At 36.7% G+C, this 57671-nt stretch carries 44 protein-coding genes (1 of these 44 running past the window's edge); 25 read left to right on the forward strand and 19 right to left on the reverse strand.

All coding sequences use genetic code 11. The features are described from left to right. On the reverse strand, positions 1 to 209 hold a 209-nt coding region (locus CRT24_RS14395), incomplete at its 3' end, for a DUF4372 domain-containing protein (protein WP_218962599.1). A 268-nt stretch (positions 210 to 477) separates the two neighbouring features. Here CRT24_RS14395 and CRT24_RS14400 point away from each other — a divergent pair. Genes CRT24_RS14400 through CRT24_RS14410 form a run of 3 tightly spaced genes read left to right on the forward strand, consistent with a single transcriptional unit; the run spans position 478 to position 6825 of the window. After that, positions 478 to 3759, forward strand: a complete 3282-nt coding sequence (locus CRT24_RS14400; RefSeq protein ID WP_099371917.1) for a TonB-dependent receptor — start codon at positions 478 to 480, stop codon at positions 3757 to 3759. 4 nt (positions 3760 to 3763) lie between these two features. Then, a complete protein-coding gene (locus CRT24_RS14405; protein WP_099371918.1) occupies positions 3764 to 5560 on the forward strand; it encodes a RagB/SusD family nutrient uptake outer membrane protein in 1797 nt (598 codons plus the stop codon). Between the two features lie 17 nt (positions 5561 to 5577). Next, a complete protein-coding gene (locus CRT24_RS14410; protein ID WP_099371919.1) occupies positions 5578 to 6825 on the forward strand; it encodes an alkaline phosphatase family protein in 1248 nt (415 codons plus the stop codon). Between the two features lie 178 nt (positions 6826 to 7003). Here CRT24_RS14410 and CRT24_RS14420 read toward each other — a convergent pair whose 3' ends face one another. After that, positions 7004 to 9475 carry an OstA-like protein gene (locus CRT24_RS14420; RefSeq protein ID WP_257214055.1) on the reverse strand — a complete coding sequence of 824 codons (2472 nt, stop codon included), beginning with the start codon at positions 9473 to 9475 and terminating at the stop codon, positions 7004 to 7006. Positions 9476 to 9571: 96 nt separating this feature from the next. Here CRT24_RS14420 and tilS point away from each other — a divergent pair, with 96 nt between their 5' ends. From tilS to CRT24_RS14460, 8 genes are all read left to right on the forward strand, one after another. Continuing rightward, complete coding sequence (tilS, locus tag CRT24_RS14425) at positions 9572 to 10897, forward strand: tRNA lysidine(34) synthetase TilS (RefSeq protein ID WP_099371920.1); 1326 nt, start codon at positions 9572 to 9574, stop codon at positions 10895 to 10897. 5 nt (positions 10898 to 10902) lie between these two features. Continuing rightward, positions 10903 to 11388 (forward strand): hypothetical protein, encoded by a 486-nt coding sequence (locus tag CRT24_RS14430; RefSeq protein ID WP_180269146.1) that lies wholly within the window; start codon positions 10903 to 10905, stop codon positions 11386 to 11388. Between the two features lie 82 nt (positions 11389 to 11470). Then, a complete protein-coding gene (locus CRT24_RS14435; protein WP_099371922.1) occupies positions 11471 to 11776 on the forward strand; it encodes a DUF4834 family protein in 306 nt (101 codons plus the stop codon). Between the two features lie 37 nt (positions 11777 to 11813). After that, positions 11814 to 12923 (forward strand): DNA replication/repair protein RecF, encoded by a 1110-nt coding sequence (locus CRT24_RS14440; RefSeq protein ID WP_099371923.1) that lies wholly within the window; start codon positions 11814 to 11816, stop codon positions 12921 to 12923. Further along, complete coding sequence (locus CRT24_RS14445; protein ID WP_099371924.1) at positions 12910 to 13224, forward strand: DUF721 domain-containing protein; 315 nt, start codon at positions 12910 to 12912, stop codon at positions 13222 to 13224. The genes CRT24_RS14440 and CRT24_RS14445 overlap by 14 nt, the downstream gene beginning before the upstream one ends. A gap of 21 nt (positions 13225 to 13245) precedes the next feature. Beyond that, complete coding sequence (locus tag CRT24_RS14450) at positions 13246 to 14157, forward strand: EamA family transporter (protein WP_099371925.1); 912 nt, start codon at positions 13246 to 13248, stop codon at positions 14155 to 14157. Beyond that, positions 14147 to 14713, forward strand: a complete 567-nt coding sequence (locus CRT24_RS14455) for a Crp/Fnr family transcriptional regulator (protein WP_099372125.1) — start codon at positions 14147 to 14149, stop codon at positions 14711 to 14713. The genes CRT24_RS14450 and CRT24_RS14455 overlap by 11 nt, the downstream gene beginning before the upstream one ends. A 44-nt stretch (positions 14714 to 14757) precedes the next feature. Next, positions 14758 to 15198: an SRPBCC domain-containing protein gene (locus tag CRT24_RS14460; RefSeq protein WP_099371926.1), complete on the forward strand. Its 441-nt coding sequence runs from the start codon at positions 14758 to 14760 to the stop codon at positions 15196 to 15198. On the opposite strand, the gene CRT24_RS14465 is transcribed toward CRT24_RS14460, so the two are convergent. The 5 genes from CRT24_RS14465 to hemA all read right to left on the reverse strand — a co-directional run bounded on the left by CRT24_RS14465 (position 15193) and on the right by hemA (position 21384). Then, entirely contained in the window at positions 15193 to 15813 is a 621-nt protein-coding gene (locus CRT24_RS14465) for an L-threonylcarbamoyladenylate synthase (RefSeq protein WP_099371927.1), read from the reverse strand. The two genes, CRT24_RS14460 and CRT24_RS14465, sit on opposite strands and share 6 nt — an antisense overlap. Positions 15814 to 15903: 90 nt before the next feature. Beyond that, on the reverse strand, positions 15904 to 17349 hold the full coding sequence (asnS, locus tag CRT24_RS14470) for an asparagine--tRNA ligase (protein WP_099371928.1): 1446 nt from the start codon (positions 17347 to 17349) through the stop codon (positions 15904 to 15906). A 69-nt stretch (positions 17350 to 17418) separates the two neighbouring features. Beyond that, positions 17419 to 18390, reverse strand: a complete 972-nt coding sequence (gene hemB / locus CRT24_RS14475; protein WP_099371929.1) for a porphobilinogen synthase — start codon at positions 18388 to 18390, stop codon at positions 17419 to 17421. A 60-nt stretch (positions 18391 to 18450) separates the two neighbouring features. Next, positions 18451 to 20037, reverse strand: a complete 1587-nt coding sequence (hemC, locus tag CRT24_RS14480; protein WP_099371930.1) for a hydroxymethylbilane synthase — start codon at positions 20035 to 20037, stop codon at positions 18451 to 18453. Between the two features lie 105 nt (positions 20038 to 20142). Then, positions 20143 to 21384, reverse strand: coding sequence for a glutamyl-tRNA reductase (gene hemA, locus CRT24_RS14485; protein ID WP_099372126.1), 1242 nt, complete (start codon positions 21382 to 21384; stop codon positions 20143 to 20145). A 334-nt stretch (positions 21385 to 21718) separates the two neighbouring features. Here hemA and CRT24_RS14490 point away from each other — a divergent pair, with 334 nt between their 5' ends. Beyond that, entirely contained in the window at positions 21719 to 22120 is a 402-nt protein-coding gene (locus CRT24_RS14490) for a hypothetical protein (protein WP_099371931.1), read from the forward strand. A gap of 61 nt (positions 22121 to 22181) precedes the next feature. Here the strand turns inward: CRT24_RS14490 and CRT24_RS14495 are convergent, their stop codons facing one another. The 4 genes from CRT24_RS14495 to rbfA are packed head-to-tail and all read right to left on the reverse strand — an operon-like array spanning position 22182 to position 24925. Continuing rightward, positions 22182 to 22820, reverse strand: a complete 639-nt coding sequence (locus CRT24_RS14495) for a hypothetical protein (protein WP_099371932.1) — start codon at positions 22818 to 22820, stop codon at positions 22182 to 22184. Next, positions 22817 to 23896, reverse strand: a complete 1080-nt coding sequence (locus tag CRT24_RS14500; RefSeq protein ID WP_099371933.1) for an aminotransferase class V-fold PLP-dependent enzyme — start codon at positions 23894 to 23896, stop codon at positions 22817 to 22819. Before CRT24_RS14500 ends, CRT24_RS14495 begins: the two co-directional genes overlap by 4 nt. Continuing rightward, complete coding sequence (gene aat / locus CRT24_RS14505; protein WP_099371934.1) at positions 23874 to 24542, reverse strand: leucyl/phenylalanyl-tRNA--protein transferase; 669 nt, start codon at positions 24540 to 24542, stop codon at positions 23874 to 23876. The genes CRT24_RS14500 and aat overlap by 23 nt, the downstream gene beginning before the upstream one ends. 11 nt (positions 24543 to 24553) lie before the next feature. After that, on the reverse strand, positions 24554 to 24925 hold the full coding sequence (rbfA, locus tag CRT24_RS14510; RefSeq protein ID WP_099371935.1) for a 30S ribosome-binding factor RbfA: 372 nt from the start codon (positions 24923 to 24925) through the stop codon (positions 24554 to 24556). Between the two features lie 749 nt (positions 24926 to 25674). Here rbfA and argH point away from each other — a divergent pair. The 4 genes from argH (at position 25675) to CRT24_RS14530 (ending at position 33345) form a co-directional block, all read left to right on the forward strand. Continuing rightward, positions 25675 to 27006, forward strand: a complete 1332-nt coding sequence (argH, locus tag CRT24_RS14515; protein ID WP_099371936.1) for an argininosuccinate lyase — start codon at positions 25675 to 25677, stop codon at positions 27004 to 27006. A gap of 298 nt (positions 27007 to 27304) precedes the next feature. Then, positions 27305 to 30556, forward strand: coding sequence for a TonB-dependent receptor (locus CRT24_RS14520; RefSeq protein WP_099371937.1), 3252 nt, complete (start codon positions 27305 to 27307; stop codon positions 30554 to 30556). Between the two features lie 11 nt (positions 30557 to 30567). After that, entirely contained in the window at positions 30568 to 32088 is a 1521-nt protein-coding gene (locus tag CRT24_RS14525) for a RagB/SusD family nutrient uptake outer membrane protein (protein WP_099371938.1), read from the forward strand. A 12-nt stretch (positions 32089 to 32100) separates the two neighbouring features. Then, positions 32101 to 33345, forward strand: a complete 1245-nt coding sequence (locus CRT24_RS14530; RefSeq protein WP_099371939.1) for a YdcF family protein — start codon at positions 32101 to 32103, stop codon at positions 33343 to 33345. 380 nt (positions 33346 to 33725) lie between these two features. Here the strand turns inward: CRT24_RS14530 and CRT24_RS14535 are convergent, their stop codons facing one another. Next, positions 33726 to 34784, reverse strand: coding sequence for an aldose epimerase family protein (locus tag CRT24_RS14535; protein ID WP_099371940.1), 1059 nt, complete (start codon positions 34782 to 34784; stop codon positions 33726 to 33728). Positions 34785 to 34891: 107 nt separating this feature from the next. On the opposite strand from CRT24_RS14535, the gene CRT24_RS14540 reads away from it, so the two are divergent. The 3 genes from CRT24_RS14540 (at position 34892) to CRT24_RS14550 (ending at position 38937) form a co-directional block, all read left to right on the forward strand. Continuing rightward, positions 34892 to 35362, forward strand: coding sequence for a hypothetical protein (locus CRT24_RS14540; protein WP_099371941.1), 471 nt, complete (start codon positions 34892 to 34894; stop codon positions 35360 to 35362). A 49-nt stretch (positions 35363 to 35411) separates the two neighbouring features. Next, on the forward strand, positions 35412 to 36758 hold the full coding sequence (locus CRT24_RS14545; RefSeq protein ID WP_099371942.1) for a deoxyguanosinetriphosphate triphosphohydrolase: 1347 nt from the start codon (positions 35412 to 35414) through the stop codon (positions 36756 to 36758). Positions 36759 to 36825: 67 nt separating this feature from the next. Next, complete coding sequence (locus CRT24_RS14550) at positions 36826 to 38937, forward strand: type IA DNA topoisomerase (protein WP_099371943.1); 2112 nt, start codon at positions 36826 to 36828, stop codon at positions 38935 to 38937. 116 nt (positions 38938 to 39053) lie between these two features. Here the strand turns inward: CRT24_RS14550 and CRT24_RS14555 are convergent, their stop codons facing one another. The 3 genes from CRT24_RS14555 to CRT24_RS14565 are packed head-to-tail and all read right to left on the reverse strand — an operon-like array spanning position 39054 to position 45747. Then, the gene (locus CRT24_RS14555; protein WP_099371944.1) at positions 39054 to 40304 is read right to left on the reverse strand and encodes a glycoside hydrolase family 99-like domain-containing protein; all 1251 of its coding nucleotides are present in this window, start codon (positions 40302 to 40304) and stop codon (positions 39054 to 39056) included. Between the two features lie 31 nt (positions 40305 to 40335). Next, complete coding sequence (locus CRT24_RS14560) at positions 40336 to 42396, reverse strand: SusD/RagB family nutrient-binding outer membrane lipoprotein (RefSeq protein WP_099371945.1); 2061 nt, start codon at positions 42394 to 42396, stop codon at positions 40336 to 40338. 12 nt (positions 42397 to 42408) lie between these two features. After that, a complete protein-coding gene (locus CRT24_RS14565) occupies positions 42409 to 45747 on the reverse strand; it encodes a SusC/RagA family TonB-linked outer membrane protein (RefSeq protein WP_099371946.1) in 3339 nt (1112 codons plus the stop codon). A gap of 305 nt (positions 45748 to 46052) precedes the next feature. Between CRT24_RS14565 and CRT24_RS14570 the strand changes: the two genes are divergently transcribed. From CRT24_RS14570 to CRT24_RS14585, 4 genes are all read left to right on the forward strand, one after another. Further along, a complete protein-coding gene (locus CRT24_RS14570; RefSeq protein ID WP_099371947.1) occupies positions 46053 to 46703 on the forward strand; it encodes an alpha/beta fold hydrolase in 651 nt (216 codons plus the stop codon). An 85-nt stretch (positions 46704 to 46788) separates the two neighbouring features. Next, on the forward strand, positions 46789 to 47769 hold the full coding sequence (locus tag CRT24_RS14575; protein WP_099371948.1) for a hypothetical protein: 981 nt from the start codon (positions 46789 to 46791) through the stop codon (positions 47767 to 47769). Between the two features lie 53 nt (positions 47770 to 47822). Then, complete coding sequence (locus tag CRT24_RS14580) at positions 47823 to 48251, forward strand: energy transducer TonB (RefSeq protein WP_099371949.1); 429 nt, start codon at positions 47823 to 47825, stop codon at positions 48249 to 48251. Between the two features lie 198 nt (positions 48252 to 48449). Continuing rightward, complete coding sequence (locus CRT24_RS14585; protein WP_099371950.1) at positions 48450 to 50876, forward strand: S9 family peptidase; 2427 nt, start codon at positions 48450 to 48452, stop codon at positions 50874 to 50876. A 31-nt stretch (positions 50877 to 50907) separates the two neighbouring features. On the opposite strand, the gene uvrA is transcribed toward CRT24_RS14585, so the two are convergent. Continuing rightward, complete coding sequence (gene uvrA, locus CRT24_RS14590; protein WP_099371951.1) at positions 50908 to 53757, reverse strand: excinuclease ABC subunit UvrA; 2850 nt, start codon at positions 53755 to 53757, stop codon at positions 50908 to 50910. 129 nt (positions 53758 to 53886) lie between these two features. Between uvrA and CRT24_RS14595 the strand changes: the two genes are divergently transcribed. Then, positions 53887 to 54924: a DUF2157 domain-containing protein gene (locus CRT24_RS14595; protein ID WP_099371952.1), complete on the forward strand. Its 1038-nt coding sequence runs from the start codon at positions 53887 to 53889 to the stop codon at positions 54922 to 54924. Between the two features lie 7 nt (positions 54925 to 54931). Here the strand turns inward: CRT24_RS14595 and CRT24_RS14600 are convergent, their stop codons facing one another. Beyond that, positions 54932 to 55426, reverse strand: a complete 495-nt coding sequence (locus CRT24_RS14600; RefSeq protein WP_099371953.1) for a YdcF family protein — start codon at positions 55424 to 55426, stop codon at positions 54932 to 54934. Positions 55427 to 55606: 180 nt separating this feature from the next. Next, positions 55607 to 56995: a dihydrolipoyl dehydrogenase gene (lpdA, locus tag CRT24_RS14605; RefSeq protein WP_099371954.1), complete on the reverse strand. Its 1389-nt coding sequence runs from the start codon at positions 56993 to 56995 to the stop codon at positions 55607 to 55609. Positions 56996 to 57187: 192 nt separating this feature from the next. Here lpdA and CRT24_RS14610 point away from each other — a divergent pair, with 192 nt between their 5' ends. Continuing rightward, on the forward strand, positions 57188 to 57484 hold the full coding sequence (locus tag CRT24_RS14610) for a DUF3817 domain-containing protein (protein ID WP_099371955.1): 297 nt from the start codon (positions 57188 to 57190) through the stop codon (positions 57482 to 57484). Here CRT24_RS14610 and CRT24_RS14615 read toward each other — a convergent pair. Then, positions 57481 to 57671, reverse strand: partial view of an acyl-CoA thioesterase gene (locus CRT24_RS14615; RefSeq protein ID WP_099371956.1) — the 3' portion only. Its footprint extends 217 nt past the window's final position; 191 of the gene's 408 nt are visible here — the last part of the coding sequence; its start codon lies beyond the right edge, outside the window; its stop codon occupies positions 57481 to 57483. The two genes, CRT24_RS14610 and CRT24_RS14615, sit on opposite strands and share 4 nt — an antisense overlap.

Genomic DNA, 57671 nt, shown 5'->3' on the forward strand with positions numbered 1-57671 from the left:
TTCATGTTGCCAGTAGTGCTGCGGAGTCCATTAGAAATGTCACGAACCGAATCTGCCGAAGAGAGATGGCAGAATAGCATGCTCACAAAATGCGTCCAACTGTTGATGCCCTTGTGATGTTTGTCAGATTGATGTTCGTGAACCAATTTTTTGAAAATGTTCCGATCTACGAGTCCCAAAATCTGAGAGAATACGTTTATATTTACCATGGCGATGGATCAATTTTGGCGAAATAAATATAGCATTCCCTGCTATATAAATCCACCGCCATTTTTTCCCTCGTTTAGGACGCTACTGATAAATAACCAAAAAATACCTTTTTTTGCGTGCTTTTATTGCCTTAAAGTTTATTTTGTATTTATAATGTCTCATTGGTTAATAATTAGGTAAACATTCAGTTACCAAAAGTTATTGGGTTCTTAATAATTTCTTAAATCTGTGAAGGTAGCTTTGCCGCTAGTATTAACCCACGATTCAATGAAATTATTTAACAAAACTAAACTGTTCCTATCAGTTTTTTTACTTGCCGGGTTTTCAATGTCCAATACTCATTCTTATGCCAAGGATATGTTCTATATCCAAAACTTACAAGAGATTAGGGGCTTGGTTACTGACGAATTATCCAATCCTATCCGGGGGGCAAGTGTAAAGAATTTAACAACCGGAATATCCACTCAAACAGATGAAAATGGTTTCTTTTCCTTAACCATGCAAATGGGCGAATCTATTCAAATCAGTTCCATGGGATTTGATTCTCAAATTTTTATTTACGATCAACAAGAGAAATTTGTCCTTTCATCCAATTCTTCAAATCTCGACGAAATAATTGTTGTTGGATATGGTACACAGAAGAAGGTAAATCTTTCTGGTGCTGTAGATTATATTAGCGGCAAACAGTTAGAAAGTCGACCAATAAATAATGTTGGCCAAGGTCTTCAAGGTATGGTTCCGAACTTGAATGTTCAGTTCAATTCAGGCGCTCCAGGGGAAGCTGCCAAAATCAACATTCGCGGTATTACCTCTATTAATGGTGGTGATCCTTTGATTTTAGTCGATAACGTTCCGATTACATCTGAACAGTTAAATCGTATTGCTCCCCAGGATATCGAGTCCTTTTCTGTAATAAAAGATGCTTCAGCAGCAGCTATTTATGGGGCAAGGGCTTCTTTTGGTGTAATATTGATTACAACAAAATCAGGTAAAGGTGATTTAAAGATCAATTATAGCAACAACTTTACTTTTAATACCCCAACTGTAATTCCAGATAAAATTACTGATCCCTATATTTTTTCAAGGTTGTTGGAAACCTCTACCGATAATACTCCATGGGATAATGTGAACTTCTCTGAGCAATATTATCAATATGCTAAAGAAAGGTCTGACAATCCTAATTTACCAGATGTTAGGGTTGACCCTAGTAATCCAAAGCAATGGGAATATATGGGAAATAGAGATTGGACACGCTATTTTATGTCAGATTGGAACAACTCAAGCAATCATGATATTTCCATTTCTGGATCCAGTGATAAAGTGAGTTATTACCTAAGTTCAGGCTACAATAGACAAAACTCTCCAATAAAAATTGCTGACGATTATTTCGACCGTTATAATGTGCGTTCTAAGGTGAATTACAGAATCAATGATTATATTTCTGTTGGCAACAATACTATCTTGGGGCTGAATGAACGAGTGACACCGTCTCAAGTTGAAATGTCGGAGATATTCCATGTGTTTCCTACTAGTGTGCTGAAAAACCCGGATGGATCTTGGGCGTATTCTGATGTCCAAAGAAATGTTGGAGCAGGAAGAATTGCTGCAAAAATGGTTGATGGTGGTCAAAGTAGAACGAAATTTCAAGACCTTCAATCAACATTTAATGCTGAATTGAGATTGTTTGACAATAAATTCAGAATTAATGCAGATTATACCTTCCAAAGAAATTCTATTAATTACAATTGGTATACTACAAAATATAAGATTGGTTATGGACCTGATGATATTAGGGAAGAAGGAGAATCAAATGCATATAGGCAAGCTGGATTTTCTTATTATAACATTTACAATATCTTCGGTACATATAATCAAACTTTTGATAAGCATCAAGTAACAGCTGTTTTAGGTTTCAACCAAGAAGACTTCCGAGAAGAGAAATATCATGCTGAGAAAAAAGGTTTGATTTCCGATCTTTTCCCAACCATTGCCTTGGCTACAGGTGCTTCAGATGTTGGTGAAAGAATTGATAAATATGCATTAAGAGGTGCATTCTACCGCTTAAACTATATTTACGATGATAAGTATATCGTTGAATTCAATGGTCGTTATGATGGCTCTTCTAGGTTCCCTAAAGATAGCCGATTCGGATTTTTCCCTTCTGGATCAGTGGCTTGGTTATTAAACAAAGAAAATTTCCTTTCAGAAGTTAATTGGTTAAGTCAGTTTAAGATTAGAGCCTCATATGGTGACCTCGGCAACCAATCTGTTACAAACTTTGGTTATTTCCCAACAATGCAACCTTATATTTCTGGTTACTTGATTGATGGAAAATTAACTCCTTCCATCAAATCCCCTGGGTTGGTTTCCAATAATTATACATGGGAAAAAGTAAGGACCTATAACTTAGGTTTTGATTTTGGTATTCTTCAAAATAAACTGAGCGGTTCATTTGATATTTATCGTAGGAATACATTGGGCATGTTGACTTATGGCCGAGAATTACCTAAGATTTTAGGTGTTCAGGAGCCAAATGAAAATGCTGCCGACTTGGCAACCAATGGTTGGGAATTAAGTTTGAGCTATAATGACTCAAAAGAAATTTCAGGCTCTATGTTGAACTTTGGAGCGCGATTTATGTTGTTTGACTCTTATTCAAAAATCACCAAATTTGACAACCCAAACAAAAGAATAACCCAATTCTATGAAGGAATGAGAATGGGTGAAATATGGGGGCTTGAAAGTGATGGGTTGTTCAAGGATGCCGAAGAAATCAGTAAACTGGATCAAACGTCAATAATTCCTTGGGGCGCATTGTCTATAGTTCCGGGTTGGCCAAAATTTGTTGACCAAGATAAAAATGGCAAGATTGAAAAAGGTTATGAACTCGGAAATACCAAAGACCTTAAAGTGATTGGAAATTCAACTCCACGATTTAATTTCGGGTTGGATATGAATGCTAGTTGGAAAGGATTTGATATCAGAGCATTCTTCCAAGGAATAGGTAAAAGGGATTACTATCCTTTAGATTACCTTTATTGGGGTGTTTACCAACAACCATATGGAAATATCTACACGCACTTATTGGATTTCTATCGACCTACAAGTGATTCTGAAGCTGATAGGGCAAAACATTCAGCTTCATACTTGGCACTTGGCTTGGCAGATCAAAACCTTGACGCTAAATATCCTATTTTACAATCTTGGCTTGCAGATTTGAACTTAGGAACTAGAGTGGATCAATCTCAAGGGGCTGCAATTCCGCAGACAAGGTATCTTTTGAATGCAGCATACTTACGATTCAAAAACTTGACCATCGGTTATACCCTTCCAAATTCCTGGGTTGAAAAAGCGAAAGTGAAAAACTTCAGAATTTATGTAAGTGCAGAAAACTTGATGGAATGGTCTGCCGTGAAACGTTATTTCGATCCTGAGGTGTTAAACATTAATACCTATACCGATCCTAACAAAACAAGAAGACGTGAGGGTAATGGAGTGATGTATCCATTTCAACGAAGTTTTTCAGCAGGTCTACAGTTAAATTTTTAAAACAATGAAACAGTATATAAAACTTGGAATATTATCAATCTCCTTATTTTCACTGGGAGCTTGTAATGATGATTATTTGGACAGAATGCCTGAAACAACTGTTCAAAAAGAAAATTTCTTCAAAAGTGAATCCGACTTAGAAATGTATGTCCTAAATCTATATAGATTTCAAGACAATGGTTTTTATGAATCTGATGCAACTACTGACAATGCAAGTACAACAGGCAATAAAGAAATCAAGAATATCATGTTGGGAAATGTCAGTGCGGCTACAGTGAATGGCGGTTGGACTTGGGGAGACTTAAGAGATATTAATTTCATGTTGGCGAATATGTCCAATGCAAAAATTTCTGAACAGAAACTGAAACATTACGAAGGTTTAGCAAGATATTTCCGTGCTAAATTCTATGTAGACAAGGTTCAGCGCTTTTCAGATGTGCCTTGGGTTGATAAAGTAGTAGATGTATCGGATGAAGCAACCCTCATGGGCAAACGTGATCCAAGAACTACAGTTGTCGATAAGATCATGGAGGACTTTAAATTCGCTGTTGAGAATGTTGAAGAGGTAAAGGTGCCTGGAAAGGTAAATAAGTGGGTAATTGCTCAAGATTATAGTCGATTTGCGTTATATGAAGGTACTTATAGGAAATATCACTCTTACCTGAATTTGCAGAACACCGCGAATACATTTTTGGAAGTAGCTTATAAACAAGCAGAAGACATTATGAATAAAGGTGGTTATTCCATTCATAACACAGGAAATGTGGAGTCTGATTATGCATCTTTGTACAATAGCGAAACCTTGGAGACTAATAAGGAGGTGATTCTTGGACGGTTCTACGCAAATAACATTATCAATAGATCAGATTGGCCAGGAATGTTCGGGAATTATGAATACTACCCATTAAGGGATCTAGTTCAGAGCTATTTAATGAAGGATGGTACTCCATTTACCAATAATTCAGCATATGAAAAACTTTCCTTTGTGGATGAATTTAAAAATAGAGATCCGCGTTTAGCACAAACTTATGCTGCCCCTGGATGGGAATTAGTATATGTAAGTACTTATTCACAAGGCCCTGGAGTATACGTCCAACAATTGAGCAAGAATTTTTCAGGATATCATCAAATCAAGGGATTCTTGAATACCATGGTTCAGGAGAAGAGGTTCAATACTGATATTCCGCTTTATAGATATGCAGAAGTTTTATTGAATTTTGCTGAAGCTAAGGCAGAATTAGGTATCTTGAATAATCAAACAGACTTGGACAAATCTATTAACCTTCTAAGAAAAAGAGCGGGAATGCCTGATATGACGTTGAATCCACCATTAGATTCTAAGCTTGCTAAAGACTTTCAAGTTTCGGGTGCAAACCAAAGCTTGATATTAGAGATAAGAAGAGAACGCCGTGTTGAATTAGCATTTGAAGGTTTTCGCTTCAATGATTTAATGAGATGGAAAGCTGGAAAGTTATTAGAGAAAAAACCGCAAGGTATCTATTTTAGTGGCCTGGGAAATCATGATGTAACTGGAGATGGGATAGCTGATATTAAGTTAATTGCACACGATCAATCTATTCCGGAAGTTAGAGAAAAAAATAGTTTAGGAGTTACCCTCCGATATTATAAAGTGGGGGTATTTGGTCAGGATGTGTCAGTATTCTTAAGTGAAGGAAATAAAGGATTTGTAGATGTTGTAGATAAGGTAGGACAATTTGAAGAGCCTAAATACTATTATCGTCCTATTCCACAGAATGACGTTAACCTAAATAATTCTTTAAAACAAATTTTTGACTGGTAAACAACTAAACCTCATATATGAAAAATCTATGTTTATTAATTGTCTTCTCAGTTTTATGTAGCAATTTATTTGCGCAAACCAATCCAGTAAAAAAAGCAATTGTAATTATTGTTGATGGGATTCCTGCAGATATGATTGAAAGGGTGAATACACCAAATATTGATGCTGTAAGCAAAGTGGGAGGGTATACTAGAGCTACAATGGGAGGAGAGAAGGGCGGATATTCTCAGACACCTACGATTTCTGCGGTCTGTTATACAAGTATGATTACTGGAACTTGGGGAAATAAACACAATGTGTGGAACAATGACCTGGAAGATCCAAATTATAACTATTGGACTATGTTCAGGTTTCTAAAGAACCATCAGCCAGATAAAAAGATTGGGATATATTCTACTTGGTTGGATAATAGAACCAAATTGGTAGGAGAAGGTTTGCCCCAAACCAATAATCTTAAGTTTGATGTTCATTTTGATGGTTATGAAATCGATACTGTTCGTTTTCCGCATGATAAAATGACAACCTATATCAGTAAGATTGATGAAGAGGTTGTCAAGGAAGCAACTGGAAATCTTAGGGAATTTGCACCTGACTTTAGCTGGGTTTATCTTCAATATACAGATAATACAGGGCATATATATGGTGACGGTGAAGGGATGATAGATGCTATTGAAAAAGCTGATAGGCAAGTTGGAGAATTATTCTCAGCCATTAAATTCAGAGAACAATATTTCAATGAGGATTGGATGTTTGTTGTAATTACTGATCATGGCCGCGATGTGGCTACTGGAAAAAATCACGGTGGCCAAACAGATCGTGAAAGAACGATTTGGATTTCTACCAATAAGAAGGATTTGAATCAGCAGTTTTATGCACATACTCCAGAAATCGTTGATATCTTGCCCTCTATTGCTAGACATTTAGATGTAAAGATTGAAAAAGAACAATTATATGAACTTGACGGAGTGCCTTTTGTAGGTGAAGTATCTATTGCCCATCCAAAAGCCAAAATTGAAGAAGATAAACTTCAAGTATCTTGGACAAGTTTTGCCAACGATGGAAAGGTAAAAATTTCTGTCTCTCCTACAAATCACTTTAATAAAAGTGGTGTAGAGAAAAAAGATGAATATGTGTATCTAACTGAGTTCAATCAAGCTGACGGGAAAGGTGAGATTACGCTTCCAAAAGAATTAAAGAATAGTAAGTTCTTAAAAGTTATATTGGAAGGTCAACACAATGTCCTAAACCGTTGGATAATCAGATAAGAAAAAAAAAGTATATAAAAAATAAGATGAAAGTGCCTCAAGAAATTGAGGCATTTTTTATTTTTTCTACTCCAATCAATTACACCATTCGAACCTTCAATAAATCCATCCAAAGAAATCGCTAAATCTAAAATTACCTTTCGCGTAGTTTATAGTCATTTTAGAAACAAAAAAGGATTTAATTGACCCTCTTTCTTACACTGTCTGGATTTACCTTTATCGTACTGTCCGCTTTAATCTGATAGGTATTATCTGGTTTTGTCTTAATTGTACTATCCGGTTTGCTCTTAATAGTATTATTTGGATTAGCAACTTTGGAACTATCTGTTTTTACATTTGTTTTTGGAACCGTATTAGTCCCCTTGTTAGTTTCTGAGGTTGATTCTGTCGTTTCTTGGAAATCCTCATCATCAGTAATTTGGGTGCTGCTTCCATTTTCAGGATTTTTCTGGTCTGGAACTGTCGTTCCTTTCGTTCTCTTCCGATTAAGCATATCTTCTACAGATTTCGGTCGGTCCTCAGGTTTCCACAGAAAACCAGGCAATACCTCTATTTCTTGCGTTACTAATCTGAAAGGATAAACTTTCTGGTCTACCTTGCGAATAGAAACATAATCGTTTATTTTTTTACCATCCATCCTTATCTTGATCCGGCTTGCCCGATCATGGAACATCTCGGTGATTTTATTCGTCTTTTCATTGGTGCTAAATACTAAATTCTCAGCATTGCCGTCCACATAGAGTCTATCAATGTTATTATTAGCAAAAAACGCCGTAATTTTTCGGCCTTTTAACTGATTGAATTTGACCGTATCCAAAACTGCATTGACCATAAATGCATTGTTCTTTAACAAGGCGTTATCCATCTTGTTATTCTTGATTTGCATAAAAATGGTATCTGCATTTATTTGTGAACCATCCGACCATATCATAGGTGATCCCATAAATCTGAACATCGAATCCACCATGCCATAATACACTGAGTCAGCAACTGCCTGTAGATCAGATTTGAAAACCCTAACATTATAATATGCTTTTACGATTCTTGTTCTGGCAGTATCAGCGTAGATTTCTGTAGAATCCTTCAATAAGGTGTCTGTTGATTGTGCAACTTTCAGGGCATTGCTGATCAAACTGTCCTGTTCTCTTCCTGTAGGCATTACCGCATTTTTCCTTAACACGCTGTCAGCCTTTGTGGTTTCCTGAATAGAGGCTGTCTCAACAGCTTTTGGCTTAATAGGAGCTGATGCTTTCTTTTTGGCAGGGGTTTTAGGAGCTGTTTTTATAACAGGGGATTCCTTCGACGCAGATTCCAATTTCTTCAATGGGCTCGCAGTAGAATCTGCCACTGCTGTTGAATCATCTGTGCCAAATAACTCTACTTCTTCAGTATCACCATAATCGACCTCAGTTGTGTCCTCTAGCTGGCCACCGTCGCGATCTAGTTTAAGGTCTAAGGGCCTGTAGTCTCGTACAAATATCACTTTTGAATATAACGTATCGGCAGTCATGTATGCCGTATCAACTTTCGTTGTTTTCTGTATAGGTGGAGGAGCGACTAAACTATCAGCATCTGCTGGTTTAATTCCTGCAAGCTGTTGTTCCTTAAGCTTTTCTTTTTCTATTTTTTCAGCTTCCTTCCGTTCCTTTTCTTCAGCCTTTTCAATTCTTCGCAATTCGCGCCTACTGAGTTGTTCTCTATTCACAGTGTCTACTTGTACACTGTCTTGGCTATTATCGGTGGAATCTGTCTGAACAACATATTTGATTAAGGGTTTCTCAGTCATTAGAATAGACTGATCTGCTTCCAAATATTTTCCATATTCTCCACTGGCATAGAATTTATCCAATGTGTCCACGAAAATTACATTTCTAAAAGCCTCACCAATTCCTTTATTTCGATCATAAAATAAACTGTCACCTTTTAAGAATCGGCTTCCTTCTGTATATAAGTTGTTTTTGTTGAATTTCGCAACCCCAAATTCCGTATTATAAGTTCCCTTTTCAGTATAAAGCTTTTCACCTCCACGACCATTTATTGTGGTTGGTCCAAAAAAGAATGCATCTCTATACATGGTATTATACTGCATTGTATCCGTATAGATAATCGTATTGACATTCCTGACGACTACTTTATTGTTAAAATAGGCATCTTTGGTAGTCTCGAAATAATAAGCTTTTTGCGAAGTAATGGTGTCGCCTTGTCCAATAATTCTCCCGCCCCCAGTATAAGTACCCTGTTGGCTCCGCAAGTTATAGGTAAGGTAGTTCGTAGTGAGCGTACTTTGGTTATCCACCATTTTGACGTTCTTTGTTAAAATAGCATGTTGTGTAGATGCATTGTAGTGTAGGTGTGTGCCTTGGATTACAGTACCTGATGGTTGTGTGATAACAATGTGACCATGAGCTTCAAAGAACTCATTTCCAGCTTCATCTTTATACAAATCACCACTATCTGCGGCCAAGGTAGAGCCTTTGTGCTCATACACTGCATTATAACTTCTTAAAATCTTTTGATCGATAAATCTACTGCTAGATGAAGATACCAAACGCATAGGGGCATTATCCGCTGATTCAACGGGAGTAAACTCATCTTGTCCATAGGTAGACAAGCATATCATGCTTATTAATAATAACAATAAGTATCTCACAAGCGCAAAAATATAGAATTAATTAGCAAAAATTTGTTAAACAATAAATTTTAATGCCTCTGACTTAAGATTATTTATAATCTGTAATTTTGGACTATGTCAATTCAGGAAAGATTAAAGCACTACATCGAAAATAAACAGCTTTTTGCTAAAGAAAATAAAGTCCTTTTGGCCGTTAGCGGAGGAAAGGATTCTATGTTGATGGCCAGGTTGTTACATGATATGGAGCAGAGTTGCATCATCGCTCATTGCAATTTCCAATTAAGAGGTCAAGAATCTGATAAGGACGAAGAATTGGTACGTCAGTATGCCAGTGAATTGGGATTTCCTGTGTTCGTTAAAAGATTTGAAACAGAGACGTTTGCGACTATAAATAAAGTTTCCATTCAAATGGCAGCAAGAGAGTTGCGATATGACTGGTTTGAAGAGTTAAGAAGTAATCAGCATTGTGATGTCATTGCTATCGCCCAACATGCTAATGACCATTTAGAAACAATGCTCCTTAATTTGACGAGATCAACCGGAATCCAAGGTTTGACAGGGATTCAGCCCAGACGCGGTAAATTGATCAGGCCTTTACTATTTCTAAATTCAGAAGAAATCGCTAAGGAGGTTGCTAAATTAAATGTGCCATATAGAGATGATCAATCCAATTTCTCTACAAAATATGCTCGAAACAAAATTCGATTAGAGATAATTCCAAAATTTAAGGAAATACAACCCGATTTCGAATCGATCCTAGAACAGAATATCCAACATTTCAATGAAAGTCATCAGTTTATTAAAAAGCAAGTAGATGCAATCAGGAAGTCTTTATTCCTAGAAGATGAGGGCACTGTAAAAATTAATGTTGACTCTATCAAGCCATATATTGAAGATCATTACTTATTATTTGAACTATTCAAGCCTTATCAATTTCAGAGGAATGTCTTAGAGGATCTGAGTTCTGTAATTGACAATCCAATGGGACAGGTATTCGAATCCGACACCCACAAATTATTGCTTGACAGATCATACTTAATCCTACAGGAAAAAGGTAAAAATGAATTCACCGAAATAACGATTGATAACATAAACACTGTTGTAAATCTGGGTTCTAAATCCTTTAGCATGAATGAAGAAAAGAATGCAGAATTAAAACCTGATAAATTTTCCGCAAAAGTTGACTTTGACAAATTGGCATTCCCCTTGGTATTAAGGCCATGGAAAATAGGAGATAGCTTTAAACCATTGGGTATGGAGGGGTCAAAAAAAATAAGTGATTTTTTCATCCAACATAAATTGAATCGATTTGAGAAAGATGCGGTGCCGATTTTGGTCAATGCTAATGATGAAGTAATCTGGATTGTTGGTATGAGGTTAGATAATCGCTATAAAGTGACAGAAAATACAAAGAAAGTACTTACTTTAGTGTATAAATAGCAAATATGGACGAACAAATCTTATTTCAGGAAAAACAATACCTAGGTAGAGACTGGACTTGGATCAGCGTAAGATTAATCTTAGCCTTGTTCTGCTTTGTTGCTTATTACATTAACTGGGAGCATGTCGTTTCTCAACAATTGTTTTTTATAGTCGGAGTAGGCATATTGCTAGTTTCTATTATCATGTTGTATATGGTAAGCTATAGGACAACAGTGACAAAAACCCATGTTATTTTAAGTGGTCTATGGACAACGAGTTTAGTGAAAATCGACTTAAACTCTATCAAGCATATCGAAAAGAAGAGATACTCCAATTTCTTTTTTAACAACCCGGTTTATAACCTTCATAAGAATGGGAAAATTAGATTCTATTCTGGTGGCAAGGAAGCATTATGGTTGACGGACAAGGATGGACTTGTGTATGTAATTGGTTCTCAGCATCCTGCCCAGCTCGTGCAGGCAGTCGAAAAAGCCAAAAACGAAAAGTAAAAAAATGTTAACTGAGATTTTCTTGACAATCGACTAAACTTTGCTTTCTTTTATTTGTTAAATTTGGTAAAAAGCAATTGAAATGACATTTATATATTTCCTTATATCAGTAGTAGTATTTTATTACATTTTCAAAATAGGTATGCGCCTACTTATGCCTTTCTTTATGAAGAAAATGGCTGAGAAGATTGTAGGTGGTGCACAAGGTCAATTTGGGAATCAAAGAACAAATCAACAAAACTATAATGATCCTTTTTCGCAGTTCAAACAACAACAGCATCGCCCTGATGGAAAAGTACGAGTAGAATATACTCCACCAAAACAGGAGAACAAAAGAAAAGGAACAGAAACAGCTGGTGAGTTTATTGATTTTGAAGAAGTAAAATAAAGCTTAGCCCAACGAAAAAGCATATCTTTGCCTTGCTATGTGGCTGAAACATCTATCCGTATTAAATTTCAAGAACTATACAGATTCTTCTTTAGATTTCCTCCCAGAAACTAATGCCTTCACCGGGCAGAATGGTTCCGGGAAGACTAATCTATTGGATGCCATCCATTACCTTTCCTTATGTAAATCGTATTTTAATCCCATCGATTCTCAGCATATCAAAAAAGGAGAGGATTGGTTTATGGTTCAAGGTCAATTCGACAAAGAGCTGATCCAAGATGCTGTATCCTGTAGCATAAAGAGAAATCAGAAGAAACAATTTAAAAAGAACAAAAAAGAATACGGAAGATTGGCAGATCATATTGGACAATTTCCACTTGTTATGATCTCACCTAATGATACCTTTATCATAATGGAGGGGAGTGAAGAACGTCGGAAATTTGTTGATAACGTGATTTCCCAAACTGATAATCAATATCTGGACATCCTTATAGCGTATAATCGCCTTCTCCTTCATAGAAATACGGTATTAAAAAATATCCGGGAGACTGGAGTATTTGACAAAGGCCTGCTGGAGGTGTTGAACCTTCAATTGGTAGAAGCCGGGGAAAGAATCTTCGAGAGAAGGCAAAAATTTATGGAAGAATTTCTTCCTGAATTTCGACGTTATTACCAATTTCTGTCCGATGATGTCGAACAGGTAAATCTTGTTTATGAATCTCAACTCCAAAACCAAGATTTTTTAGAGCTATTGAATAGAAGCCTAGAAAAAGATAGGACCCTTGAAAGGACAACAGTTGGAATTCATAAGGATGATTTACAGTTTTCTATTCATGATGGGATGCCATTAAAGAAATTTGGATCGCAGGGCCAACAAAAATCTTTTCTCATTGCTCTGAAATTGGCGCAGTATGCGTTTCTGAAAAATAGAAAGCAATTCAAACCCCTGTTATTGCTGGATGATATCTTTGATAAATTGGATGATCAAAGAACTAAAAAATTAATGCAGCTAGTTTCTGAAGATGAATTTGGACAGATCTTCCTTACTGATACGGACTCCATTAGGATTAGGAGAATTTTTCAAGAAATAGGAAAACCAATTCGTATATTTGACATACAAGGAGGTCAGGTAAATGGCGAAGTATAATGATGATGCATTTAGGAGAAGTGACGATGTAACCATCAAACAAGCAATGGAGAAATTATTGGATGTCTATAGACTTAGACGAAAGTTTGATGAAACATCTATTCTTACTGCTTGGCCTGAACTGATTGGGCCTGCAATTGCCAACCGAACCCAACAAATCTATATTAAGGATAAAAAATTATTTGTTCGTGTAGAGTCTGCAGTCATTAAAAATGAACTTGCCATGATGCGTAGACAAATAATTGGACGTGTGAATGAATACGTTGGTAAGGTGGTAATAGAAGAGTTTGTGATACTATAGTTCTTTTATTCTTACAGCCTTATGAAATACTACCTTTCTGCAATGGTAGGGTTTATCATTTGGGGAACATTTGCCCTGGTGTTAAAACCTCTCGCTGCCTACGGTGCTCTTGACATTCTTATTCATCGCGTACTCTTTGCCTCAGTTTGTATTTTTTTGGCCTGTTTCCTCTTCAGAAGAAAACAAACATTTGCCAGTATTAAATACCTCAGGTCAACTTCCAACAAGGAAAGAATCCAACTTGCCGTAAATATTTTAGCCAGTGCTCTGCTGCTGGGGATGAATTGGTTTCTATTTATCTATGTAATGAATGCAGTAAGTGTCAACGCAACTTCTTTGGCCTATCTCATTTGTCCAATTCTAACAACGGTACTAGCAAGTATATTCTTAAATGAGCGACTGAATAAGGGGCAATGGTTAGCAGTTGGCCTTAGTGTTGTCGCCTGTTTGATCATGGCTTATGGACATTTTATTGACTTATTTTATAGTTTTATTATTGCCCTATCATACGCCGCTTACTTAGTTTTGCAAAAGAATAAATTCAAAATTGATAAGTTCTTTACTTTGACCATTCATATAATTGTGGCAACTATTATCTTATTGCCCATTTTATCTGTTATTGATACATCAGTTCCCAAAACCGATCAATTTTATGTCTTAATATTAGTTATTGCCATTGCTTATACCATTATTCCATTGTTCTTGAATATTTATGCCTTGAAAGGTTTAGACTCTTCAGTGGTCGGGATATTGTTATATATCAATCCAATAATCAGTTTCTTTCTAGCAATTCTATATTATAAGGAACCAATTAATTTGCCACAAATCTTCGCTTTTGCCTTAATATTTTTGGCAGTTATTATTTTTAATGTTGCTTATATTTATCAAAGAAGAAGGCAAACTGTTCTTAAACCTGATGTTCATGAACTTTAAACAGCAGTTATTCCAAATGTTCGAGGTCTCAGATGACCAAGCTGAATTAATTATTTCGAAGTTTGTTCCAGAGGTATTGAACAAGAATGAATCTTTCTTAATAGAAGGGAAGTCTTGCAACCGCTTGAGCTTTATTGAGTCAGGTGTTTTCAGAGTTTTTAAGTTGACAGAATCCAAAGAAGTAACACAATGGATGGGAGGGGAAGGATATTTTATTACAGACTTGGCCTCTTTCTTTTTTGATGCTTCTGCAAATTGGTCCATTGAAGCACTGACTCCAGCTAAAATTTGGACATTAAATAAATCTGATTATTTGGAAATACAGGATCAGATCCCAAACTGGAATGTCCTTGAAAAGAGATTTATTGCCAAATGTTTTATGGTGTTAGAACAACGTGTATTTGATTTTATTGCATTGTCTGCAGAAGAACGCTATCTAAAATATTTCGAGAACAACAAATTTCTCTTCAACCAAGTTCCACTACAATATATTGCATCCGTGTTGGGAATGAGCCCAGAAACATTGAGCAGAATCCGAAATAAATTATCTTCTTGACAAATGTCAAGTGGTTCTAGCTTCTGTCAATATACCTTTGATATATGAAAGAACTAATAGAATCACAGATAATAATTAATGCACCAGCAGCAGCTGTATGGAAGGTATTAGTGGATTTTAATGCTTACCCAATGTGGAGTCCGACCATTAAAGAGTTTTATGGAAATCCAACTGTCGGTGAAAGAACTAAGGTGTTGTTGAGCCAACCTGGAGAAACTAGCATGAAAATGAATCCTGTTTTTTTAAAGATTGATTCAAATAAGGAATTGAGATGGAAAGGGAGCCTATTGATGAATGGAATATTCGATGGGGAGCATTATTTTATCTTAAAACCTATTTCAGATAGTGAGACCATTTTAATTCAAGGAGAAATGTTTTCAGGAATATTAGTTCCATTCTTTAAAAAAATGATCCATGGCAATACAAAAAAAGGTTTCGAAATCTTCAATGCAGCTCTAAAAGATAGATTAGAGTCTAGACTATAGGTATTGGTCTAGATCTCCTTTTCCTTCACGGATAACTTCAAAGTCACCAGAAGTAAGGTCTACAACAGTAGAAGCTACATTGTCACCATAGCCACCATCGATTACTAAGTCTACCTTGTCCTCATATTTCTCATAGATTAGTTCAGGGTCTGTTGAGTATTCAATGATTTCATCCTCGTCATGAATGGAAGTTGTAACAATAGGATTGCCCAATTCCTTTACTATTTCTCGGACAATATTGTTGTCAGGAACCCGGATACCTACAGTTTTCTTTTTTGAAGACAGTAGTTTGGGAACTTGAGAACTGGCATTGAAAATAAAAGTGAAAGGTCCAGGCAATGCTTTCTTCAAAACCCTGAATACTGCAGTGTCAAATGGTTTTGTGTATTGCGAAATATCCGTTAGATCATAACAGATAAAGGATAAGTTCGCTTTGTCTGGCTTCAACCCTCTAATGGCATACACACGCTCTATTGCCTTTTGATTTGTAATATCACAGCCCATTCCATATACGGTATCTGTCGGGTAAATGATTACTCCACCTTTCTTCAAAACCTCAACAGCTTCTTCGATAGCCTTAGGATTCGGGTTGTCATTATAAATTTTTAATAGCATATGCCTATTTTATTTTCTTGTTCAATATTACTTAAACAAAAACCGCCAAAATAAAGTTTGTTTTGACGGTTTTTAAATATTTTGTTTTTATTAAAACTCTGCGTTGTTTGGAGTCCTAGGGAAAGGAATCACGTCACGTATATTGGTCATTCCTGTCGTGAACAGTACCAAACGTTCAAAACCAACTCCAAAGCCCGAGTGAGGGACAGATCCAAATCGACGTGTATCTAGGAACCATTCCATTTCTTCCGTCGGGATACCAACTTCACCCATCCTCGTTACTAATTTTTCAAGGTTCTCTTCACGTTGTGAACCACCCACCATTTCACCAATACCAGGGAAAAGAATGTCCATAGCGCGAACAGTTTGTCTGCCGTTCTCATCTACAGGATTCTGTTTCATATAGAAAGATTTGATCTCTCTAGGGTAATCAGTTAAGATAACAGGTTTTTTGAAGTGCTTTTCAACTAAGAAGCGTTCATGTTCTGACTGTAGGTCAGCACCCCAACCTTCGATCAAATATTTGAATTGTTTCTTTTGATTAGGCTTGCTCTTCATCAAGATATCTATAGCCTCCGTATAAGTAACTCTTTCGAAGTTATTGTCGATTACAAAATTCAATTTCTCAATCAGGTTCAACTCTGATCGTTCTGCTTGAGGTTTTGATTTTTCCTCTTCCAATAGGCGGTTTTTCAAGAACTCGATTTCTTCAGGACAAGTGTCCAAAGCATAGCGAATAACGTATTTCAACAGGTCTTCTGCCAAATCCATGTTGTCCTCAAGCTCATAGAAAGCCATTTCTGGTTCTATCATCCAAAATTCCGCCAAGTGACGTGTAGTATTGGAGTTCTCAGCTCTAAAAGTAGGGCCGAAAGTATAGATGTTTCCGAAAGCTAATGCAGCTAACTCACCTTCCAATTGTCCTGATACAGTTAAGTTTGTCGACTTGCCGAAGAAATCCTCTTTGAAGTCGATTTCTCCACTCTCAGTACGAGGAACATTATTCAGATCCAAGGTGGTTACTCGGAACATTTCACCAGCACCTTCAGCATCAGAACCCGTAATGATAGGGGTATGCATATAAACAAAGTCGCGCTCATTGAAAAACTTGTTTACAGCAAACGCCAATGCATTGCGAACCTTGAAAATAGCATTGAACGTTCCTGTACGGAAACGCAAGTGTGCAATTTCACGTAAGAACTCTAAGCTGTGCTTCTTTGGCTGCAATGGAAACTTCTCAGGGTCAGAATCTCCGATAATGGAAACCTCAGTAGCCTTTACTTCTACTTTTTGACCCTTTCCAAGTGATTCTACTAAATTACCTTTAACACGGACAGCAGCTCCAGTTGTTATTCTTTTCAAAACCTCATCAGGAGTGTTTTCAAAATCAATGACTGCTTGAATATTATTGATTGAAGACCCGTCATTGATAGCTATAAATTGATTGTTACGGAAGGTACGAACCCAACCCTTAACGATAACTTCCTTTCCGAAATCTTCTGATTTTAATAATTCTTTTATTCGTGTATGTTCCATTTTGTAGAAAATAATATTTAATGGTCGCCTAATAGGCTTACAAAAATAGCCAAATAATTGACTTATGGTCTATTTTACCCAGCCTTTTTCAATAACTTCTTTAGCATGATAAGTCAAGATGGATGTTGCACCTGCTCTTTTGAAACTCATCAACGTTTCCAATATAACTTGCTCACTTAACCAACCATTGGCGATAGCTGCCTTCAGCATGGCATATTCTCCCGAAACGTTGTATGCAGCGATTGGCAGGTCAAAATTATCTGCCAATAATCTGATGACGTCAAGATATGGTAGTCCTGGTTTAACCATTAAGAAGTCTGCACCTTCTTGGGTGTCCAACTGTGCCTCAATCAATGCCTCTTTACTGTTCGCTGGATTCATCTGGTACGTTTTTTTGTCCCCTTTTTTAGGTGCTGAACCCAAGGCATCACGGAATGGACCATAAAATGCAGAGGCATATTTTGCAGTGTAAGACATTAGCGAAACATTGCTGAATCCATTTTCATCAAGGATATTGCGTAAGTAACCGATTCTTCCATCCATCATATCTGAAGGAGCGATAATATCAGCACCACTTTCTGCATGGGCCAATGCCATTTTGCCTAATACCTCCAAAGTTTCATCATTTAATATTTCCCCGTTTTCAACGATACCATCATGGCCATCAGAGCTGTATGGATCCATGGCAACATCTGTAACTACACATGCTTCAGGGAAGTGTTTTTTCACAGCTTCTATAGCGCGCAAATATAATGTGCCTTTACGGTAGCTTTCGGTAGCATATTTGTCTTTCAAAGACTCTTCTACTGCAGGGAATAAGTCAAAGGCCTGCAAGCCAATATTCATACAGCTCTCTACTTCACGAAGTAAATTGTCAACAGAATAACGGTAAATACCAGGCATGGAGGATACTTCAACTTTTTGATTTTCTCCATCTACAATAAACAATGGAAAAATCAAGTTTGCAGCAAAAACATGATTCTCTTGAATCATATCACGAACTACTGCTGATTTCCTGTTTCTTCTAGGACGGTGTAACATGTTTTTATAATTTATGTAAGAACGAAGGGGGATAATTCCCCCTTTGCTATATGTATAATATTAATAATCTAATCCGAATATGGCTTCTGCAAGTCCGATTTCGTCTGGAGTATAAGGAAGCGTATATTTTAATCCTAGGGCTTCAATGGCCTTGGCAGTTGAATGCCCGATACAAATGATCTTTTGGTCAGGATCCGCTAGGTTCTCCCTAAAATAAGCCTCAACATTACTAGGACTCGTGAAAATCATCACTTGTGCATTCGTTTTGTTGACTTCTTCTTCAATTACCGTCTCGTATATCGGCATATCGATGACCTTTGTGTTTTCCGTTAAAGCTTTTTGGATAGTCTGTAAAGAACCCTCCGCTCTAGGAATTAGGACGGTTTGGCCATCTACTAATTTGGCAAATTCCTTCGCTATTCCTTCTGTGTCAATACCTAAATTGTCCCCAGAAAAATCTGCAACACGATTGTATTTTCGTAAACTATCTTCCGATCCTCTTCCTAAAACAGCGATTTTTGTCTTCTTCAAGATCCAAGGTTCCAATTTAAAGAAATGCTCAATAGCATTTTTTGAATTAAAGAATATCCAATCAGCACGCTTCAGAATAAATGAATCCAATTTATTTATGGTAGGGAAGATGCGTATTAAAGAGCGGTCATCCACTTGGATATTGTGTTTCTTCAAGAATCTTGCTAGGTATGAATTTTCAGCAAGATCACGAGTGATAAAAACAGATGATGGTAATTTTCTGTCTTTTTGGAACTTTGAGAAAATCTTTTCTGCCATTCCCTCCGTTGTTTCCGACTGTAAGAATACGCGGTCTGGAAAATCCTCATTGGTATCAGCGATGGAGGTCCATGATTGGTAAACCCCATCCTTTTTGCGACAATAACTTCCAAGCGGAGCATGGCAGCCACCATCAAATAAATTCAAAACTTTTCTTTCCACCGAGATCGCTTGGGCAACCTCCGGATCATGGATCTTTTGTAAGATGTCAAATAGTTCCTTGTCTGACTCACGGATTTGAATAGCTAATACCCCCTGCGCTGGCGCTGGAATTATTTCAACCGGAGGGATCTCTTCCAAATGGAAATCTGAAAGGTCCATGTTGATCCTTGCAATCCCTGCTTTTGCTAATACAATAGCATCATACTTCTCATCACGTAATTTCTGAACACGTGTTTGAAGGTTACCGCGAAGGTCCTCAAATTCTAAATCTGTACGAAGTGATAATAGTTGAGCTTTTCTTCTGTTGGATGATGTACCAACCGTTGCATTGTGTTTTAATGAAAGTCTTTTGGTGATATCCACGCAATCTTTGTGGATAATCAATAATTCAGAAGGATCTTCACGGTCAGAAACTGCTGCAATAATTAATCCTGGAGGATTTACTGTAGGTAGGTCCTTATGAGAGTGAACCGCTAAGTCAATTTGACCAGACAACAACTCTTCTTCCAATTCTTTGGTAAAAAAACCCTTGCCTTCTAGTTTGTCAAGTCGGAGATGTTGGATAATGTCCCCTTGGGTTTTAATAATTTTCAGTTCGGCTTCTACTGATATTTCAGCTAATCGGTCCTTTACAAAATTTGCTTGCCATAGGGCTAACTCACTGCCACGGGTACCGATAATTAGTTTTCTGTTCACGTTCAAAGATTTACAAATGAATATTACGCAGGCAAATTTACAGAAATAGCCTTTTAATTCTGAATTTTAAACCCAGAATCGGTAATATTTTAAGAAAATTTAATATTAATTGCTTTCAGATTCGGCAGATTTTACCAAGATCTCCTTCGCCATAACCATAGGAACTTTGATGTATTTCTTCTCCATATAGTTAATGACTTTGTTCAACACTTCGCGAGCTGCAGGATCCAATTGTTCAACCTCATTCGCAAAAACCTCGGACAATGCCATTGCTTTAATCTCTTTGATCTTTTCAGGAACTTCCTTCATCGCAACCTCAACACGACGTTGCTTCAAAATAGGCAAGAATTCCTTGATGTTCTGCTCGATGATTTTTTCAGCATTTTCAAGCTCTGAATATCGCTCTTGAATGTTTTTCTCTGCAATTTGCTGCAAACTGCTAACCTCAATGTAATGAATTGGGTGTTTCGCAATTACTGCTGCATCGATGTCGTTGGGAATAGCTAAGTCAACAATTACTTTTTTGTCATCCTCACCATTTAACAAAGATTCATATAGATCTTCGTGGATAATGGCTTCAGGTGCACCAGTGCAGGTAATCATTACATCAAAGCCTTTTTTGTAATTCTTCAGTTCACTCAACGGATAAACTTGTGCTTGCAGCTCTTCTGCCAACGGCTGAGCATTAGCAACGGTCCTGTTGAATATCGTGAAGTTGCTGTATTTATGCTTTTTAAGGTATTTTGCTAAGTTTTGGTTGGTCTCACCTGAACCAATAACCAGGATTCTAGGGTTTTCCTGTAATTTAACTTCGCGCAATTTACGGTATGCTAAAGATACTACCGAAATGGGATTGCGAGAAATATTGGTGTATGTATAAACCTCTTTTGCAGTCTTAACCAAACGGTCCATCATCAAACGCAAGAAATCTCCTGTGAATCCCGCAGCTTTACAACGATCGTAAGCGCGACGGATCTGTGCCAAAATTTCTTTCTCACCCACAACCAAACTTTCCATCGAACAGGAAGTGCGGAATAGGTGATTCAACGCATCTAGACCAGAATATCTGTTGACCTGACCTAAATAACATTGCATACGCTCTGCAGGAACGCAGAAATTCATGCTGTCCAAGAACTGCACCACAAAATCATCGTTCAATTCGTGCGAACCATAAAAAACAAACTCCACACGGTTGCATGTACCAATGTAGAATATCTCAGGAATGTCTAAATTGTTTTTAAGGTTAATAAGGCGACTATCCAACTCCTCATTGCATATTACCAGATTCCCCAAATCCTTTAGATCAACATGTTTATGGGTAAACGCTATAACTTTTAAATTCTTCAAAGCCTTATTATTTCTCCAATAATTTTGTACTTGCAAATGTAGACTAAAACAGTGTTGATATTGTCAAGAATGTGTCAATAGAACGAATTTAGAACGATTATAAATAATGTTAAAATAATGTTAAAACAGTGATAATTAAATGCTTACAATTCAATTTGAGATTTTACTGTGATGACAATCATTTCTTTTATCAGTAATAAATGACACAAATTACAGTTTGTACTTGTCGGTTTGATACAAAATCTTGCAAAAACAGTTGCTATTATCTATAAAAACCCTTTTTTAACTTTTCTAATTGGACGCTAATTCTCATCTTTGGTTAATATTTAATTTCATGAGAAGCTTAAACAAACCATTAGCATTATTGGGATTTTTTGTAGTGTTTATTTCTACGATTTTTTGCCCATTTCTGAAAGTCCCACTTCAAGCAAACTGGAATCTTTACCAAGTAGATACCGCCTTGTTTATGATCACAAACGGAATATTGGGCCTTTGTGTTCTCTTGTTTTTTATGAGGAAACTTTCCGGCTTCCGTATCGCAGCACTAGCACTCATTGCTTGGATAATTCTTTCATTTATTCTAGTATATTTCCAAATCAACAATTACGTTGGGTTTAAATTTTTAGATGGTTTATTGTCTAAAACACTGAATATAAAATGGGGATGGGCAGTATTGTTGGCCGGAGCCATCATGATTTTGTTTTCTGTTGGAAAAGGAAAAAAAGTAGGAGAATAAAAGATTCTAAAAAGGCTCAATAAAATTGAGCCTTAATTTTTTAAAAATGTTTTCTGGCCACTTATCGAGGCCTATGCGAAATAAAATGCTGCTTTAATTTATCTAAACCTATATTCTCTTCAATTTTATCCAACTCAAACAGCCAAGCTTTTTCTGGCAATACCTCAGAGTTCTCTTTTGAATTGATAAGATCCAATGGTTTTACTTTAATTGTCTTTTCAATGGCTGGAAATGAATTGTGCTGTCTTCTAGATGTTCTTAAAATTTGAAACTCCAAATTCGGCCATTTGTTGATAGCAGCAAAATTTCCCGTATATATTTGGTTGTATTCCCTCGCCGGTACGATATTGGCAAAGATACCTGTTCTTTTGTTGCCGATAGATTCTGTAACAGAAACCATGAGCTCAAAAGAAGTTTCATTAACGATAAAGAACTTAACTAACCCATCTTTTTGTTCTCCGGTTAATGCAAGGAATATCCCTTTTTCAATAAATTTTCCGGTTTGCGCAATAGTTGTTGGTTCTTCATCTTCTTCCATGCGCATATTTCCATGCACTAATGTAATCTTGTCGAGCATAACAGGAATTTCAAATCCTGTATCATCCGTTACTCCAACTAAGCCATTTTGCAAAAAAGCCGTAATATGACCTTCAATAGGCTCATCAACAAATCTTACTAAATCTCCTATTTTAAAATTCATCTTATACTTTCAATAATGTTAACAAAGTTCTGTATATCCCTTAAATCATTATAAAGGTGTATTCCAATTCGAATACCAGTACCTCTAGGGAAGCATTTAATACCGCTGTTTATCAAATTTGGATATAATTCTGGATTGATTTGAACATTGATCAATGAGGACTTAACCTCTCTTTCTGCAATATAAGGCAAAATTAAATCTCGTTCCAAGAGCAATTTGTAAGCTTCATTTTTCACAGTTGTAACATGTTCTTTGATATTGTCTAATCCTAAATTCTCCAAAAACAACAATCCTTGTTGCAATGTCCCATGACTTAAAGTATCTTGATGACCAGGTTCAAAAAAGGTGTCCAATAAACTTTTATCCTTCCACATCGCAACTTGAGGTAGAGGGATATCCAACCTTAATTCCTCCAGCCAAGATTTGAAATCATCGCTCAGCATCATAAACCCATTCCCAAAACCTGATAACAACCACTTATAGCCAGAACCTCCCAAAGCATCAATGCCAGAAGTTTCAAAATTAAAAGGTTCGGTTCCTAAATACTGAGTTCCATCGGCTATGATCAGTAGGTTAGGATAAGTTGATTTTATTTCTTTTATAAAATTAAGGTCAATCATCAAGCCGCTGATATACTGAACAATACTGAAAATTAAAACATCTGGTTTTTGCTTTTCGATTGCATTTAACAAATCTTTCTCAACTTCCGCAGTAAAGGGTGCCACGGAATGTTGTAGTTTTCTGTTTACGATTGGGTATTGAAGGGAGGGGTATTCATCTTCAAGCACTAGATAAGAAAGATTTTCTGGAAGAAGGTCGATTAGTGTAGAATAGCCAAATGAAAAGTTGGGAGTCAAAAAAGTGTTATTTTTATTAGCTCCAAAAAAAGAGGCTACGGTAGATTTTACTCCGTCAATAAACTCAGGTTGTTTATCGCGCAATTCTCCATTGGTTTCAAAGAAATCATCTTCCCATTTCTTTCTCCAATTAAGACTGCTCTTCGGCAAAAGACCATTTCCTGGAGTATTAAGATAGATGATATCATTAGGAATGTTAAAATGTTCTTTGAAAGTCATATGGTATAGATTGTTGTGTGTGAAGTATTGACAAATATTCTTCTTGTGGAATTAATTCTGCCCCCATTTTTGTCAAGTGCTCTGAAGGTATTTGGCAATCTATCAATGATAGACCAAAGTTCTTGGCAAGATGGACAAGAGCAATTTTAGATGCGTTCGAAACCTTCGAGAACATGCTCTCTCCACAGAAAACCTTGCCAATTTGAACGCCATATAATCCCCCAACTAATTCTTCTCCTTGCCATACCTCTACACTATGTGCATATCCAGCCTCATGTAAACGGTTGTAGGCATCTTGCATATCAGAAACTATCCATGTTCCATCTTGGTCTTTTCTAGAAATCACAGCACAGTTTTTTATAACAGAAGAAAAATCCTTGTCGATCGTAACTTGAAATTTATTGGATCTGAGAACTTGTTTTAAGCTTTTAGATATCCTGATTTTTGCCGGGGAAAGGACAAATCGTTCAAGTGGAGCATACCATAAAATCGGACTATCCTCATTGTACCAAGGAAAGATGCCGTTTTCATATGCGAGTAACAATCTTTCAATACTCAGATCACCTCCTACAGCCAACAAACCATCCTCATCAGCAAGAGAGGGATGTGGGAAAACTAACTCGTTTTCATCCAATAAATAATACATGGTAATATTACCTAATCAGGTTGTCTAGGTTCTTTGCTGATTTCATCAAAAATCTTGTCCATATGCTCAACATATTCATTGGTATCATCTAAGAAGAATTCCAACTGTGGAACGATACGAGCTTGATTTTTTATGCGTGTACCCAATTTATAGCGAATTTCGTTGGTTTTAGCCTTGATACTGTCCATGTCCGCTTTGGCAGTTTTGGTGTTCAAGAAACTCAAATAAACCCTTGCAATCGCTAAATCAGGAGTAACACGTACCCTGGTAACGGTAATAAAAGCCCCAGGAGCCCAAGAATTGCCCTCACGCTGAAACATCTCAGCAAGATCTTGTTGAATTACTCCAGCAAATCGTTGTTGTCTTTTACTTTCTGTTCCCATCTTTTGATATGTGTATGAAAAGTTGAATTACTCTTCCTTAATACAAATATAAGGGTTTTCAATGAATGGACAATTCTAGACTTTTAAAGTATGAACTTAATACATGGCCTTCCTAAAACATATAATGTTGCGGAAACCCGATTTTATAAACAAAAAAAAGACTTGTCGTGGGCATGGTGACAAGTCTTTAATCAAAATTAGTTTATAATTGGATAGAATAATTCTTTCAAAGTTTTAAGACTTTTCGGTCTATCATGTTTAGTAATTTGTAGCTGGTTATTAGCCGTGAGTACAAGCTCACTTTTAATTTTTTCATTCCCCTTTACATCACAAACATAGAGGTTTAATTACGTTGCTACAAGAGGTATTTTAAAAAAAAGTAAGTGATTACTTAATTCACATTGTGTTAATGCACACGATTGAGTTGATGAATTATTTACCCTTTGGTAATAAAAAATTAATTTTGATGGGGCCGATTTATTATTCCAATATCTTGTTTTAAAGCTTTGCTAAAACGGAAAAGCTTTAACATTTTTTAACAAATTTAACGCGCGAGAAAAACATCCAACTTTAACCATTTTTTAATGTAAATACATCTATTTTTTTCCTGATCACACGACTAAATAAATTGTAATACAACAAAAAACAAGTTGGCAGAAATGAATAATTCAATACAATAATCAATGATCAGGAAACTAATCTTGAATTTTCCTTTGTAATTGGTACTTTTGTTTGACAAGATTGAGAACATGAAAATTTGGCAAAAAAATATTGATGTAGATTCCTTTGTGGAGACGTTCACTGTCGGACAAGACCGTGAGATGGATATGAACTTGGCAGCAGCCGATGTATTGGGCTCTTTAGCACATACCAAAATGTTAAACAGCATCGGGCTGATGACTGATCAAGACCTAAAAGAAGTACAACAAGAATTAAAAAATATCTACAAAGAAATTCTTGCCGGCAATTTTCAAATTGAAGAAAGTGTTGAGGATGTTCATTCTCAAGTAGAGATGATGTTGACGGAAAGGATAGGTGAGGCAGGGAAAAAAATACACTCCGGAAGATCTAGAAATGACCAAGTATTAGTCGATTTAAAACTTTATTTCCGTTCTGAAATTGAAAGCATATTTAAAAATACCGAAGAATTATTCAATGAATTGATTTCATTGAGCAACCAATATAAGAATGTGCTCATGCCAGGGTATACCCACCTGCAAATAGCTATGCCATCCTCGTTCGGTCTATGGTTTGGAGCTTATGCAGAAAGTTTGGTAGATGACCTTCAACTTTTAAAGGCTGCATGGAATGTATGTAATAAAAACCCATTAGGCTCTGCTGCCGGCTATGGTTCCTCTTTTCCATTGAACAGAACAATGACAACCCAATTATTAGGTTTTGAAGATCTGAACTACAATGTGGTATACGCTCAGATGGGTAGAGGGAAAACTGAAAGAATTCTAGCGCAAGCCATGAGTTCTATCTCTGCCACCCTCGCTAAATTTGCAATGGATGTGACGCTGTTCATAAATCAAAACTTTGGATTTATATCATTCCCGGCACACCTAACAACAGGCTCTTCAATCATGCCTCATAAAAAAAATCCAGATGTGTTTGAATTGATCCGCTCTAGATGTAATAAAATTCAAGCATTGCCTAACGAAATTGCGATGATGACAACCAATCTGCCGGTTGGATACCATAGAGATCTTCAGTTGTTGAAAGAGAATCTGTTCCCAGCCTTTCAATCCTTGAATGACTGCTTAGCAATTGCAAAATATATGCTTGAGAATATTAGCATTAAGGATAATATCCTTGATGATCCAAAATATGATTATTTGTTCTCGGTAGAAGTAGTTAATAATGAAGTGCTAAATGGTGTGCCATTCCGTGAAGCTTATCGCAAAATTGGAATCGACATCGAAGAAGGAAATTTCAAACCTGCCAAAGAAGTAAACCATACCCATGAAGGTAGCATCGGAAACCTTTGCAATGAACAAATCCAAAGGATGTTCAAAGAAGTCAAAGCAGATTTTGGATTTGAAAAAGTCGAAAAAGCTTTGGAAGATCTTGTAGGGTAGGGATTATATTAGACTAAAGATAATAGAAAGAGAGACTCTTGTATAGGTCGTGAGGAATTTAATCTCTTGTGCGCCCTGGCATCTAATTCCAGATTTAAAATCCGGAATTAGATGCCAGGGTTTTATTTTACTATTAAATTTACTTTATCGCATTTCAATAAAAATATTCAATCTAGCCAATAATTTTCTTATTAATGTCAATATCGAATTTCAATACATAATTATAACAATAGCTTAAAGATGGCTTAACATAGGACTGGTAAAATTGCGGAAATTTAAACAAACAATAATTAGTCTTATGCAACCTAAATCTACAAAGCTATTCTGGCTATTGTTCGCTGTTGCAATTACTCCAACTTTTGTTGAGGCTGGAATAAATCCTACCTCAACCAAGATTGAAAATGTAATTCAAAGTGAAATTAACGGTCGTGTCGTCGACCAAGATGGAAATCCAGTTATTGGAGCATCGGTTACAAATCTTTCGAATCAGAAAGTAACCCAAACAGATGAGTATGGGAATTTTTCCCTTCAGGGCTCCGTTGGGAATCAAATTCGAGTTTCATTTGTGGGATTTGAAACTTTAAATCAACAAGTTTCTAAGGAATCTGGAAATCTATTTCAATTGAAGGGTGCAGAAAATGCGCTTGAAGAAATTACGATATCAATTGGATACCAAAAAATCCGTAAATCGGATCTTACTGGAGCTATTGCTAGTGTTAAAGCAGACGAATTGAATTTGACTTCACCTAAGTTATCCCAAGCTTTGGTAGGGAAAGTCGCAGGGGTTCAAATATCTCAAACATCTGGAGCACCTTATGATGGTACAAAAATCCGAGTACGAGGTATTGGTTCTGTAAATGCTGGTTCTGACCCGCTATATGTAATAGATGGATACCCAGCTGGTAATAACCTTAACATCAATCCGAATGATATTGAATCAATAGATGTGCTAAAAGATGCTGCATCTGCTGCAATCTATGGTTCCAGAGCTGCTGGTGGAGTTGTATTGATTACGACCAAAAGAGGGAAACAAGGAAAGAATAACATTGATTATGAGTTCTTAGGTGGTTTTGGCCAGCTTTCAAAAAAAATTGACCTACTAAATGCCACTGAATTTATCGACTTGATTATTGATGGAAGAAATAATACCTACAAAGATCTTGTATTAGGAAAAGGCCAAACATGGTCTGATAACATGAGGTTTGATTCCAATGCACAAAGGGTATCCAAGGTTGGTAATGCAGGTTCAGTAACAATTCCTGAAGAATATTATGATTTTGCAACTGGAACAGCAAAAGCTCCGAAATATGATACGGATTGGCAAGATGAACTCTATAGAAATGCTCCTTTCCAAAGGCATAATGTTTCTGTATCCGGTGGAAATGAAAATAACAGATATTTTGTGAGCGGTTCATATCAAGACCAACAAGGAATTATGTTGGCAACTGGTCAAAAGGTATTTAATTTGAGAAGTAATATCGATTCTAAGGTTACTAATTGGTTGAATATTGGCGCAAATCTAGCATTTACATATAATGATAACAAGGAGGTTACTACAGGCCGATATGACCGAAGCCCTTCCATGGCTGCATTAATTTATTTGCCAACCCTTCCGGCATATAACGAAGATGGAACCTATGCAAAATATTTGATGGCTGAATTGGGAGCAAATAATTATGGTATTCAAAATCCGGAAAACCCGATGGCGTATGTGTCAGAAATCAAAAATAGTCGCAAGGGAAAACGTGGCCTGTATAATGCCTATGCTGATTTCAAGATTATCGAAGGTTTGAATTTTAAGTTAAATGGAGGATTGTCAACCTATGATGAGAAATATGATTATTATCGTCCAACAAGTATTTCCAATGGAAATTATACACCTTTCAGTGATCAAGCGAAAACTGCGGCCTATGCAGATGCTTTAACAAAAAGCTCAATCGATAAATTACTCGAAGCAACATTAAATTATAATAAGACCTTTAATGAAAAACACCATGTAATGGGCTTACTTGGTTATTCTGCTCAACAAACAGATTTGGATTATGTAGGTGTTCGAGCAAGAGGTTTCCAAAATGACGCTACCGGAGAAATTACAGATAAGGGTGCTGATCCTTCAAATTTTCAACTATTAACGGATAACACCTTCAAAAGAAGAACTACAATGATGTCTTTCTTCGGAAGGGTAAATTATAGTTACGATTCTAAGTACTTTCTATCAGCTACGTATCGTCGTGATGGATCATCAAGATTTGGGCCTGACAGTAAATGGGCAGATTTTCCATCTTTTTCTGCAGGATGGACATTGTCTAATGAGGACTTTTACGATGCTTGGTTAGGTGATGGTTCTACTATTAAATTGCGTGCTAGCTGGGGGCAAAGTGGAAATAATAATATTGGAGATTACCGAGCAATTACCGTTTATAATACTCCAGGAGGGGTAATCATTGGCGATAAGGTAGCCACTGCATTTTGGCCAGATGATTTAAGAGATCCTGGTTTAAGTTGGGAAACAACTTCACAAACCAATTTGGGTCTTGACTTTGGATTGTTGAGAGGTAGAGTGAATGTTATGACGAATTTCTATTTAAGTCAATCTTCAAATCTTTTGTTCAACCAACCTATAACAGCTGTATCAGGAACTACGAGTATCTTGACAAACCTGCCAAATTCAAAAGTTGAAAACAAAGGTTTTGACGTGCAGGTAGATGCCGAAATTATAAGAAAGCAAGATTTTAGGTTTGGTTTCAGTGGAAATATCAATGTAAACAGGAATAAAGTGTTGGATTTAGGGGGAGCATCAACCATTATGACCAATGGGGCCGAGCGCTCATATTTGACACACATTACACAAGAAGGAAGTCCTATTGGTATGTTTTATGGCTTTAAAGTAGCAGGAATTGCTACTGAGGAAAATTATAACAAGGTGGCACCTTCTTCAGCTTCATCGACCCCATTACAACCTGGAGATTTATATTTTGAAGATGTAGACGGAAATGGAATAGTAAATGATGAAGACAAACGCATTATAGGCAACCCACATCCTGATTTCACTTATGGTTTTGCATTTGATGCTAGTTATAAAAATTTTGACATCCGTACATCTTTTAATGGTTCACAAGGTAACCAAGTATTAGATGGCTATGATTATTACCTATACAATATGGAAGGTTCTGGAAATCAGTATGCGGATGTGGCACAAAGATACCGTTCGGCACAAAATCCCGGTAATGGAAAAGTATATAGAGCATCTCGTGGGGGAACACAGAGTAATAGTACCCGCTTATCGACATTCTATTTACAAGATGGTTCTTATTTGCGAATGACCAATGTTATCCTTGGCTACACTTTACCTCGAACTATTGCCGAGAAATGGACTTTGGCTGGAGTTAGGATATACGCAAGTGTTGATAACCCTTTTACCATTACAAAATACAAAGGTTATAATCCAGAACCAGATTATGACCAACGTGGAAATTTAACTCCAGGAGTTGATTATGGGCTTTATCCTTTGGTAAGATCATACAACTTAGGACTAAAAGTAACCTTCTAATTTAAGAATCGATGAAAAAGAGATATTTATTACCCATAGCATTATTGGCGTTCAGTTCATGTTCAAAGGACTTTTTGAACCAAGAGGATCCGAATGCCGTAACAATAGCAAATTACTATAAGACTGAAACAGATGTTTTGTTAGCGGTCAATGGATTATATCAAGGATTGCGTTCTGGAAGTACACTTGGAGAATCAAGTACCTTGTATAATGAAGAAAGGTCAGACAATTCTGGGAGAAATGATAACCAATCTTCAGCAGGTGAGCCATTTCAATTTAATGACTTTTCGATCTTACCAAGTAATACTTACCTAAAAACACATTGGACAGCAATGTACGATGCGATTGCTAGGTGTAATACCTTGCTAGCCCATGTTGACAAAGTGAAATTTAATGATGAAAATTTAAAGGAGCGCTATAAGGCAGAAGCAAAATTTGTTCGAGCTCTCTTATATTTTCACATGGTGAGAAAATTTGGAGATATTCCACTTTCAACAGTTGAGGTAACTTCCAAGGAACAGGCAAATGAATTAGCGTTCAGACAAAAAGAAGAAGTGGTTTATGCTCAGATCGTAAAAGATCTTACTGAAGCGCTGTCTTCAAACCTTCCCGATACTCAGCATGATTATGAAATAGGGAGAACTTCCAAAGCAGCAATTAATGCAATATTGGGGCAAGTTTATTTGACCATGGGGTCAACTATGCCAAATAACAAGCAAGCTAATTTCCAAAAAGCAGAACAGTTCTTAAATGCATCTTATGGTTTAAGAAAATTCGGAAAGCTAAATGAAATTCCTTATGCAGATGTGTTCGATGTCTCAAAAAAGAAAACAAATAAGGAATTAATTTTTCAAGTGGAGTATTTAGCTGGTGACCAAAATTACAGTTCAAGTATTGCAAGAAATTATCAAGCTAGAGGTGAAAATATCAACTCCTTGTTTAAATCTACAGGGTCTGGGGAAGTTGTAAAATTAGATTTAATAAAGGATTATGAAGAGAAGGATGTTCGAAAAGATTTTTCTGTAAAATTTGCTAAAGATGTACAGGTAAATGATTGGTTTGTGACGAAATTCAGAGATGTTAGTACTGCCGCAGGGACTACAGGATGGGGAGGAAATGATTGGATCTTGATTCGCTATGCTGACGTGATGCTGTTGTTAGCGGAAGCGAAAATGAATTTAGGCAAAAATTCTGAAGCTATCGAGTTAGTAAATGAAGTTAGAGCAAGAGCTGGACTTTCAACATATGAAATTGCACAGGAAGATCCATCTTATAAATCAAAATATCCAACCTTAAAAGATGCTATTTTGCATGAAAGGCGTGTAGAATTAGCATTTGAGAATCAAAGATGGTTTGATCTCGTAAGAAATTATAATGCTCAAGAATTGGTGACTTATTTCAAGAAAAAAAGTCAAGGAGATTACGGGAATGCTAAAATTTCCAATATTACCACAAAGGATAGATATTATCCTATTCCATTTGATGAGTATAAGTTAAATCCGGAGAAAATGTATCAAAATCCCGGTTATTAAACAACTCGACATATGAAAACTATTATAAATCGAATTATGGTCTTGGTTTTTGGAATCTGCTTTGTGCAGATTTCAAAAGCACAAGAAAACTTTCAACCTCAAAATGCACAAGATTGGGTCCTGTCAAAAAATTATTTTGCTAGTTATATTCTGTTTAAAGATACAGAATTAAGTAAAATTCTGTTTTCTGATGAGCGTGTTAAATCCATGCTTTCAGAAAGAAGAAAAAGATTTGATGATTCAAAAGATTGCAAAGATTTAGCGTGTATGCTTCAAGCATTTAAATGGGAGAATAATGAGATTGCAATCTTAAATAATGCAGTTGTAAAGGCATATGAATCCAATAACCATTTTAAATCTTTTGTAGAGAACAGGCTTATCCCCTCAAATCGTTATGGCTTAAATGGAAGTAAGGATCCAAAAGAATATGTTTCTAGAGCTATTCAACAGGACATGAAAAACGAAAATTATGTAATTGATGTTTATGCTGGAGGTAGAAAACCGAATTATCCGAGGATTGATTCAATTTCTTTTGATGTGTCAAATAAATCTTATCTGTTATTGTTAAAAGATGTTAGGCAAGATGTTTTAAAAGATACAAAAGATGATTATCAATCTAGCTTTATTACGATGTTAACAGCGGTTCGATTATTGGAAATCAACGAAAGAATGGATGCTGCTCAACTAGAACCTTTAATAGATGGTGAGAATAAAGCCGCATTAGAAGCAATTAAAAAAGCTGATTTTAATAAATATCCATACAGTCTTTTATTAGTTCTAGGTGCAGGGCCAAATGTGTATGACCAACCCATCAGCCCTGGAGGTATGCTGCGTGCTAGGATGGCAGCAAGAGCATATTTTGAGGGTCAAGCTCCATTTATTGTTTTGTCAGGTGGAAGAGTGCATCCATATAAGACACCATACATTGAAGCAATTGAAATGAAAAGGTATTTAATCCAAAATCTAATGGTGCCAGAATCAGCAATTATTCTAGATCCACATGCTAGGCATACAACAACCAATATGCGAAATACCGCAAGAATTATGTTGACATATGGATTCCCTAATGATAAATACGCAATCGTAACCAGTAGTGAAGCTCATATCAATGCAGTAGTTAATATGGCAGATCGATGTATTAAAGAACTGGGATATGTGCCTTATGAATTAGGAAAACGTGTAAATGATGTAGTTTTAGAATTTAAGCCAAACTTGGAATCTTTTATCATAGATGGTGATGAACCCCTAGATCCTTAATAGTGAGTGTATATATAATCCTATAATATAAGTTCATACAAAAAAATGGTTCAGGAACAACTCCTAAACCATTTTTTTTATGCTTTTCACCTCAGCTCCCCTCATTTACCATCATCTTTTCGAGTTATATTCACCCCCGCCCATTGATCGTCATCTTTTCGGATTAATCTATTCACCTCCGCTAGTGACCCTTGTCTTTTCGAGTTATATATTCACCCCGCCCATTGATCGTTATCTTTTCGAAATAATCTATTCACTTCTACTCCGCATGTGACAGTTGTCTTTTCGAGTTATATATTCACCCCCGCTAGTGATCAAATTTTCTTTCAATATCCTTTCTACTATAATTCTGTCTATTCTTTAATTCTGTCAATCCTGTTTTATTTATTAATTGTAAACTTATACCTCACTTCGCTTTCAAATACATCACCGGGATCGAGTCTTACGGAAGGGAATTCAAGTTGATTCGGGCTGTCGGGATAGTGTTGAGCTTCGAAGCAGAAGCCGCCATAGCGCAAGTATTTTCTTCCGGATTTCCCTTCGTCGTCACTTAAGAAATTGCCACTGTATAAATGAATGCAGGGTTCATTTGTAAAAACTTGAAGTTCAATTCCTGTTTCTTTTGAAAATGCTTTGGCGATTGGCTCGCTGATAGGTTGATTATTGATAAAGCTATGGTCATAACCACTAGCTACTTGAATTTGTTCTTCTTGGCTGTTGATGTCGGTGGCCAATAATTTTGGCTGTCGGAAATCAAAAGCGGTTCCTTCAACAGAAAACACCTCGCCTGTTGGAATTTGATTTTCGTCCAATGGAAGAAATTCCTCGGACCTTATTGTGATTTCATGGTTGAGTACATCACCATTACCTTCACCATTCAGGTTGAAATAAGCATGATTGGTTAGATTAAGAACCGTTGGAGCATCACTGATAGCCCTGAATCGAATAATGATTTCGTTGAAATTGGTCAATTCATAAGTGACGGTTGTTTTCAGCTCGCCCGGGAATCCTTCTTCTCCATCAGGAGAAACGTAATAAAAATTCACCAGCTTGTTGAAACTTACCTGTCTGTCCCAAACGCGTGTATGAAAACCCTCGATGCCACCATGAAGACTATTGGTGCCATTGTTTTGAGCCAATGTATATTCTTTCCCTTCCAGGGAAAATTTCCCCTTGGCAATTCTATTGCAATATCTTCCCGCTGTAGCACCATGATAAGGCTCTACGGCATTGAGATAGCCTTGGATACTGTCAAATCCTAAAATTACATCGATCAGGTCTCCGTTTTTGTCCGGCACTAAAGCGCTCACCAACCTAGCACCATAATCAGTCAAAGCGATTTGCATACCGGCTCGATTTGTCAAGGTAATGAGGTGTGTGTTTTTATTGTTCAGTTTGCCTTCAAAGTCTTTAGGAAGAGGAAGTTTATAAGTTGTCATTAGTTATACATTGCTTCTGATAAAGATAATAATAAAGGCCTTGGATACAAAGAACTATCCTTTTAATAATCGATGGGATTTTGTTAATTTGTTATAAATCAAACGTTATGTTCAAGATTTCCCTTTTGTTTCTAGTAGCCGGTATCCTTATTTTTGCCTTTGCAGTTTTTGTCCCTGCAAAAGATTCCTCCATAACCATAAACTTTTACGAAACATATTATGTGTTGTCCTCAATTTCCCTTTTCAAGTTCTTGGGCTTGCTAGGGTTAATTTTTGCAGGACTATATTATTTTACAGAGGATATGCTTTACTCAAAAACATGGAGCGTGATGCATTTGATTAGTTTTTTATGTTTAATCATCAATGTTTGGACCTGGGGATTTGTAGAAAGGGTTTACTTTGGAAATATTGAATCTAACTTGTCAAATAATAAACCTTCAACTACAGATCTGGATCGTTTTACACGAATACAGCAGTTTTATGTAGGTACTTTTATCATGATGATTATCATGCAATTCCTGTATGTTTTAAATTTAATTGTGGGTTTGGTCTACCGAAAAACAGGACAAGAGAATTAAGCTCCCGTTTTTAAAATGTATATTTGCCATTCAAAATTCGAGATTTTAAATGAATTGGAAACAACTGTTATCGGCAAAACGTTGGGGTTATGAAGATCGTGCAAATGGTGATCAATTTGATGCACGCTCTGAATTTCAGCGCGATTATGATCGTCTGATATTTTCATCTCCTTTTCGCCGACTTCAAAATAAAACTCAGGTATTTCCGCTGCCGGGTGCTGTATTTGTGCATAACAGACTTACTCATAGTTTAGAGGTTGCATCAGTAGGACGTTCTTTAGGAAGGCTATTCTACAATATGATAAAAAAGGAGAATCCAAATATAGATGAAGAGGTTCCTTTTTTGCAAGAGGTAGGGAATATCATTTCCGCAGCTTGTTTATCCCATGACTTGGGAAATCCCGCATTCGGACATTCCGGGGAGGCTGCGATTTCAACATTTTTTACCGAAGGAAAAGGTCAGAAATATCAGGAAATGGTGACCAAAGAACAATGGGAAGACCTAACTCATTTTGAAGGAAATGCTAATGCATTGCGGATTTTGACCCATGCCTTTAATGGTAAAGACTCTAAGGGATTTGCATTGACTTATACTAGTTTAGCAGCAATCGTTAAATATCCATGTGCAGCTATTGATGGGCATATCAAAGGGTCTCACCACAGAAAGAAATATGGGTTCTTCGATTCCGAGCTGAAAGCATTTGAAAAAATAGCAACTGAACTTGGCTTGGAGAAGGATCCTTCCAATCCAAAAGGATATTTAAGACATCCTTTAGTTTATTTAGTGGAGGCGGCCGATGATATTTGTTATAATATTATTGATCTTGAAGATGCTCATCATCTTAAGATTTTGTCTTATAAAGAGGTTGAAGAGTTGTTGTTGCCATTATGTGCTGGTGAAGATTTGAGAGAGAGATTGGATTCCTTGGGTGATACTGCAAGTAGAGTAGCGTTGTTGAGAGCTAAAGCCATCAATACCTTGATATGGGCATGTGCTAGAGTGTTTGTAGAAAACCAGGAAAAATTCCTTTCTGGAACATTTGAAAAACCACTGATGGATGCCCTGGATTCCGAAATTGTAGATCACATGAAGGTGATTTCAAAAATATCTGTAGCCCGAATTTATAATGCACCAACGGTAGTTCAAATTGAAATTGCAGGTTTCAAAGTCATGAACGCCCTGTTGGAAGAATTTGTGCCAGCATATTTGAAGTCAAACAAATCTATGTTTGACAAAAAGTTAGTCGCTATGATTCCTGAACAGTTCCATACCAACAATGATGATACCTATTCGAAGATCCGAGCAGTATTAGATTTCGTTTCAGGCATGACAGATGTGTATGCGGTGGAACTTTATCGAAAAATTCAAGGGATATCAATTGCATCATTGGAATAAGGAATCAACCAAAATTTTTTTTAAGTAAAAAGGGTTTCAGAATGAAATCCGATTTGGAAAGTATTGAATGAAAGTAGTAATAGCTGAGAAACCTTCAGTAGCGCGAGATTTGGCGAGAGTAATGGGAGCGAAAGAGGTGAAGGATGGATATATTTCAGGAAATGGGTATGCTTTCACCTATGCATTTGGGCATTTGGTGCAATTGTGTACTCCCCAAGCCTATGGCTATCATAATTGGGCCATTTCAAACTTACCTATTATACCCAAGCAGTTTGAGTTGGAGGTCAAGAAGGTTAAGCGTGATGGAAAACAGATTGATGATGCTGGTGCATTAAAACAGTTGAATACGATTAAAGCCTTGTTGGGGCAGGCAGAAGAAATTATCGTAGCAACGGATGCTGGACGTGAAGGTGAGCTTATCTTCAGGAATATATATTACTACCTAAACTCTAAAGTTCCATTTAAACGATTGTGGATTTCATCCCAAACGGATAAAGCCATAAAAGAAGGTTTTGCTAACCTTAAAGAAGGTGTTGAATACGACAGTCTGTATATGTCAGCAAGATCAAGGTCGGAGTCAGACTGGTTGATAGGAATAAATGCAACTCAGGCGCTAACATTGGCTGCTGGAAATCGAGGTTTATTGTCGTTGGGAAGAGTCCAAACACCAACATTGGCAATGATATGTTCTCGATATCTTGAAAATAAAGATTTCAAACCCCAAGCATTCTATAAGATTCAGGCAGGATTTGAAAAAGAAGGAATTCAATTCAAAGCCACTTCCAACAAAATCGACAAAAAAGATATTGCTGAAGAGACCATTGCCAGGATGCAAGTAGGAATGAATGCAACGGTGAAGAACGTAGAAGCGAAAGAAACAAAAGAACAACCTCCTCTTCTGTTCGATTTAACTTCTCTTCAGCAAGATGCCAATAAAAAATATGGCTATTCAGCTGATCAAACACTTAGCATTGCACAAACATTATACGAAAAGAAGGTCATAACCTATCCACGTACAGGATCACGTTATATTGGTGAGGATGTTTTTGAGAAAATAGAAGAGTTGTTTCAGCACCTTGCAAATACTGCTCAAGAGAGCATCGCTGTTATCAGTAAGAATTTAATAGGAGCTAAATTAAACAAACGTTCTGTAGATGATAAAAAGGTGACAGATCACCATGCTTTATTGGTGACGGATGAAAAACCGGGACCAATGCCGATGGATCAGCAGAACATATATAATATGATAGCAAAGCGTATGGTAGAGAGTTTTTCAGACGTTTGTTTGAAAGATATTACCACCGTTGTTATAGATGCTGCAGGAGTAGAATTAATTGCTAAAGGAACAGTAATCAGGCAATATGGATGGAGGCTTTCCGCAGATCAGGTTGAATTGCCTGATGAAGATAAGAACAATGATGACCAAGACAATGAAAATGCACAGTTGCCAAAACTTAGTGTCGAAGAAATCTTGGAAGTATTGACATTGGAGTTGGCAGAGAGATTTACAAAAGCCAGACCTATACATACCGAAGCTTCTTTATTGAAAGCTATGGAAACATCTGGTAAGGAAATAGAAGATGAAGAAATGCGCCAAGCTATGAAGGATTGTGGTTTGGGGACTCCAGCAACAAGGGCAGCGACCATTGAAACCCTCTTTCAAAGAGATTATATAAAAAGAGACAAAAAAAAGCTTATCCCTACTGAAAAAGGCTTGTCGGTATATTATTTGGTAAAGGACAGGTCCATCGCAAAAGTTACCTTAACTGGAAAATGGGAGCAAAAGCTGGAAGAAATGCGGGCAAATAAAGTAAGTTATGATGTGTTCATGAAACATATCAAAGACTATACGGAAAAGATTACTAAGGAACTCTTACAATTACGCATTGCTATTGCGCATGAAGAACTCAAACCTCTCCAAAAAGGAAAAATAAAATGCCCTAAGTGCAAGCAAGGGCAAATCCAGCTGTATGATAAAGTCGCACAATGTGACCATTATGCACGAGGATGTGACTTTAAAATCTGGCGGACATTAAATGGGGTATTCTTAGATGAAAAAGAAATGAAAAATCTCCTTGAAAAAGGAAAGACATCCGTCTTACAAGGAATAAGAAACCAAGAAGGCCAAACTGTAACAGCTCCTTTGGTTTTCGAAAACTTTAAAGTAAATGTGGGTTGATTTATTGTGTAAATAAGAAATTTGATGGATATTCTATTTAGGGTTAAAGGTATATCGAATAATATTTAAACTGCGAAAAATTGTAAAGCAATTTTTCGCAGTTTAAAGAGAGATTATTACTTTACTTTGAATTCCTCTCGAACAATATCAAGATATTTAGTTCCGTATCCATTTCCATAATCTTCTTGAGCAGGCTCTATTTGGGAATCTTTTACCCAATCATTAAAGGACTCAATCAATACCATTGGTGTTTCTCCTAAATTCATTTTTGCAACATTGCAACGCTCTCTGAAAGTTGCTTCATCTTTATATATTACTGGATTATTGTAATTCACTGTTGCTCCAGAATTTGTATAAGGATTGAAAGATGGAGAAGCAGAAGGGATAAAATCAATTCCAAAGTTTTGTTGCATATAATCCTTATTGAATTTAAAGTTTTCATTTATTAATTGGCTTAACATATAAGTTCGCTCCCACATTCCTCCACCCACATTACACATATTATCCATACTGACTGCGTCGACCATTCCATTCAGAAAAAAATAGGTGTACCGTGCAGAGGGAGACCATTGGGGTTGCTTAGCAATTATATAAACATCATCACCAGTATGCTCCTTTATTGCTGAACGAATATTATCATAAACTTTTTTACTTTCAGACGTATAAAGTTGCTGCGGGTTTGATAGAATTATTATAGGCCGACCATTTGTACGGTAATAAGTCTCATCTTTAAAATAATCTGAAATTCGCTTCAAAAAATTATATAATCGCTGTTCCCGGGTCAATTCCACACCACTTACTGTAATTTTGGGTGCATTTTCCAATAAAAGGTTATTATTTAGTCCTGAAGAAAAATTTCCAATATCTACTGCTATAACATATTTTAAGGTTCCCATGTTTACTGATCCTAAAGGATTTATATGCTCTCCTAATTGATTAGCTAATAAGGAATCATTTTTGTTGAGGTTGCCTGGGTATAATACGTTAGGGTTCTCTTTAATTGGAGGTGTAATTAAAAAATCAATTTTTGCTTGTTTAGCCCATTCCACGATCTTAGACATACTTTCAATACCTTCTTTTGTGTCTTCGAATTTATATTGTCCTAAAACTGGTTTAACATAAGGACCAATTTTTCCGTTTTCAGGATCATGGGGTTCAATAATACGTGGCCAATGGTTTTGATCTACAAATGCACTTGCAGTATTATATAAATAAGCACCAACTGGTATATCTGATGTTACAGGGATATTTTGAATTGTATAATTTAATGGGTGTTCATCGATAGTTGGAACATCTTCTTTTTTACAAGAAATGAAAAATACTAGACAGACTGCGGTAAATAATGTGTACTTTATATTAGTTTTCATAAATTTTAGTTCTATTGATTAAGATTAAGCTTTAGGGTAAAAATGTTGACCACAATTCCCGAAATTGGTATTTATAAGCCTTTACTAAGGCTTCTTTATCATTGGTCTCACCAGTAAGTTGTTTGGCATTTTTCACAACTTCATCGTAATCCTTTCCATATTTTTTAGCGAAATATTGAGCACTTGTTCTAATCCTCTTATTGCCTCCATATAATATGTCTGCATTTATCAGGTCTGGGTTCAATTTTGAGAAACCCAAAGAGGTGAATATATTGTCACCCCACCTGTCATTCCGAAAATGTGGACTCACTGTTTTTAAATTCTCTATGGCTTTGTAATAAGCTTCTTTATTCTTATTTTCTTCAGAAATAGGATAAATGAATCGCTCATTCCAATAATTATAGACTGGATTATACCCTTCAGCATCGCTTGACTGTCCATTGAGAAAGAAAGGAGGAAATCTAAGTGCTCGTGTCCTTCTTTCAAGATTCCATCCCTCCAGGCAATTAAAGAAATCTGCTATGTATCTTTGTTTATAAATCTGCTCTAAATGATTTTCATTGCCACCTTTTCCATTAATATTAGCTTTATAAAGTAATCTTCTATCAGAATAACCCATTCCATCAGTATTCCACTTTATTCCATTTTGTTCCATGTATTCGCTGAGTTCCGAGGAATGACCATATTGTTCAAAAGATGCTTTAATACCTTCTTCATAATAGCTTTGAGCTCCCGGTAATCCAAAAAGCACTGCAGCTTCTGCTTTTAAGAAACAAGCATCCGCCCAGCTAAGTAATACGATGGAAGCATCTTCTTTTAAGAAATCATCATGAATATAGGAGCTGTTATATGGACTTGATCTATTTAATGGATCATTATATCGGATTCCTTGACCTTCTCTTCCAGGAACAAATTCCCATTCCCAACCAGCAGCTAAACCAATTCCTTCTTGCGGCATTGGAACATAGGGCATCGTGTAATTCACTAAAATAGAATCTAAGCGTTGTTCATTTAGTCCATCCAGCTGATGAGTTTCATGATCTGGGCAATAATGCTCCTGATCATTGATGTCATTTCCGCAGAATGCAGCATGTCTTCTAACCAGGGTGTCAGTGAATAAGAATGGTGGAGTATTATTTGGAGTTTTTGCTACACCATTCATTATTAATTCGTTAGATTTCTGAGCGTAACTTGCCAATCTAGGATCTTTGTAAGAGAATAAATAAAGAGCAAAATATTCATTTAATCCAGGGTAACCTCCGTCAAAACTAGTCTGACCCTTTATAAATCTTTTGAAATAATATGAGGAACTTAGATCAACATCTTTTCCCCATTGAATTTTGGCCATTTCTGTTATAGAAGAGATTAATTTTGACTCATCTTTCATGACATCAATGGCATGAGCTTTAGACAATTCCATTGAAATGTTTTGAGAGTGCATTGCAATATTTAGGCGTAGAGTATTCGTGAATTTCTGCCATTTGCTTAAGTCAGATCGACCGCCTCCCCCTGAACCGAAAACAGGATCAGTTTCCATGTAATCGCCTAACGCAGGATTTGATGTATTGTATAAATTGCCAGCTTCTTTTAATTGGTCAAGCATGAGTGTATACATTTCTTCTTCGGTATCATATTTATATTCTCTAATACCTACAGTTCCATCTGTTATAGCTTCACTCATGGGTACACCCCCATACATTGATGCCATAATATAATACATGTATACTTTCCAGGTCTTTACAATGGCTAGCCTGTTTTCAAACCCTTCTCGATCACTATATTCAGCTTCGAGTCTATCCAAATCTCTAATAATTCCAATATAAAATTTGTTGAAGTAGTTATCCCCCATATCCTGTGCTGGTGAAGCATGGAATTGCAATACACCATATCTTGAGAATGTTAGAAGTCTTCCTTGAATATTTAATTCTCCAATTAAATCCATAGTTCGATAAAGAGTTCCAGGGAAAACAGTGTTGAGGTCTACCTCATAATACTTTGTTTCATTTGTGTTTAACTTTTCAAAATTCTTTGTACATGAGAGAAAGAAAAGAAAAGACGTAATAGCTAAAATGAAATAATATTTCTTTTTCATAATTTTTGGTTTTTAAAATGAAAATTTGAAATCAACTCCATAAGTTGCCATTGGCAAACTAAATCCTCGCTCAAATCCTTGAGCATTTCCTGAAGTAGATGTTGCCTGAGGATCTAAACCTTTAGGCGTATTTTGAAATAGGATGGCTATATTTCTACCAACTGCTGAAATTTTAGCATTTCTAAATGGAGTTTTTGTCAACCAATCATTTGGCAAATTAAACCCCAAAGAAACCTCTCTAATTTTTATATATGAGGCATCATAGATGTATCTTGCTGCGCTGGACTGGTTGTTGTGCGTCCAATGATCCATAGGCGAAACCCAAGCTATTGATTCCTTTCCTGCCCAATATTCACCAACTAAGGATGGGTCGTAAACGGAGTTCCCTAAATGAACTCCCTTTGGTCTTTCCCAGTCAGGATAAAGTACAGAGTTTTCATTGTAATTTGCTCCAGGCATAACTGTATGACCTGGCTGCAAAAACCCTTTTCGTTCTTCCCCATTTTCCCCAAGGATAAGATCAGCCAAAATATGCTCCCAACGACCTTCTAAAGATTGAATTGTATTTCCATCAATTCCTCCTCTAAAGGCTGTATGAGACCAAACTCTTCCACCTTTTTGGAAATCTATCATGGTACCAAGTTCAAATTTTCCGATTTTTAAATTGTTGATCCATCCACCGAACCAGTCTGGTAATACAGTGCCTAAGTATTTGTCAGGATCCATTGATGGCTTACCATCAGTTGCTACATATATTTCTCCTTCTGGCCCTCTGCGATAGTCATTTCCATAGAATACACCATAAGGTTTGCCCACCTCTGCATAAAGTTTAATATTGTCACCACTCCCCATTTCATATCGATTTACACCATCCAATAATGAAACAACTCTGGAGTTATTCTTAGACCAATTGAAGGTTGAGGTCCATGTAACTAGGTTTGATTTAACAGGAGTTATAGACAAGCTGACTTCGGTACCCCAGTTTTTGATCTCTCCAGCATTTAGTATTTCTCTTCTATATCCACTTGCCAAAAGTGCATCCGCTTCCACAATTTGGTCAGTTGTGCGCTTGTTATAATATGTGAAATCTGCAATAATACGGTTATCCCACAACCTAAACTCTGTCCCTAACTCCCAAGATTGGGTTTTTTCAGGCTTCAAACCGCCATTTTTCAAAACGTCTTCACCCACGAAATAAGGTAGTCCCAGAAATGATCCATTTTCAGGCCGATAGTAACCAGTTCTAAGACGGTCAAAACCAGTGTCATTTCCCACTTGAGCAAAAGACCCTCTCAATTTCCAAAAACCTAGTGTCCTTCCCTTTAATGACTCGAACATATCAGAAATGACCAAGCTAGAACCAATAGAATAGTAGAAATATGAATTATTGTTAACAGGTAGTGTACTTGACCATTCATTTCTAGCTGTTAATTCCAAGAATGCATAATCTTTATATCCCCAACTTGTCATTCCATAAATTGCTTGTTTCTCTTTTCTTTCGGGAAACTCTAAGGACGAAACAGGTATTCTTGAATTTGTTAGTGTTTTTTGGTCTTTGTACATCAGCATGTTAACCTTTGAGGTCATTCTGTCTCCATCAATATGCTGTAAAGAGGCACCCAAATTAGCATTTACACTGATGTCATTTTGAATCTTGGAAGAATAGGAAAGAAGGCCTTCAAAATTATTGTTTACTGCCATTCGTTTCCATTTAAAATAAGACCCATCAATTTGAAACGGACTGTATAAATTGGTGAAATCCCAACCGTCAGATTGTTGAACATCTGTTGCTCCCCTAATCCGCATATTGAATTTTTTACTCAATCTCAAATTCATGGTTAAATTTCCCGCAAAAAGATTTTTACTATCCGCATTTGAAGTCTCATTTAATAACCAATAAGGGTTTGAGAATCCCCTAAAATTAAATGGTTTTCCATCTTCTTGTTTCCAAGGGACTAACTCAGATTGTGAAGCGTCACGTGGTAAATTTGTAATAACGTAAATAGGGTTCCGATTTGAAGCACTTCGAAATCCTCGGTTTGTGACATCCTCTAAAGTATATCTCAAATTGGCATCAATATTTAGCCAATTGGTCAATTTAGTGTTGTTGTTGAGGTTAAAGTTATGTCGTTTATAAATGTTGAACTTTTCAAGAATATCATCTGAATCGGTAAAGGTATAAGAGAAGCGTAGTGCGAGTTGATCAGTTAACTTATCAACTGATAAGCTATTTGTCATAGCATTCGATGTTTGGTACATTTCTTCAATTGTTCCTGGTTGAGGAACATAAGATTTGATTTGCCCATTCCTTCCCACTACATCAAATCCTAACATCGGAAGCCCCCAAGACCGTTGGTCCTGATTTCCCATATTAGGGTTCCAAATTCCATATGGCAATTCAGGATCGAAACTCAGGCCATTCCCTGAATTCCCAAAGTAATTCATCCCTTCCCTTTTAAACCGATTGGATTGCCCAGCTCCATATATATTCTGATATGTGGGATAGTTGTACAAATGACCAATCATATTATTAAAACCATAAGTAATACCTAGCCCTTGTTTTTGCCTAGCCTTCCTTGTGGTAATTAAAACAACTCCATTAGCAGCATCAGAACCATACAATGCAGATGCATTAGCTCCTTTCAAAATTTCAATATTTTCGATCTCATCTGGATTAATACTGTTGACAGGGTTGCCAAAATCTAAATCTCCGTTTTCTCCAGAACCGTTCATTACAGGAACGCCATCAATAACATACAATGGCTGATTATTGCCTGTTAAGCTATTGTTTCCTCGAATAACGACTCTTGTTGAAGCTAATGGGCCGCCACCAGATACAACCTGCATTCCAGCAGCCTTTCCTGAAAGCATTTCCATGAGATTACTCCCTCTTGCTTCAGTCATGGATTCGACATCTACGGATTGTTGAGCGTAAGAAAGGGATTTTGATTGACGAGTTATTCCCAATGCAGTAACGACGACTTCATCCATTTCGGTGGTGGACTCCTCAAGTAAGATTTCCAACTCAGATCGATTATTAACTGGAATGTTCTGACTTCCATATCCTAAGAAGCTTATTTTTAAAATGCCATTCCCTGGAGACTCAATCGTAAATCTTCCTTGTTGATCAGTAACTGTTGTTGCTGAATTAGAACCTAACAATGATACCCCGGCTCCGATTATTGGCTTTTTAGTATTTTTGTCAATAACCAAGCCCTCCACTTTAATTCGATTAGAATTTCCCTGACCGATGACATGGGAGGGTTGCAGAAAAACGATGAGTAAAATAAAAATCCAAATACCTAGAGATGAATTTTTAAGAGAAATAATGGTTTTGGTTAAAATCTCCATAAAATATAGTTTATAATTGGTGTTATTAAATCAAATAAAACCCAAAGAGTCGAAGTTGACGGTTTGAGATTTTAAAGGACTTGGTATTTAGGTATTATAATTTAAACTTATTATTAAGACTTAAAGTGCTTAAAATTGGTTGCTAATATTGATTTGAATTAAAAGTAATTTACTGCCATTAACAGAACATTAATAAAACATTAACGAGACAATTAATTTCAATTTATTTTAAAGAAATTTGAAAATTAAATTCATTTCAATAAAAATTTCTAAATCATTTTCCCTGATTTCATTAACTTAGATAGATGGACACAATCTATGTTTTTTCAGGTTTAGGAGCTGATCGCCGCGTATTTGAAAAGTTGGACCTTTCGGGTTTGCAAGTTATTTACATTGATTGGTTGAAGCCTAGACCTTCCGAAGCATTTGAAAGTTATGTGTTCCGTCTTGCTGACCATTATCAGATTCCCAAGCAAGGGGCCTTAGTGATGGGAGTATCATTCGGAGGAATGTGCATCGCAGAGCTGGCAAAATATTACGATTTTAAAAAAACAATCCTAATTTCATCTGCAAAAACAAAAGATGAATTACCCAAAGTACTTGGGGTATCAAAATTACTTTCATTACATAAATTATTGCCTGAGGGAGCAAATTCCAAAACAGCAGCAAAAGTTTTGCACTGGCTTTTCGGTGCTAAAACTGAAGAGGAAAAGAGAATGTTGGACGCTATTCTTAAAGACAGTGATCCTGATTTTCAAAAATGGGCCGTCGATAAAATTGTTAACTGGGAAAATTCGGCAGTGCCAGTAAACTGCTTACATATTCACGGAGATAAAGACAGGCTTATTCCCATACAATATGTGGATTACACCATCAGAATTAAAGGCGGTGGCCATATGATGGTATGGAATAAGGCAGCAGAATTATCTTATCCAATTCGGAATTTCTTGTTTTAATTGCAGAAAACAATCAAAGTCATGTTGCGGTCAATTGTAAAAGCATATCTTTCCATCTATTAGTTTTCTGCTACCTTTGCAGCATATGGCAAATAAACTTTACAATCCATTTCTTGACTTTCAATTTGATAACAAAACTTGCTTTTTGTCAGGTAAGGCATTGAGCTCCGACGATGAAAAGATTCAGGTATTTCCATTGTGGATGATGCGCTCTTTTGATCTTGAGGATAAGCCTTTCAAGATGTTGGATGAAAGTATCGTAACCTATAAACAACTTCAATTGCCATGTTCAGCTGAAGTTGCGAATAAATTGGCCGAGGTAGAGGAAAAAGTAGAATTAGCTGTTCAAAAAGGTTATACGGCATTAAAGGAATTAGGCCAATTGACCTTATTTCAATGGGTTGGAAAAATTTTATATGGTGTAGTCTTCAATGAGATACAAGTAGGGATTAGGCAGGCATTCATTTCTGGCGAACAATTGAATTTTTCTCAGGCATTGGTACAAAAGTTCAAGAACCTACATTTTATGCTACAGTCCTTGATCGTCCCAATGGAATTCGAAAATAAAAATCCATTTACCATAGCTGTTTTTCCAGTGGACAGCAGTCCTGAAACATTTATGTATCGTGATGAAATCAATACCTTGATTTTTTCAATCAGGATGAAGGATTTTGCCATTATTGCTACACTTCAGGATAATGGAGTACATGAAATATACCATGATGAGGTTTTAGCTAAAGTTAAAGATAAGGTGTTGCACCCTATCCAGTTTGAGGAAATTTGTGCAAAATACTTTTATTCTGCCTATCTCTTCAATAGGCTACCAGAATATACTTATATGGAAGTCCCTGAAAAAGTATATGTAGAACCAATGCCCTTAAACGATTGGACTCTAAAGCCAATTTTTGATCAATGGACCGCAAAAACCTATGGACAGGTTCTGGAAAATTTTTGGAAGCCATGGGGCTATACCCTGTTCGAGATCATCAAAGATCCCGAAAACCCAATGACCTTTATAACAGATCAAAACGGTGATTTTGTTTCCGAAGTAAATCTGCCAAAATAAAAACATATTTACTTTAAAATCCGTAAATTTAAATTATTGATTGTTAGGTAGGTATGAGGTTCTTGATTGTTATAGTGCTATCGTTTATTTCGAGTTTTGGTTTGGCGCAATCCAAAAGCAACGTTGATACTACAATTGTTCGCGATGTTGATGTAGTGCCTCAATTCAGGGGAGGTCAAGCGGCATGGCAAAGTTTTTTACAAAAAACAATTGATATCAGGAATGCTATTGAAGATATGGATAGTACGCAATATGTTGATTTTGGACTTCGTCAGACAGCTATATTGGAATTCACAGTATGTGAAGATGGCGAGGTCTGTGAGATTGATATCCTAAATGAATCTAAAATTAGTCCAGCCTTTGCTGAGGAAGCCATACGCGTTATGAAACGCTCCCCAAAATGGAAACCAGCAATGAAAAATAACAAAGCCGTACGCACCAGATTCCGACAACCGATTACTGCAATCCTAGACCAGTTCTAACGTGTTTTTTAAATTTCTTTATTTCATTTTAAGCTATTAAATCTTTAGTTGTATCAGTTCTAATACATTGTCCAAAGTATTGGAATGTTTACTTATTTTAGGACTGAATTTAACCTAATAAGAAGGAAAAACTAATTTTTGAGATGTATCTTCCCCTAATATCAATTTAGGGTTAGAAAAGTTTTAATTAAAATGCTAATGAGAATCAGAAAAAAAGCAAACCAAAACTTTTTGAAAGCCGGCTTACTTGTAGCTTTCTTAGCAAGTTCAGGACTTACCTATGCACAACAAGGTATCAACTACCAATTACCCCCACAATCAATTGTCGATTTAATCGATGCGCCTCAAATACCTGTAGAGGTGTTTAGCCCGGATGGTAAATATATGTTGGTATTGGATGTTCCAGGATTTGAAACTATCGTCCAAGCCTCTCAACCTGTAGTAGGGGTAGCTGGGTTAAGGATAAATCCTGTCAACAATACAACCGTATCTGCAACATTAGGAACTTATAAAGGAGTGAAAGTACGTGATCTTTCAAAAGGAACTGAATATACGCTAAGTGGACTGCCTCAAGATGTTCAGATTTCTGATGTAAAATGGTCCTCAAAGCCTGGCTTATTTGCTTTCTTGAACAAATCACTTCAAGACACAGAACTATGGATTGGAGATTTAAACAATAAATCAGTAAGGAAAGTTCTGAGCAAAGTAAACGATACTTATGGTAGTACTTTCCAATGGAATACTGATGGAACTGCTATATTAGCTAAGCAAGTTATATCATCAAGAGGAAATGTACCTGTGGAAAACCCTGTTCCAACAGGCCCAATTGTACAGGAAAATTTAGGCGGTATAACTCCTTCAAGAACCTACCAATATCTTCTGGAGAATGCTTATGATGAAAGTCTCATGGAATATTATCTTTCAGCTGAGCTTGTTCAAGTGGATATTCAAGGTAATAGCAAGCCTTTAGGCATTCAGGGGATATTTAAATCAGTTTCGTTTTCTCCTGATGGAAAATATATATTGACTGAAAAGGTTGTAAAACCGTATTCTTATCTTGTTCCTATCTATTTATTTCCATCTGAAGTGTCTGTGTATGCATCGGCAGGAACAAAAGTTAAGGATATTTATACCATTCCTTTGGGTGATAAATTGCCTATTAGTTTTGATGCAGTGATTGAAGGGCCTAGAGATTTTGAATGGCGTAAGGATAAAGATGCAACATTAGTTTATGTGGAAGCGATAGACAAAGGCAACCCAAATACTTCCTCTGAGTTTAGAGATGAAGTTTTCGAATTTGAAGCCCCATTTGATCTATCAACTGCTAAGAAAATATATTCTGGTACCTATCGTGTGAGAAATATTCAATGGGGAGAAGATGCCGCAATAATTTCTGAAAATTGGCGGAAAGATAGGTCTTCCAAATTGACACTTTTAAACCCTAAAAACAATCAAGTCGTTAAGGTATTATCAACTCGGAAATCAGAAGACACCTATACTGATCCAGGTTACTTTATCAGAAATCCGAAAGGAATGTTATTGACGGATGGAAAGGGCTCATTATTTACTCAAGGATTGGGGGCTTCACCAGAAGGGGACCGACCTTTTGTGATGAAATGGAATGTTGTAAATGGTAAACAGGATACATTGTACAAGTCAAAACGTGGATTTTATGAAGAACCAGTTTTCTTCAATAATTCAGGGGTAGTATATGTTTCTAGAGAATCTGCAAAAGAGGCTCCGAATGTATATTCAATTAATTTGAAGAACAAAAAAGAAGAAAAGATAACAAACTTTGTTGACCCTTACCCAAGTATTGCCAATGTCCAAAAAACCTTGTTGTCTTATCCAAGAAAAGATGGATTAAATCTTTCAGGTGTTTTGTATGTGCCTGCAGATTTCAAAAAAGGAGATGCTCCATTACCAGTTTTGGTATGGGCTTATCCAAGAGAGTTCAAGACCAAAGAGGCAGCAGGACAAGTTAAAGGTTCTCCAAACAGATTCCCAAGGTTAGCATTTAGATCACCAGTGTTCTGGGTTACTCAGGGCTACGCAGTAATTGATCAAGCAGATATGCCAATCGTTGGTGAGGGAACTTCGGAGCCAAATGATACATTTGTTGAGCAGATAAAAGATAATGCCAGTGCATTGATTGATTATGTTGTAGATATGGGGGTTGCTGATAGAAATAGGATTGGAGTTGGAGGACACTCTTATGGTGCCTTTATGACCGCAAACTTATTGGCGCATACAGACCTATTTGCCGCAGGAATAGCAAGAAGTGGAGCATATAACAGAACATTGACTCCTTTTGGATTCCAAGGTGAGGCTAGAACGTACTGGCAGGCAAAAGATACTTATGATGCGATGTCACCTTTCACTTATGCCCCTCAAATCAAGAGACCATTATTGTTGACTCATGGTATGGACGATGAAAACTCTGGTACATTTCCTATTCAGAGCGAACGTTTATATGCCGCAATAAAAGGACATGGAGGAATTGTGAGGCTAGTAATGTTGCCTAAAGAGTTTCATGGGTATAGAAGTAGGGAAGGGGTGTTACATACCTTTTGGGAACAGCACCAATGGCTGGAAAAATATGTGAAAAATAGAAAACAAGATTAATAAAGAAGGGAGCTCATCAAGCTCCCTTTTATTATTTATTATAATTCATCTCAATTTTTAAGAACCTTCCAGTTTCAGAATTCTTCTGTTTGATAAGGTCTTCTGGGGTTCCTTGGAAAAGTAATTTTCCTCCGTTTTTTCCACCCTCCGGACCCATGTCGATTACCCAGTCTGCAGCTTTGATGACATCGAGATTGTGCTCGATAATCAATACCGTATTCCCACGGTCTACTAATCGGTTGATAACTCCTAAAAGAACGTTAACATCCTCAAAGTGTAATCCTGTAGTAGGCTCATCCAAGATATAGAAAGTTTTCCCAGTGTCCTTCTTGGAAAGTTCCGTTGCCAGCTTGACACGCTGAGCCTCTCCTCCTGATAAAGTTGTTGAGGATTGACCTAACGTAATATAACCCAACCCGACATCTTGAAGGGTCTTGATTTTTCTATAAATTGATGGTATGTTTTCAAAAAAAGTCACAGCCTCATCAATACTCATATCCAATACATCCGAAATGGACTTTCCACGGTATCGAACCTCTAAAGTCTCTCGGTTATAGCGTTTTCCATTGCAGGTTTCACAAGGAACCTGAACGTCAGGAAGAAAATTCATTTCGATAATCTTCATCCCTGCGCCTTGACAGGTTTCACATCTACCTCCTTTTACATTGAAAGAGAACCGACCAGGTTTATACCCCCGAATCTTTGACTCCGGCAATTGAACATATAATGCTCTAATGTCAGAAAATACACCGGTGTATGTCGAGGGATTCGATCGTGGCGTTCTTCCTATCGGAGATTGATCGATTTCAATTACTTTGTCGATGTTCTCCAAACCTTCGATTTTACTATAAGGCAGAGGCTTTGCCTTAGCCCTAAAGAAATGGTGGTTTAAAATGGGGTAGAGCGTATTGGTAATTAAGCTAGACTTACCTGAGCCCGAAACACCCGTTACAAGGACTAGTTCGCCCAATGGTATATCAATGCTCACGTTCTTTAAGTTATGACCCTGGGCGCCTTTTAATGACAGTGTATGGCCATTTCCTTTCCTTCTTTCCGCTGGTATTTGAATCTCTTTGGTTCCGTTCAGATAATCTGTGGTCAACGTGTTTTCCTTCATCAGTTGTTTCGGTGTGCCCTGTGCAACCACTCTTCCGCCATGAACCCCAGCTGCAGGACCCATATCAATAACATAATCCGAACTTAAGATCATGTCCTTGTCATGCTCGACAACAAGAATCGAATTACCAATGTCCCTAAGGTTCTTCAATGCATTGATCAACCTTTCATTGTCGCGTTGATGAAGTCCTATGCTCGGCTCATCTAAGATATATAGAACATTCACTAATTGTGAGCCAATCTGAGTAGCCAATCGGATCCTTTGAGCTTCACCACCCGAAAGACTTTTTGAACTACGGTTCAAAGTCAAATAATTTAAACCAACATCAAGTAAGAAGCCAATCCGGGTTTTTATTTCCTTTATGATTTCTGTCGCTATGATGTTCTGTCTTTCAGTAAGTCGGGTTTCAATGCCTTCAAACCATTCATTCAAAGCTACAATGTCCAACTCTGCAAGTTCAGAGATGTTTTTGTTATCAACCTTGATATGCAATGATTCCTTTTTCAATCTTGCACCATGACATTCTGGACATACTACCTGAGTGCGGAATTCTTCCAGTCCTTGGGATTCATCGCTGTATTTGGCGTTGTTTTCCTCAAGCATCTTGAAGATTCCTGAAAATTGAACCTTATATTCTCGAGCACCATAAGATCCATAAGAAACTGTAAGTGAAATTGGCTCTTCTTCACCAAATAGAAGGTTGTCAATTAAATCCTCAGAAATTTTATCAATGGACGTCGTAAGTGATATTTCATACTTTTTAGCCACTGCTTTCAATACCGCAAAATTCCAAGAATCTTTGACAGGTCCTAAGGGAACAATAGCACCCTTCTGAATACTCAATGTGCGGTCAGGGATGACAATTTTTTTATCTATTTCATAAATATACCCTAATCCATCACATCTCGGGCAAGCACCATAGGGAGAATTGAAAGAAAATGTATTGGGTTGCGGTTCATCATATGAAATGCCAGATTCCGCATCCATAAGATATCTACTGAAGAACTGTTCCTTATTATCTTTATTTGCAATCTTGATAATTCCTTTGGCAGTCTTTAATGCTTGAACAATGGATGTAAACAATCTTTTACGACCTTCTTTTTCAACGATTACTCGATCAACGACAATTTCAATATCATGAATCTTATATCTGTTAACTTGCATTTTTGGAACGATATCCAAGATTTCTCCATCTACTCTTACTTTGGTGTAACCTTGTTTCCTGATTTGCTCAAAAAGCTCACGATAATGTCCTTTACGACCTTTCACAACTGGGGCAAGGATATAAATCCCTTCACCATTGAATTCTTTAAGGATTCGGTCAGTAATCTCATCGTCAGACATACGTTCCATTCTTTTTCCAGTGACATAGGAATATGCCTCTCCAATTCTAGCGTAAAGTAGACGTAAGAAGTCATATATTTCTGTTATGGTGCCAACTGTTGATCTTGGGTTTTTGGAAGTCGTTTTCTGTTCAATAGAGATAACTGGACTCAATCCCGAAATCTTATCAACATCCGGTCGCTCCATCCCACCCAAAAACTGACGGCTATAGGCAGAGAATGTTTCCATATATCTTCTTTGTCCTTCAGCATAAATGGTGTCGAATGCCAATGATGACTTTCCGCTACCACTTAAACCAGTGATAACGACAAGTTGGTTTCTAGGAAATGATACGTCTATATTCTTAAGGTTGTGCACCCGTGCGCCAAAAACTTCTAATTCGCTTTGATCTCCAAGGTCTACTGCTTTTCTTACGGCCATTAATCTATCCTTTTAGCAAAATGCAAAGTTACAGATTTTTAGGCTCAGATTTTTAAGTTCCTGAACTCTAATCTTGTATTAGGCAGGATAATTGAAAAGTATTACCTTTAAATAACAAATAATCACATTTTGAAGAAGCTAGACGTAAATAAAACCGAAAGAGAAATTATAGAACAGGCATTGGGACATTGGGAATCGGAACAGCTATTGACCAAGGAAAAATCTGATGAATTAAAAGAAAACTTAGATGATAAAGGTTTTGAATGGGGAATGCTAGCACGATATGCTTTCTGGATCGCTTTGGCATCGTTGATTTTCTCCGTGGTTTCTTTGTTTTCAGATAGTTACCTTTCAGATCTCGTCGAAAAATTTTACGAAACTCCAAACGTGGTTTTCTGTTTAGGATTTGCAGGGTTAGCAATATTATTTTACCTATTAGGGTTTCGGAATAAAGCTAAAAATCCAGACAAAAACTTTTCCAATGAAACCTTGATGTTGGCAGGCGCCTTTTCAACTGCTGCAAGTATCGGCTTCCTAGGACAAGTGCTCGATCGAAATGAAAACCATTTCACTTTATTGTTCTTATTGTCGATTATCATTTATGCTGTGTTATCCATTAAGCTATCTTCAAAATTATTGTGGGTATTTACATTAGTGGCATTAGGAATCTGGTTTGCCACAGAAACAGCTTATCATAGTAATTGGGGTTTTAAATTCTGGGGTATGAATTATCCCCTTAGGTTTACCATATTTGGACTATTATTGACTGGATTTGCAATTTTTATCCAACCAAGAATTAAGTCATTATCTATTTTCCAATCCACGTCATATGTAGTCGGGTTGTTATATACGATGATCGCGCTGTGGATGCTTTCTATTTTTGGAAATTATAGCGATTTCGATAAATGGTCGAGTGTTCGACAGTACGAAATTTTCTACTGGGGATTGTTGGGAATCGGTATCTCTTTGGGGCTGGCGATTTATGGAATGAAAACTAAAGACCATGTGTCAAGAGACATTGGTTTTGTATTCTTTATTCTAAACTTGTATACCCGATTTGTAGAGTATTTATGGGATAATATGAATAGGACTATTTTCTTCCTTTTAATTGCCATATCTTTCTGGTTTGTAGGACGCTGGGCAGAAAGTATATGGAAGAAAAAATAAATGCTTATCAATATTTAATACCATGTTCCTTTAAGAAATATACGGCATTTTTCTCATGTTCCTTCAATGGTTTTAGTTCTTCTTCCGTCAAAGAGGAAGCAACGGAAGCATAAAACTTTTTTATTTTTGGGATGATCTTTTCAGCAATTAATTTTACCCTTTCGATATGAAATTCGGATGTAATGATTACCAACAGATCAGGATTATATTTCTCTAAAAAGGATTTTGACATCGAAAAATCTTGGACCGTATTAGTAGATGCTATTCCTTTTAAAAACCTTTCTTTCGGAATCCCTTTCAAGATCAGGAATTCTTGTGCATAATAGTAGTGTGGTTTTGAAGTATTATTGAAATGCTCTCCTTTTCCTCCAGTACATATAATTTTCGCCGTGCAGTAACAGGTAGCCAAATCAAATGCTCTGTATAATCTATCGATAGCAATAGGAGATAGTTGGCCGTTGTCATCGTTTGGTGCTCCAAGCACCATAATTAATTTATTCATCAATAATCAAATCTATAATTTTGGAATTGTCGATGTAATATAGTTTAATTATTAATAATATTAATAAAAAATATTAATCAAAAGTATAAAAAATAATGATTAAAAAATTGATTATCAATCATTGATATCCAAAAAAGGCTACCCGGTAAGGTAGCCTTATATAATTGAATTGATTTTTTCTTATAGATGGATTACTTCACCGTATGCATCAGCTACTGCTTCCATAATCGCTTCACTCATCGTAGGGTGTGGGTGAACTGCTTTCAAGATTTCATGACCTGTAGATTCCAATTTACGGGCTACAACTACTTCTGCAATCATTTCAGTTACATTTGCTCCAATAAGGTGAGCACCTAAGAATTCGCCATACTTCGCGTCAAAGATCACTTTTACAAATCCATCTTTCGCGCCAGCAGCAGATGCTTTACCTGATGCTGAGAATGGGAATTTTCCAACCTTGATTTCATATCCAGCTTCTTTAGCTGCTTTTTCTGTAAAACCTACAGAAGCAACCTCTGGAGAACAATAAGTACATCCTGGAATATTGTTGTAATCAATAGGGTCAACATGTAAACCTTTGATCTTCTCAATACAAGTGATACCTTCAGCCGAAGCTACGTGAGCTAATGCCTGTCCTTTTACAATATCTCCGATAGCATAAACACCATCGATGTTAGTTTTATAATAGTCATCAACAACAACACGGCCTTTATCAGTTTTTACACCTACTTCTTCAAGACCTAAGTTTTCAATGTTTGGAGTAATACCAACAGCAGAAAGTACAACTTCAGCTTCTAATGTCTCAGTTCCTTTTTCTGTTTTGATTGAAACTTTACAAAGATCACCTTTCGTATCTACTGATTGTACTTCAGATTTGGTAAGGATGTTGATTCCAGCTTTTTTAAGGGATTTTTCTAATTGTTTTGAAACTTCCTCATCTTCAACTGGAACGATGCGGTCCATAAATTCAACGATGGTAACTTTAGTGCCGATTGCATTATAGAAGTATGCAAATTCAACTCCGATTGCACCCGAACCTACTACAACCATTGATTTAGGTTGTTTTGGAAGAACCATTGCTTGTCTGTAACCGATAATTTTCTTGCCATCTTGCGGAAGGTTAGGAAGTTCTCTAGAACGAGCTCCTGTAGCAAGGATAGTGTGTTTCGCTGTATATTCTTTGGTAGATCCGTCTGCCGCTTTCACTTCGATTTTACCACCTTTTTTAATCTTTGCCGTACCCAAAATCACATCGATCTTGTTCTTCTTCATTAAGAACTGGATACCTTTACTCATGCCATCTGCTACACCACGACTTCTTTTCACAATAGCATCAAAGTCGGCTTCTCCACCATTTACTTTGATACCATAATCAGCAGCATGATTTAAATATTCGAATACTTGAGCACTTTTCAATAGTGCTTTGGTAGGAATACAACCCCAGTTAAGGCAAATTCCACCTAATGCGTCACGTTCGATAATGGCAGTTTTGAATCCTAATTGAGCAGCGCGGATTGCCGCAACGTATCCACCTGGACCACTACCGATAACAATAATGTCGTAATTCATAAATATTAATTGTCGTTATGTTTGCAAAATACAATTCATCAAAAATACACATTTTTTATTTAGTCAGGTCATATCTTTTCGGCAAGAAAGTCATTTTTATGCCCTATATGTCATATCGAGGTCACTTCCCACTTGGGCATTTCCTTTACATAAAGGTTTTCCTTTTCTTTGCGCTGACTAATAGTAATTTATATGTTAAGAATATTTCAGCAAGTTGCCCTATGGGAGGCAATCTCTACCGTTTTGTTGTTTTTTGTCGCTATGCCTTTAAAGTATTTTGGTGGAATCCCCGAAGCTGTACGCGTTGCAGGGTCAATCCATGGATTTCTAGTAGTACTATTCGTTGTCCTTTTAATAGCATGTTGGCAAACTTATAACTGGAAATTTGGTCGAGTTGTGAAATATTTTGTCCTGAGCTTGATCCCAATAGTTTCTTTTTGGGTCGAAAAAGATCTTAAAAAAGAAATTAACGCTCAAAGAGCAGCTTAATCCCGCTTGTTGATGTTGGGCTCAATCCCCATATAGGCGTACGTAATTTCTGTTTTGCCATGTGGGGTTGGGGTACCGTCTTTGTCTAAATTGACAAAAACTAACTTATCAATCGATAGAATAACCATCCTGGTGATTTTATTCCTCACAACACATCTCATGGTCAAGGAGGTCCGCCCAAAGTTAG

It is taken from the genome of Sphingobacterium sp. 1.A.5, from assembly GCF_002734235.1.
Taxonomy (GTDB): domain Bacteria; phylum Bacteroidota; class Bacteroidia; order Sphingobacteriales; family Sphingobacteriaceae; genus Sphingobacterium; species Sphingobacterium daejeonense.

Bases quoted from the DNA above. Each gene is read 5' to 3' on its own strand.
- CRT24_RS14400 (WP_099371917.1), top strand. From the start codon at position 478: ATGAAATTATTTAACAAAACTAAACTGTTCCTATCAGTTTTTTTACTT.
- CRT24_RS14405 (WP_099371918.1), top strand. From the start codon at position 3,764: ATGAAACAGTATATAAAACTTGGAATATTATCAATCTCCTTATTTTCA.
- CRT24_RS14410 (WP_099371919.1), top strand. From the start codon at position 5,578: ATGAAAAATCTATGTTTATTAATTGTCTTCTCAGTTTTATGTAGCAAT.
- tilS (WP_099371920.1), top strand. From the start codon at position 9,572: ATGTCAATTCAGGAAAGATTAAAGCACTACATCGAAAATAAACAGCTT.
- CRT24_RS14430 (WP_180269146.1), top strand. From the start codon at position 10,903: ATGGACGAACAAATCTTATTTCAGGAAAAACAATACCTAGGTAGAGAC.
- CRT24_RS14435 (WP_099371922.1), top strand. From the start codon at position 11,471: ATGACATTTATATATTTCCTTATATCAGTAGTAGTATTTTATTACATT.
- CRT24_RS14440 (WP_099371923.1), top strand. From the start codon at position 11,814: ATGTGGCTGAAACATCTATCCGTATTAAATTTCAAGAACTATACAGAT.
- CRT24_RS14445 (WP_099371924.1), top strand. From the start codon at position 12,910: ATGGCGAAGTATAATGATGATGCATTTAGGAGAAGTGACGATGTAACC.
- CRT24_RS14450 (WP_099371925.1), top strand. From the start codon at position 13,246: ATGAAATACTACCTTTCTGCAATGGTAGGGTTTATCATTTGGGGAACA.
- CRT24_RS14455 (WP_099372125.1), top strand. From the start codon at position 14,147: ATGAACTTTAAACAGCAGTTATTCCAAATGTTCGAGGTCTCAGATGAC.
- CRT24_RS14460 (WP_099371926.1), top strand. From the start codon at position 14,758: ATGAAAGAACTAATAGAATCACAGATAATAATTAATGCACCAGCAGCA.
- CRT24_RS14465 (WP_099371927.1), bottom strand. From the start codon at position 15,813: ATGCTATTAAAAATTTATAATGACAACCCGAATCCTAAGGCTATCGAA.
- asnS (WP_099371928.1), bottom strand. From the start codon at position 17,349: ATGGAACATACACGAATAAAAGAATTATTAAAATCAGAAGATTTCGGA.
- hemB (WP_099371929.1), bottom strand. From the start codon at position 18,390: ATGTTACACCGTCCTAGAAGAAACAGGAAATCAGCAGTAGTTCGTGAT.
- CRT24_RS14490 (WP_099371931.1), top strand. From the start codon at position 21,719: ATGAGAAGCTTAAACAAACCATTAGCATTATTGGGATTTTTTGTAGTG.
- CRT24_RS14495 (WP_099371932.1), bottom strand. From the start codon at position 22,820: ATGAATTTTAAAATAGGAGATTTAGTAAGATTTGTTGATGAGCCTATT.
- CRT24_RS14500 (WP_099371933.1), bottom strand. From the start codon at position 23,896: ATGACTTTCAAAGAACATTTTAACATTCCTAATGATATCATCTATCTT.
- aat (WP_099371934.1), bottom strand. From the start codon at position 24,542: ATGTATTATTTATTGGATGAAAACGAGTTAGTTTTCCCACATCCCTCT.
- rbfA (WP_099371935.1), bottom strand. From the start codon at position 24,925: ATGGGAACAGAAAGTAAAAGACAACAACGATTTGCTGGAGTAATTCAA.
- argH (WP_099371936.1), top strand. From the start codon at position 25,675: ATGAAAATTTGGCAAAAAAATATTGATGTAGATTCCTTTGTGGAGACG.
- CRT24_RS14520 (WP_099371937.1), top strand. From the start codon at position 27,305: ATGCAACCTAAATCTACAAAGCTATTCTGGCTATTGTTCGCTGTTGCA.
- CRT24_RS14525 (WP_099371938.1), top strand. From the start codon at position 30,568: ATGAAAAAGAGATATTTATTACCCATAGCATTATTGGCGTTCAGTTCA.
- CRT24_RS14530 (WP_099371939.1), top strand. From the start codon at position 32,101: ATGAAAACTATTATAAATCGAATTATGGTCTTGGTTTTTGGAATCTGC.
- CRT24_RS14535 (WP_099371940.1), bottom strand. From the start codon at position 34,784: ATGACAACTTATAAACTTCCTCTTCCTAAAGACTTTGAAGGCAAACTG.
- CRT24_RS14540 (WP_099371941.1), top strand. From the start codon at position 34,892: ATGTTCAAGATTTCCCTTTTGTTTCTAGTAGCCGGTATCCTTATTTTT.
- CRT24_RS14545 (WP_099371942.1), top strand. From the start codon at position 35,412: ATGAATTGGAAACAACTGTTATCGGCAAAACGTTGGGGTTATGAAGAT.
- CRT24_RS14550 (WP_099371943.1), top strand. From the start codon at position 36,826: ATGAAAGTAGTAATAGCTGAGAAACCTTCAGTAGCGCGAGATTTGGCG.
- CRT24_RS14555 (WP_099371944.1), bottom strand. From the start codon at position 40,304: ATGAAAACTAATATAAAGTACACATTATTTACCGCAGTCTGTCTAGTA.
- CRT24_RS14560 (WP_099371945.1), bottom strand. From the start codon at position 42,396: ATGAAAAAGAAATATTATTTCATTTTAGCTATTACGTCTTTTCTTTTC.
- CRT24_RS14565 (WP_099371946.1), bottom strand. From the start codon at position 45,747: ATGGAGATTTTAACCAAAACCATTATTTCTCTTAAAAATTCATCTCTA.
- CRT24_RS14570 (WP_099371947.1), top strand. From the start codon at position 46,053: ATGGACACAATCTATGTTTTTTCAGGTTTAGGAGCTGATCGCCGCGTA.
- CRT24_RS14575 (WP_099371948.1), top strand. From the start codon at position 46,789: ATGGCAAATAAACTTTACAATCCATTTCTTGACTTTCAATTTGATAAC.
- CRT24_RS14580 (WP_099371949.1), top strand. From the start codon at position 47,823: ATGAGGTTCTTGATTGTTATAGTGCTATCGTTTATTTCGAGTTTTGGT.
- CRT24_RS14585 (WP_099371950.1), top strand. From the start codon at position 48,450: ATGAGAATCAGAAAAAAAGCAAACCAAAACTTTTTGAAAGCCGGCTTA.
- uvrA (WP_099371951.1), bottom strand. From the start codon at position 53,757: ATGGCCGTAAGAAAAGCAGTAGACCTTGGAGATCAAAGCGAATTAGAA.
- CRT24_RS14600 (WP_099371953.1), bottom strand. From the start codon at position 55,426: ATGAATAAATTAATTATGGTGCTTGGAGCACCAAACGATGACAACGGC.
- lpdA (WP_099371954.1), bottom strand. From the start codon at position 56,995: ATGAATTACGACATTATTGTTATCGGTAGTGGTCCAGGTGGATACGTT.
- CRT24_RS14610 (WP_099371955.1), top strand. From the start codon at position 57,188: ATGTTAAGAATATTTCAGCAAGTTGCCCTATGGGAGGCAATCTCTACC.